This window comes from Kitasatospora sp. NBC_01246, from assembly GCF_036226505.1.
Classification (GTDB): domain Bacteria; phylum Actinomycetota; class Actinomycetes; order Streptomycetales; family Streptomycetaceae; genus Kitasatospora.
Window position 1 is genome coordinate 3256217 of sequence record NZ_CP108484.1, and the last position, 57671, is coordinate 3313887.

Annotated in this window: 43 protein-coding genes, 4 tRNA genes and 1 pseudogene (2 of these 48 running past the window's edge); 28 read left to right on the forward strand and 20 right to left on the reverse strand. The window is 74.0% G+C overall.

From position 1 onward, the window contains the following. The 5 genes from OG618_RS14135 to OG618_RS14155 all read left to right on the forward strand — a co-directional run. Positions 1 to 836, forward strand: partial view of a hypothetical protein gene (locus OG618_RS14135; protein ID WP_329487763.1) — the 3' portion only. 814 nt of this gene lie to the left of the window's left edge; only the last 836 of its 1650 coding nucleotides appear in the window; the start codon falls outside the window, past its left edge; it ends in the stop codon at positions 834 to 836. 8 nt (positions 837 to 844) lie between these two features. Continuing rightward, positions 845 to 2200, forward strand: a complete 1356-nt coding sequence (locus OG618_RS14140; RefSeq protein WP_329492105.1) for an AAA family ATPase — start codon at positions 845 to 847, stop codon at positions 2198 to 2200. Positions 2201 to 2413: 213 nt separating this feature from the next. After that, positions 2414 to 2821 (forward strand): hypothetical protein, encoded by a 408-nt coding sequence (locus OG618_RS14145; RefSeq protein ID WP_329487764.1) that lies wholly within the window; start codon positions 2414 to 2416, stop codon positions 2819 to 2821. 182 nt (positions 2822 to 3003) lie between these two features. After that, positions 3004 to 3555, forward strand: coding sequence for a bifunctional DNA primase/polymerase (locus tag OG618_RS14150; protein WP_329487765.1), 552 nt, complete (start codon positions 3004 to 3006; stop codon positions 3553 to 3555). Positions 3556 to 3655: 100 nt separating this feature from the next. After that, positions 3656 to 3729: transfer RNA gene (locus OG618_RS14155), tRNA-Lys, on the forward strand. A 110-nt stretch (positions 3730 to 3839) separates the two neighbouring features. Here OG618_RS14155 and pgi read toward each other — a convergent pair. Both pgi and OG618_RS14165 read right to left on the reverse strand, forming a co-directional pair. Next, positions 3840 to 5501, reverse strand: a complete 1662-nt coding sequence (gene pgi / locus OG618_RS14160) for a glucose-6-phosphate isomerase (RefSeq protein WP_329487766.1) — start codon at positions 5499 to 5501, stop codon at positions 3840 to 3842. A 256-nt stretch (positions 5502 to 5757) separates the two neighbouring features. Beyond that, positions 5758 to 7341, reverse strand: a complete 1584-nt coding sequence (locus OG618_RS14165) for a Na+/H+ antiporter (RefSeq protein WP_329487767.1) — start codon at positions 7339 to 7341, stop codon at positions 5758 to 5760. A gap of 268 nt (positions 7342 to 7609) precedes the next feature. Here OG618_RS14165 and OG618_RS14170 point away from each other — a divergent pair, with 268 nt between their 5' ends. Further along, the gene (locus OG618_RS14170) at positions 7610 to 8518 is read left to right on the forward strand and encodes an NADP-dependent oxidoreductase (protein ID WP_329487768.1); all 909 of its coding nucleotides are present in this window, start codon (positions 7610 to 7612) and stop codon (positions 8516 to 8518) included. Between the two features lie 126 nt (positions 8519 to 8644). Continuing rightward, positions 8645 to 8718: transfer RNA gene (locus OG618_RS14175), tRNA-Lys, on the forward strand. Between the two features lie 156 nt (positions 8719 to 8874). On the opposite strand, the gene OG618_RS14180 is transcribed toward OG618_RS14175, so the two are convergent. Beyond that, positions 8875 to 10563: a chitinase gene (locus OG618_RS14180; RefSeq protein WP_442906792.1), complete on the reverse strand. Its 1689-nt coding sequence runs from the start codon at positions 10561 to 10563 to the stop codon at positions 8875 to 8877. A 212-nt stretch (positions 10564 to 10775) separates the two neighbouring features. Between OG618_RS14180 and OG618_RS14185 the strand changes: the two genes are divergently transcribed. After that, on the forward strand, positions 10776 to 14123 hold the full coding sequence (locus OG618_RS14185; RefSeq protein ID WP_329487769.1) for a S41 family peptidase: 3348 nt from the start codon (positions 10776 to 10778) through the stop codon (positions 14121 to 14123). Positions 14124 to 14216: 93 nt separating this feature from the next. On the opposite strand, the gene OG618_RS14190 is transcribed toward OG618_RS14185, so the two are convergent. The 5 genes from OG618_RS14190 to snpA (OG618_RS14210) all read right to left on the reverse strand — a co-directional run bounded on the left by OG618_RS14190 (position 14217) and on the right by snpA (OG618_RS14210) (position 19250). Continuing rightward, positions 14217 to 14495, reverse strand: a complete 279-nt coding sequence (locus tag OG618_RS14190) for a hypothetical protein (RefSeq protein WP_329487770.1) — start codon at positions 14493 to 14495, stop codon at positions 14217 to 14219. 200 nt (positions 14496 to 14695) lie between these two features. Beyond that, complete coding sequence (locus OG618_RS14195) at positions 14696 to 16768, reverse strand: phosphocholine-specific phospholipase C (protein ID WP_329487771.1); 2073 nt, start codon at positions 16766 to 16768, stop codon at positions 14696 to 14698. A gap of 174 nt (positions 16769 to 16942) precedes the next feature. Continuing rightward, the gene (locus OG618_RS14200; protein WP_329487772.1) at positions 16943 to 17599 is read right to left on the reverse strand and encodes a pentapeptide repeat-containing protein; all 657 of its coding nucleotides are present in this window, start codon (positions 17597 to 17599) and stop codon (positions 16943 to 16945) included. A 186-nt stretch (positions 17600 to 17785) separates the two neighbouring features. After that, positions 17786 to 18412 (reverse strand): snapalysin, encoded by a 627-nt coding sequence (snpA, locus tag OG618_RS14205; protein WP_329487773.1) that lies wholly within the window; start codon positions 18410 to 18412, stop codon positions 17786 to 17788. A 190-nt stretch (positions 18413 to 18602) separates the two neighbouring features. Further along, a complete protein-coding gene (gene snpA / locus OG618_RS14210; RefSeq protein ID WP_329487774.1) occupies positions 18603 to 19250 on the reverse strand; it encodes a snapalysin in 648 nt (215 codons plus the stop codon). A gap of 177 nt (positions 19251 to 19427) precedes the next feature. Between snpA (OG618_RS14210) and OG618_RS14215 the strand changes: the two are divergent. Further along, a pseudogene (locus tag OG618_RS14215) lies at positions 19428 to 20303 on the forward strand (LysR family transcriptional regulator); the annotation flags it as partial. Between the two features lie 251 nt (positions 20304 to 20554). Here OG618_RS14215 and OG618_RS14220 read toward each other — a convergent pair. Further along, a complete protein-coding gene (locus OG618_RS14220) occupies positions 20555 to 21769 on the reverse strand; it encodes a low temperature requirement protein A (RefSeq protein ID WP_329487775.1) in 1215 nt (404 codons plus the stop codon). A 557-nt stretch (positions 21770 to 22326) separates the two neighbouring features. Next, positions 22327 to 24033, reverse strand: coding sequence for an ABC transporter family substrate-binding protein (locus OG618_RS14225; protein ID WP_329487776.1), 1707 nt, complete (start codon positions 24031 to 24033; stop codon positions 22327 to 22329). Positions 24034 to 24351: 318 nt separating this feature from the next. Here OG618_RS14225 and OG618_RS14230 point away from each other — a divergent pair, with 318 nt between their 5' ends. From OG618_RS14230 to OG618_RS14245, 4 genes are all read left to right on the forward strand, one after another. Beyond that, positions 24352 to 25332: an ABC transporter permease gene (locus OG618_RS14230; RefSeq protein WP_329487777.1), complete on the forward strand. Its 981-nt coding sequence runs from the start codon at positions 24352 to 24354 to the stop codon at positions 25330 to 25332. 16 nt (positions 25333 to 25348) lie between these two features. Continuing rightward, entirely contained in the window at positions 25349 to 26428 is a 1080-nt protein-coding gene (locus OG618_RS14235) for an ABC transporter permease (RefSeq protein ID WP_329487778.1), read from the forward strand. Next, a complete protein-coding gene (locus OG618_RS14240; protein ID WP_329487779.1) occupies positions 26425 to 28512 on the forward strand; it encodes an ABC transporter ATP-binding protein in 2088 nt (695 codons plus the stop codon). The genes OG618_RS14235 and OG618_RS14240 overlap by 4 nt, the downstream gene beginning before the upstream one ends. A gap of 95 nt (positions 28513 to 28607) precedes the next feature. Further along, positions 28608 to 28681, forward strand: a tRNA-Lys gene (locus OG618_RS14245). Between the two features lie 83 nt (positions 28682 to 28764). On the opposite strand, the gene OG618_RS14250 is transcribed toward OG618_RS14245, so the two are convergent. Beyond that, positions 28765 to 29640 carry an alpha/beta fold hydrolase gene (locus tag OG618_RS14250; protein WP_329487780.1) on the reverse strand — a complete coding sequence of 292 codons (876 nt, stop codon included), beginning with the start codon at positions 29638 to 29640 and terminating at the stop codon, positions 28765 to 28767. A 223-nt stretch (positions 29641 to 29863) separates the two neighbouring features. On the opposite strand from OG618_RS14250, the gene OG618_RS14255 reads away from it, so the two are divergent. The 3 genes from OG618_RS14255 to OG618_RS14265 all read left to right on the forward strand — a co-directional run bounded on the left by OG618_RS14255 (position 29864) and on the right by OG618_RS14265 (position 33917). Beyond that, positions 29864 to 29937, forward strand: a tRNA-Lys gene (locus OG618_RS14255). A 279-nt stretch (positions 29938 to 30216) separates the two neighbouring features. Continuing rightward, positions 30217 to 32640, forward strand: coding sequence for a transglycosylase domain-containing protein (locus tag OG618_RS14260; RefSeq protein WP_329487781.1), 2424 nt, complete (start codon positions 30217 to 30219; stop codon positions 32638 to 32640). A 188-nt stretch (positions 32641 to 32828) separates the two neighbouring features. Next, on the forward strand, positions 32829 to 33917 hold the full coding sequence (locus tag OG618_RS14265; RefSeq protein WP_329487782.1) for an EamA family transporter: 1089 nt from the start codon (positions 32829 to 32831) through the stop codon (positions 33915 to 33917). Here OG618_RS14265 and lepB read toward each other — a convergent pair. Both lepB and OG618_RS14275 read right to left on the reverse strand, forming a co-directional pair. Next, entirely contained in the window at positions 33880 to 34704 is an 825-nt protein-coding gene (lepB, locus tag OG618_RS14270; RefSeq protein ID WP_329487783.1) for a signal peptidase I, read from the reverse strand. The genes OG618_RS14265 and lepB overlap by 38 nt on opposite strands. 209 nt (positions 34705 to 34913) lie before the next feature. Continuing rightward, complete coding sequence (locus tag OG618_RS14275) at positions 34914 to 35249, reverse strand: chorismate mutase (RefSeq protein WP_329487784.1); 336 nt, start codon at positions 35247 to 35249, stop codon at positions 34914 to 34916. A 326-nt stretch (positions 35250 to 35575) separates the two neighbouring features. Here OG618_RS14275 and OG618_RS14280 point away from each other — a divergent pair, with 326 nt between their 5' ends. Continuing rightward, on the forward strand, positions 35576 to 36001 hold the full coding sequence (locus OG618_RS14280) for an OsmC family peroxiredoxin (RefSeq protein WP_329487785.1): 426 nt from the start codon (positions 35576 to 35578) through the stop codon (positions 35999 to 36001). 403 nt (positions 36002 to 36404) lie between these two features. After that, positions 36405 to 38462, forward strand: coding sequence for a putative bifunctional diguanylate cyclase/phosphodiesterase (locus OG618_RS14285; protein ID WP_329487786.1), 2058 nt, complete (start codon positions 36405 to 36407; stop codon positions 38460 to 38462). A 64-nt stretch (positions 38463 to 38526) separates the two neighbouring features. Here OG618_RS14285 and OG618_RS14290 read toward each other — a convergent pair whose 3' ends face one another. Beyond that, positions 38527 to 39630 (reverse strand): LLM class flavin-dependent oxidoreductase, encoded by a 1104-nt coding sequence (locus OG618_RS14290; protein WP_329487787.1) that lies wholly within the window; start codon positions 39628 to 39630, stop codon positions 38527 to 38529. A 496-nt stretch (positions 39631 to 40126) separates the two neighbouring features. Between OG618_RS14290 and OG618_RS14295 the strand changes: the two genes are divergently transcribed. The 6 genes from OG618_RS14295 to OG618_RS14320 all read left to right on the forward strand — a co-directional run bounded on the left by OG618_RS14295 (position 40127) and on the right by OG618_RS14320 (position 48563). After that, positions 40127 to 40723, forward strand: a complete 597-nt coding sequence (locus OG618_RS14295) for a DedA family protein (RefSeq protein WP_329487788.1) — start codon at positions 40127 to 40129, stop codon at positions 40721 to 40723. 420 nt (positions 40724 to 41143) lie between these two features. After that, on the forward strand, positions 41144 to 42427 hold the full coding sequence (locus OG618_RS14300; RefSeq protein ID WP_329487789.1) for a hypothetical protein: 1284 nt from the start codon (positions 41144 to 41146) through the stop codon (positions 42425 to 42427). Positions 42428 to 42627: 200 nt separating this feature from the next. Beyond that, on the forward strand, positions 42628 to 43389 hold the full coding sequence (locus tag OG618_RS14305) for a CoA transferase subunit A (RefSeq protein ID WP_329487790.1): 762 nt from the start codon (positions 42628 to 42630) through the stop codon (positions 43387 to 43389). Positions 43390 to 43393: 4 nt separating this feature from the next. After that, positions 43394 to 44143 (forward strand): 3-oxoacid CoA-transferase subunit B, encoded by a 750-nt coding sequence (locus tag OG618_RS14310; RefSeq protein WP_329487791.1) that lies wholly within the window; start codon positions 43394 to 43396, stop codon positions 44141 to 44143. 293 nt (positions 44144 to 44436) lie between these two features. Next, positions 44437 to 46548 (forward strand): glycosyltransferase family 2 protein, encoded by a 2112-nt coding sequence (locus OG618_RS14315; protein WP_442906793.1) that lies wholly within the window; start codon positions 44437 to 44439, stop codon positions 46546 to 46548. 83 nt (positions 46549 to 46631) lie between these two features. Then, positions 46632 to 48563, forward strand: coding sequence for a galactose oxidase-like domain-containing protein (locus OG618_RS14320; RefSeq protein WP_442906794.1), 1932 nt, complete (start codon positions 46632 to 46634; stop codon positions 48561 to 48563). Between the two features lie 57 nt (positions 48564 to 48620). Here the strand turns inward: OG618_RS14320 and OG618_RS14325 are convergent, their stop codons facing one another. The 4 genes from OG618_RS14325 to OG618_RS14340 form a co-directional block, all read right to left on the reverse strand. Next, on the reverse strand, positions 48621 to 49754 hold the full coding sequence (locus tag OG618_RS14325) for a glycoside hydrolase family 6 protein (protein WP_329487792.1): 1134 nt from the start codon (positions 49752 to 49754) through the stop codon (positions 48621 to 48623). A gap of 78 nt (positions 49755 to 49832) precedes the next feature. After that, a complete protein-coding gene (locus OG618_RS14330; RefSeq protein WP_329492109.1) occupies positions 49833 to 50510 on the reverse strand; it encodes a uracil-DNA glycosylase in 678 nt (225 codons plus the stop codon). Positions 50511 to 50710: 200 nt separating this feature from the next. Beyond that, complete coding sequence (locus OG618_RS14335; protein ID WP_329487793.1) at positions 50711 to 51886, reverse strand: low temperature requirement protein A; 1176 nt, start codon at positions 51884 to 51886, stop codon at positions 50711 to 50713. A gap of 95 nt (positions 51887 to 51981) precedes the next feature. Next, the gene (locus OG618_RS14340; RefSeq protein ID WP_329487794.1) at positions 51982 to 52761 is read right to left on the reverse strand and encodes an HAD-IIA family hydrolase; all 780 of its coding nucleotides are present in this window, start codon (positions 52759 to 52761) and stop codon (positions 51982 to 51984) included. A gap of 419 nt (positions 52762 to 53180) precedes the next feature. Between OG618_RS14340 and OG618_RS14345 the strand changes: the two genes are divergently transcribed. Continuing rightward, positions 53181 to 54245 (forward strand): lytic polysaccharide monooxygenase auxiliary activity family 9 protein, encoded by a 1065-nt coding sequence (locus OG618_RS14345; RefSeq protein WP_329487795.1) that lies wholly within the window; start codon positions 53181 to 53183, stop codon positions 54243 to 54245. 210 nt (positions 54246 to 54455) lie between these two features. Continuing rightward, positions 54456 to 55559, forward strand: coding sequence for a Gfo/Idh/MocA family protein (locus OG618_RS14350; protein WP_329487796.1), 1104 nt, complete (start codon positions 54456 to 54458; stop codon positions 55557 to 55559). Positions 55560 to 55636: 77 nt separating this feature from the next. Here OG618_RS14350 and OG618_RS14355 read toward each other — a convergent pair whose 3' ends face one another. Continuing rightward, complete coding sequence (locus tag OG618_RS14355) at positions 55637 to 56059, reverse strand: type II toxin-antitoxin system VapC family toxin (protein ID WP_329487797.1); 423 nt, start codon at positions 56057 to 56059, stop codon at positions 55637 to 55639. Next, entirely contained in the window at positions 56052 to 56336 is a 285-nt protein-coding gene (locus OG618_RS14360) for a type II toxin-antitoxin system Phd/YefM family antitoxin (RefSeq protein ID WP_329487798.1), read from the reverse strand. The genes OG618_RS14355 and OG618_RS14360 overlap by 8 nt, the downstream gene beginning before the upstream one ends. 254 nt (positions 56337 to 56590) lie before the next feature. Between OG618_RS14360 and OG618_RS14365 the strand changes: the two genes are divergently transcribed. Together OG618_RS14365 and OG618_RS14370 are read left to right on the forward strand one after the other, a co-directional pair. After that, positions 56591 to 56884, forward strand: a complete 294-nt coding sequence (locus OG618_RS14365) for a DUF6412 domain-containing protein (RefSeq protein WP_329487799.1) — start codon at positions 56591 to 56593, stop codon at positions 56882 to 56884. 90 nt (positions 56885 to 56974) lie between these two features. After that, positions 56975 to 57671 carry the 5' portion of a YidC/Oxa1 family membrane protein insertase gene (locus OG618_RS14370; protein ID WP_329487800.1) on the forward strand. The gene runs 23 nt beyond the window's last position, so only the first 697 of its 720 coding nucleotides appear in the window; the start codon lies at positions 56975 to 56977; its stop codon lies beyond the right edge, outside the window.

Below are 57671 nucleotides of genomic sequence, written 5' to 3' on the forward strand. Positions count from 1 at the left end.
TGGCGCACGCCGCCCAGGAGCCCGGCGGCACCGACGCGGAGCAGGCCCGGGCCGCGGTCCGGACGGCTGTCGAGCAGCTGCGCGCGGTGCTCTCCCGGGTGCTGCTGCCCACCTGGCACGACGTGTGGCACGGCCTGGACCTGCTCCGCGAGCTGCCGCCGGCCGGGCACCTGGCGGAGCGCTGGACGGGCGACCGCTGGTCCTACACCGGCCACCGGGACCGGCTGGCGGCCGGCGAGCCGCCGCAGCCCCGGCAGGACGACGCCGTGACGGCCGCCCGGAAGCTGGCGCAGCGCGAGCGTGAGCAGGCCCGGCTGGTCGTCCAGGAGGCCCTGGACGACCCGCTGGCGATGGCCGAGCACCGGCTGGCCGGCGAGGCCTTCGCGGGTGTGGTCACCGAGGTGGTGCCGGACTACGACACCTCGGGGCGCTCGCCCAAGCCGCGTCCGCTGGTGACCGTCCGGACCGCCGACCGCCCGCACGCGGACCTCGGCCGGGAGGCGCACCGGGTCAGGGCCTCCCCCCTCGCGGACTCCGGCGCCGCGCCGAGCCCGCAGAAGGCGGTGATCACCGCGGTCGACCCGGTGGCGGGCACCATCACCCTGCGGGTGCTGTCCGGCATGGGGCGCCGGAAGGAGCCGGAGCCGGGCAGCCTGCCCGAGCCCGGCGAGCGGATCACCTTCACCCTGTTCGAACTGACCGTCCGCCAGTCCGCGCCGCTGCCCGAGCCGGACGACACGCCGTGGACGCACGGCGGCCCGCCCGGCGCCGCCGCCACCCCCGGGCCGGCCGCCGCCGGCGCCGCAGCCGCCACCGCCGTCGAGGAGTGGGAGTGACCCGGACGATGAACAGCGAGCAGGCCCCCGGGGCGGCCGCCGACGCCGCGGTGGCCAGGATCCTGGAGGCCACCGTCCGCCCGGCCGTGGGCGCCCCGCGCGGCGTGGTGGTCGACTCCCCGCCCGGCGCCGGGAAGTCCACCCTGGTGGTGCGGGCCGCCCGCGAGCTGGTCGAGGCCGGTGAGCGCCTCATGATCGTCGCGCAGACCAACGGACAGGTGGACGACCTGGTCGACCGACTGGCCGAGAAGGCGCCCGGGCTGACGATCGGCCGGCTGCACGCCGCGGACTCCCGGCCCGGCCCCGAGGTGCTGCGGCACCCCAACGTCACGCCCTCCGACAAGGTGGCGGAGCTGGCCGAGCACGACGTGGTGGTCTCGACGGCCGCCAAGTGGCAGTGGGTGAGGACCGAGGCGCCGTGGCGGCACGCGATCGTCGACGAGGCGTACCAGATGCGCTCGGACGCCCTGCTCGCGGTGGCCCGGCTGTTCGAGCGGGCCCTCTTCGTGGGGGACCCGGGCCAGCTGGACCCGTTCACGGTGGTCGGCACCGAGCAGTGGGCGGGGCTGTCGTACGACCCGTCGAGCAGCGCCGTGGTCACGCTGCTCGCGCACAACCCGCAGATCGAGCCGCACCGGCTGCCGGTCTCCTGGCGGCTGCCGGCCAGCGCGGCGCCGCTGATCTCCGACGCGTTCTACCCGTACACGCCGTTCCGGTCCGGCACCGGGCCCGGCGACCGGCTGCTCACCGCCTCGGTGCGGCCGGACGGCTCCGCGCTGGACGCGGCGATCGACCGGGCGGCCGAGCACGGCTGGGCGCTGCTGGAGCTGCCCGCCCGGCACACCGTCCGGACCGATCCGCAGGCGGTGGCCGCCGTGGCGGCGACCGTCCGCCGGCTGCTGGAGCGCGGTCTGACGGCCCACTCCGAGCAGGGCACCGTCCCGCTCGCCCCCGGCCGGATCGCGGTCGGCACGGCCCACCGGGACCAGGCGGCGGCCGTCCGGGCGGCGCTGGTCAAGGCCGGTGTCCCGGTCGACCCGACGACCGGCCCGGCCGTCACGGTGGACACCGCCAACCGGCTGCAGGGCCGGGAGTACGACGTCACGGTGGTGCTGCACCCGCTCTCCGGGCGGCCGGACGCGACCGCCTTCCACCTGGAGACGGGCCGGCTCTGCGTGCTCGCCTCCCGGCACCGGCACGCGTGCATCGTGGTGGCCCGGGCCGGCATCGCCGAGCTGCTGGACGAGCACCCGGCCACCGAACCCGTCCAGCTGGGCGTCTCGGTCAAGTTCCCCGACGGCTGGGAGGCCAACCACCAGGTGCTGCAGCACCTCGCCGGGCACCGGGTACGGCTGGCGCGCTGAGCGGGCCGGCCGGGGGCGGCGGCCGGCTCCCGCAGGTCGGCGGCGCCTCCCGCCGGGTGCACGCCCCCGGCGCGCCGGGAGGGAATAGCGCCCGGACTCGCACCGTTCCGTTACCGGCAGTCGCCGCGAGACAATGGACGGCGGCCAGGACCGGGCGGCGTCCTCCCCGGCCGCCGCCGTCCGCCCCCACCGAGCCCCCGGAGGTGTCCGTCCATGCCCGACTCCCACGCCCAGGCGTCCGACCCGAGCCGTTCGACCGTGCCGGCCGGTCCGGGCGCAGGCGCCGGTGAAGCGCCCGCCCGCCGCCGGCGCCCGGTCCAGCTGCTGTTCGAGCCGAACCTCGCCGAGCCGGAGCCGGAGCGGTTCTTCGACCTGGAGTCGATAGAGGACCCGGCCGAGCTGCTGCGCCGTTCCACCGAGCTGGCGCTGGCCTTCCGCGCGGCCGCCGAGCGGGCCACCGACTTCCAGGCCGTCGCCGCCGCGCAGCTCGCGGACACCCGCCGGTTCGACGCGCTCTCCGAGGCCGAGATCGCCGAGCGGGCGGACTGGACGCCGGACTACGCGACCAAGATGATCGAGTACGGCCGCGGCCTGCTCCAGCCCCGCCGCCACGAGGGCTGACCCCTCCCGGGGGCCGGACCGCGATCAGGGGCCGGGCCGCGATCGGGGGCCGGACCGCGATCGGGGCGGCAACCTCGCCAGTGGCATATGCGGCGCGGCAGGGTACGCCGCTCCCCGCCGTGCTGTCCGGCGAACCACGCTTTCCCTCCCGGACACCCGGCTGACACCCCACTCTGCTGTCCGTGGACATCTGGACCTATCAGTCGGTGGAGTACGTCACGGTGGCCGGGGAGGCCTGGCTCGCCTCCGCCAGCGAGTACCCCCGCAGCATGCGCGCCCTCTGGGAGTCGCGCCCGTGGGCGCCCTCGGTGCTGCCCTGCGGGCGCGCCTTCGACGTGATCAGCATGCCGTCCCTGTTCGGCCGGCGGGTGCTGGAGGAGCTGTGGACCTCCGGCCCCGGCTGCGGCCCGGTCGCCGTGTACCGGGGGCGCACCCTGCTGTTCGTCCGGCCCGGGGCGGCGGCCCGGCTGCGGCGGCTGCTCGCCTGGGAGGAGTGGGCCCGTGACGTCCCGCCGCTGCTCTGCCACGGCCGCGGCGACGCGGTGACCGTCCCGCCGGTGCAGCGGATGCTGCACAGCCCGGACTCGCCAGGTCTGGGTGCCGGGCGGTGGATCGTCGCCCCGGAGGCCCGGGAGCCGTGGCTGCCGGGCGCCTCGGTGGTGCTCTGGGCCTGCGTCCGGGCGGCCCGAGAGTCGGCCGAGCGGGCCGGTTCGACGGCCCTGCCGGTGGGTTGAGCCCGGCGCTGCCGGTGGGCCGGGGCGCGGCCGCCCCCGGCTCCGGGTATTCGATTTTGGCCGGGCCGCGCGCCGCTGCTAAAGTCTTCTCTGTCAGCAGGCGCCGCTAGCTCAGTTGGTTAGAGCAGCTGACTCTTAATCAGCGGGTCCGGGGTTCGAGTCCCTGGCGGCGCACAGACAGCCGGAAGGCCCCTTGCGAGAGCGAGGGGCCTTCCGGCGTTTTCCGATCCTTGGGGCAGGTACGGGGTGCCGGACGGGTCGATCCCGTCCGGCACCCCGCGGGCTCAGCGGCCGCGCAGCGAGCGGTAGCGCGCGGCCAGCTCCGCGGTGGAGCTGTCCAGCGCGTCGGCGCCCTCACCGGTCAGCAGCACCGGCTCGATCCGCTTGGCGAGCACCTTGCCGAGCTCGACGCCCCACTGGTCGAAGGAGTCGATGTTCCAGATCGCGCCCTGGACGAACACCTTGTGCTCGTACAGCGCGACCAGCTGGCCGAGCACCGACGGGGTCAGCTCCCCGGCCAGGATGGTGGTGGTCGGGTGGTTGCCCTTGAAGGTCTTGTGCGGGACCAGCTCGGCCGGCACGCCCTCGGCCGCGACCTCCTCCGGCGTCTTGCCGAAGGCCAGCGCCTGGGTCTGGGCGAAGAAGTTGGCGAGCAGCAGGTCGTGCTGGGCGACCAGGCCGTCGGGCAGGTCGGCGACCGGCCGGGCGAAGCCGATGAAGTCGGCCGGGATGACCTTGGTGCCCTGGTGCAGCAGCTGGTAGTAGGCGTGCTGGCCGTTGGTGCCGGGCGTGCCCCAGACCACCGGGCCGGTCTGCCAGCTCACCGGGTTGCCCTCGCGGTCCACCGACTTGCCGTTGGACTCCATGTCCAGCTGCTGGAGGTAGGCGGTGAACTTCGACAGGTAGTGCGAGTACGGCAGCACCGCGTGCGCCTGGGCGTCGAAGAAGGCCCCGTACCAGACGCCGAGCAGGCCGAGCAGCAGCGGGACGTTCTCCTCGGCGGGAGCGGTGCGGAAGTGCTCGTCGACCAGGTGGAAGCCGTCCAGCATCTCGCGGAAGGCGTCCGGGCCGATGGCGATCATCAGCGAGAGGCCGATCGCCGAGTCGTAGGAGTAGCGGCCGCCCACCCAGTCCCAGAACTCGAACATGTTGGCGGTGTCGATGCCGAAGTCCGCGACGCCCTCGGCGTTGGTGGAGAGGGCGACGAAGTGCTTCGCCACCGCCTCGGTGCCGGCGTCCAGGCCCGCGAGCAGCCAGCTGCGGGCGGAGACCGCGTTGGTGATGGTCTCGATGGTGGTGAAGGTCTTGGAGGCGACGATGAAGAGCGTCTCCGCCGGGTCGAGGTCGCGGACGGCCTCGTGCAGGTCGGCGCCGTCCACGTTAGAGACGAAGCGGACGTCGAGGTCGCGGTCGGCGAAGGAGCGCAGCGCCTCGTAGGCCATCGCGGGGCCGAGGTCGGAGCCGCCGATGCCGATGTTGACGACCGTGCGGATCCGCTTGCCGGTGTGGCCGCGCCAGTCGCCGGCGCGGACCTGCTCGGCGAAGGCCGCCATCTTGTCGAGGACGGCGTGCACGGCGGGCACCACGTTCTCGCCGTCCACCTCGACGACGGCGCCGCGCGGGGCGCGCAGCGCGGTGTGCAGGACGGCGCGGTGCTCGGTGTTGTTGATCTTCTCGCCGCGGAACATCGCGTCCCGCAGCCGGGCGACGCCGGTGGCCTCGGCGAGCTCGCGCAGCAGGGTCAGCGTCTCGTCCGTGACCAGCTGCTTCGCGTAGTCCACGTGCAGGTCGCCGACCCGGAGGGTGTAGCGGCGGCCGCGCTCCGGGTCGGCGGCGAACAGCTCGCGCAGGTGCGTCTCGCCCAGCTCCGTGCGGTGCTTGCCGAGGGCGGCCCACTGCGGGGTGCGGTCCAGGGGGGTACGGGAGTCGGCACGGGTCTCCGACATCGGTGGCTCCTCGTTTCATCTGGGTGCAGATACCGGCAGGGCCAGGCGGGAGGGTTTTCGCGAGGTCGTGCGGGTACTGATGGTGCGCCGACTCCGTTGACGGCCTGCCCGGGGCCAGCCTATGCAACGTCGGGACCACCTGCGCACATTCCGTTCGGGGACGCTCCGTGGCCCGGCGGCCACCGGCCCGGCGGGCCGCCGCCGGGGTGCCCCCGGGCCGGCTGCGCGGACGCCGCCGACACCCCCGGACGGCGCGTCACTTCCGTTCGGAGCGGAGGTCGAGCCCGCGCAGCACCCGGTCGACCAGCTCCGGGTCGGCGCCGAGCTCGCTGCGGGCGGCCAGCATCTCGCGCCGGGAGGCGGCGATCATCTCCTGCTCGACGCTGTACGCGGCGCGCCACTGGCTCAGCCGCAGCTTGGCCTCGCTGGCCTCCTCCTCGGCGTACTTCTCCGGGCAGAGCCGGGCCAGCCGGTCGTGCTGACGGTCCCGCAGGCGATCGGCGACCTCGGCGGGCAGCTTGTCCTGCTCCTCCAGTTCGCCGAGCCGTTCGAGCCCGGCCCGGGCGGCCCGCCACCAGAGCTCGCGCACCGCCTGCTCGTGCTTGTCCTGGTCGATGTCCAGGTGCAGCCGCTTGGCCAGCCACGGCAGGGTGAGCCCCTGGACCAGCAGGGTGAAGAGGACGACGCTGAAGGCGATGAAGACCAGCCGGCCGCGTTCGGGGAAGCCCTCACCGGAGTCGACGGTCAGCGGGACGGCCAGGGCGAGCGCGACGGTGGCCACCCCGCGCATCCCGGACCACCAGAGCACCACGCTCTCCTGCCAGCTGATCGGGGTGTCCTCCTCCACGTCGGCCCGCAGCTTCCGGGAGAGCCAGCCGGCCGGCAGCAGCCAGAGCAGCCGGGTCACGACCACCACGGCGATGACGGCGGCCGCGTCGCCGAGCATGCTCGTCCAGCCGGTGCCGGCCTCCTTCAGGACGGTGGCCAGCTCCAGGCCGATCAGGCCGAAGGCGACCCCGGTGATCAGGATCTCGACGATCTCCCAGAAGGCGTTGCCCACCAGCCGGTAGGAGACGGCGTCGGCCTCCGCGGCGCGTTCCGCCAGGTAGAGCGCGCAGACCACGACGGCGAGCACACCGGAGCCGTGGATCTCCTCGGCCAGGGTGTAGGCGGCGAAGGGCACCAGCAGGTTGAGCGCGACCTGCTGGGTGGGGTCCTCCAGGAAGGAGGCGAGCTTGGCGTTGAGCCAGCCGAGGCCGACGCCGATGATGACGGCGAGGACGGCCGAGAGCACGAAGCGCAGCACCGCGTGGCCGGGCGAGAAGTCGCCGCTGACCACCGCGTCGATGGCCAGCGAGTAGATGACGATCGCGGTGACGTCGTTGAACAGGCCCTCGCTCTCCAGGATCGACACCAGCCGGCGCGGCAGGCCGATGCTGCCGGCCACCGCGACGGCGGCGACCGGGTCCGGCGGGGAGACCAGCGCGCCGACCGCGACGGCGGCCGCGACCGGCAGCGCGGGAAGCAGCGCGTGCACGGTGCCGGCGACCGCGGTGGTGGTGACCACCACCAGCGCGACCGCGAGCAGCAGGATGGAGCGGATGTTGGCCCGGAAGTAGCGGACCGAGGAGCGCCGGGCGACGGCGAAGATCAGCGGCGGCAGGACCAGCGGGAGAATCAGGTCCGGGTCGAGGGTGACGTCCGGGATCTGCGGGACCAGCGCCATGACGATGCCCAGCAGGGTCATCAGCACGGGCTGCGGCACGCCCGTCCGCCGGGCGAGCGGCATGGTCACGACGGAGGCGAGCAGCACCACGAAGAGCAGGGGCAGCTGGCCCACGGGGAGGTTCCTCTCGACGGCGGATCGGTGGCGGAGAGCGGGTGGCGGAGAGCGGGTGGCGGAGGGTGGCTGGCGGAGCGGGTGGCGACGGGCGGGTGGCGGACGACGGGGCGGCCGGGCGCGACTCGGGCCGCCGTCGAGGATAAATCCGACAATGCGCTCAGTTGACGCAACACGCCGGAGGGCCCTTGACCTCAAGTCCGCTTCACCTTCGATGATCGGGGCGCAGGCAGGACCGAGAGCGCAGACCACGAGGCAGGAGCTCCAGATGAAGGCTGTGACCGTCCCCCGGTTCGGCGGCCCAGAGGTACTGCGGGTGACCGAGGTACCCACCCCCGCCGCCGGACCGGGCGAGGTGCGGGTCCGCGTCTACGCGGCCGGGGTGCAGCCCGCCGACCTCGCCGTCCGGGAGGGCTGGGCGCCACCGGGCGTGCGGGTCGAGCTGCCGGCCGTCCCGGGCAACGAGTTCGCCGGGGTGGTCGACCAGCTCGGCCCCGACAGCCGGGGCTGGGCGGTCGGCGACCAGGTGCTGGGCTTCCGGCCGCTGAACAGCCACGCCGAGTTCGTCACCGTCGACGGCTCCCAGCTGGTCCCCAAGCCGGCCGGGATGCCGTGGGAGCAGGCGGGCTCGCTGTCCGCCTCCGGGCAGACCGCCCATGTCGCGCTGACCCTGCTGGGGGTCGGCCGGGGCGACACCGTCCTGGTCCACGGTGCCTCGGGCGGAGTCGGCACGGTCGCCGTCCAGCTCGCCCGCGCCTGGGGCGCCACCGTGATCGGCACCGCGAGCGACCGCAACCACGCCTATCTGCGCGAGCTGGGCGCGATCCCGGTCGGGTACGGGGACGGGCTGGTCGAGCGGGTGCGGGCGGTGGCGCCGCAGGGGGTGGACGCGGCCTTCGACGCGGCCGGGCGCGGCGCCCTGGAGGCCTCCGTGGAGCTGGTCTCCGACCGGGACCGGATCGGCACCATCGTGGACTTCCCGACCGCCGCGCGGCTCGGCCTGCGCATGCTGCGGGGGCCGCGGACGGCGGCCCGGCTGGCCGAGCTGGTCGAACTCTGGGAGTCGGGCGGTCTGCGGCTGGAGATCGCCGACACCTTCCCGCTGGAGCGCGCGGCCGAGGCGCACCGGATGGTCGGCACCGGCCACGTCCGGGGCAAGGTGGTGCTCACCCCGTGATCCCGGCGCGCCCCCGATCCCCGGACGCCGCGCCCCGGGCCACCGGCGGCGGGCCGGGCGCGGGGCCGTTCGGCCCCCGATTGTGAGTTTCGGCTGCTGACCAGGTAATGTTCTCCGCGTCAGCAGGCGCCGCTAGCTCAGTTGGTTAGAGCAGCTGACTCTTAATCAGCGGGTCCGGGGTTCGAGTCCCTGGCGGCGCACAGACAGCCGGAAGGCCCCTCGTGAGAGCGAGGGGCCTTCCGGCGTTTCCGGGCCCCTGAAGCCGGACCTCGTGGCGCCGGGCGCCGGACGGGGGCGATCCCGTCCGGCGCCCGGCGCGGGCGGTCGGTCAGCGGCAGTCGGTCAGCGGTGGTCGGTCAGCGGCGGAAGTAGCTGTCGAAGTTCTTGGAGAACTCACGGCCGCCGAACTGGTCCCAGTTGATCGACCAGGTCATCAGGCCGCGCAGGTTCGGCTGGGGGCCGGCCTTGGGGACGTAGCTGCCGCAGTTGGTGGCCTTGGTGAGGCAGTCCAGCGCCTTGTTGACCTCGGCGGGGGCGACGTAGCCGTTGCCCGCGTTGGTGGTGGCCGGCATGCCGATGGCGACCTTGCTCGCGGGCAGCGCCGGGAACACGTTGTTGGTGTTGCCCGCCACCGGGAAGCCCTTGAGCAGCATGTCGGTCATCGCGACGTGGAAGTCGGCGCCGCCCATCGAGTGGTACTGGTTGTCCAGGCCCATGATCGAGCCGGAGTTGTAGTCCTGGACGTGCAGCAGGGTGAGGTCGTCGCGCAGGGCGTGGATCACCGGCAGGTAGGCGCCGGCGCGCGGGTCCTGGCCGCCCCACGGGCCGGACCCGTAGTACTGGTAGCCGAGTTGGACGAAGAAGGTCTCCGGGGCCATGGTGAGGACGAAGTTCGGGCCGTACTTGGCCTTCAGCGTCTTCACGGCGGAGATCAGGTTGACGACGACCGGGCTGGTCGGGTTCTTGAAGTCGGTGTCGCCGGTGTTCAGGGAGAGCGAGTGGCCCTCGAAGTCGATGTCGAGGCCGTCCAGCCCCCACTTGTCGATGATCGCCGAGACCGAGCTGACGAAGGCGTCGCGGGCGGCCGTGGTGGTGAGCTGGACCTGGCCGTTCTGGCCGCCGATCGAGATCAGCACCTTCTTGCCCTTGGCCCGCTTGGCGGCGATCGCGGCCTTGAAGTCCGCGTCGGACTCCACCCCCGGGCACTCGGTGACCGGGCAGCGGTTGAACCGGATGTCGCCGGAGGTGACGGAGGTCGGCTCGCCGAAGGAGAGGTTGATGAAGTCCCAGGAGTCCGGGACGTCGGCGACCTTGGTGTAGCCGGCGCCGTTGGCGAAGCTGGCGTGCAGGTAGCCGACCAGGGCGTGGCTGCCGGCCGGCCCGGTGGGCGTACCGGTGGGCGTGCCGGTGGGCGTCACGGTCGGGGTGACCGTCGGGGTCACGGTGGGCGTGACGGTCGGGGTCACCGTGGGGGTGACCGTGGGCGTCACGGTGGGCGTCGGGCTGGGCGCGCCCGGCCCGTCCAGCGAGACGTCGTCCGCGTAGTAGGTGCCCTGGCCGTACCAGCCGTGGGTGTACACGGTGGCGCTGGTCTGGGTCGCGGACGTGGTGAAGCTGACGCTGAGCTTCTGGTAGGCGCCGCCGGTGCCCGGCGTCCAGGTGCTGGTGCCGCCGTCCACGCCGAGGTAGACGTACGAGCCCTTGAGGTACGCGCTGAGCGTGTAGGTGGTGTTGGGGGCGACCGTGACGGTCTGGGCGCAGCGGGCCGTGTCACCGGCCGAGGCGGCCGCGGCGAGGGCGTAACTGCCGCTGTGGGCCTGGCCGGTGACGACGCTGCCGGTGCCGGCGGAGCAGTTCCAGGGGCCGCTGGCCCCGCTCTCGAAACCGCCGTTGACCAGGAACTCCCCGGCCGAGGCGGCGGGCGCGAGGCCGAGCGTCAGGCCGACCATGGTCGCGGCGGCGACGGCCGAGGCGGTGCCGGCGGCGAGCAGTGTGCGGGGGCGCCGGCGGGGCGGGACGGGTGCGGCTACAGGTGTTCTGCGCATGCGGGGACTCCTGCGGGGGCGCGGATCGTGGGGGACGTCCGAGGGCACGGCGAAGGTACGTGCCAGTGGGGGTTCGGCCCGACCGCGCACCCTAGTTGGACTAGACCACTGAAGTGGATTCGGCCGTGCGGTGTCAATGGTCCAGACCGGTCGGACCCTGCCGCGCGGCGCGTCCGGTTGCCGCGCGTAACACCCCGTCGAACCATGGAGAGATGACGGCACCCGGCTACCTCCGCTACCCGCACCTGCGCGGGGGCCTGCTGGCGTTCACCGCCGAGGACGACGTCTGGATCGCCCCGCTCTCCCCCGGCGGCACCGTCGGCCGTGCCTGGCGGGTCAGCTGCGACCGGACCAGGGTCAGCCACCCCCGGATCTCCCCCGACGGCCGCACCCTGGCCTGGACCGCCTGGCAGAGCCCGACCCCCGAGATCTGGACCGCGCCGGTCGAGGGCGGCGAGGCCGTCCGGCTCAGCTACTGGGGCAGCCAGGACACCCGGCTGCGCGGCTGGCTGCCGGACGGCGAACTCCTCGCCGTCACCTCCTACCACGAGCCCTTCGGCCACTACACCTGGGCGCACGCGCTGCCGCCGGACGGCTCCCCCGGCCGCCGGATGCCCTGGGGGCCGGTCGGCGACGCCCAGCTGAGCCGGGCGCACACCGTGCTGCTCACCGGCTCGGCGCCGCACGAGCCGGCCGCCTGGAAGCGCTACCGGGGCGGCGCCACCGGCCGGCTCTGGGTGGACGGCGAGCAGGTCCTGGCCGGTCACCGGGGGCACCTCGCCTCGCCCATGCCGGTCGGCGACCGGATCGCCTTCCTCTCCGACCACGAGGGCATCGGCAACCTCTACTCCTGCCGCCCCGACGGCACCGACCTGCGCCGGCACACCGACCACGCCTCCTACTACGCCCGCGAGGCCGCCACCGACGGCACCCGGATCGTCTACCAGCACGCCGGCGACCTCTGGGTGCTGGAGGGCCTGGACGCGCCCGCGCCGCACCGGCTGCGGGTGCCGCTGGGCGGCGCCCGGGCCGGCCGGCGGCCGTACCAGGTGAGCGCCGCCTCCCACGTCAAGGACCTGGCCTGCGACCACACCGGCCGCGCCGGGCTGATCACCGTGCGGGGCAGCCAGTACTGGCTCACCCACCGGGACGGCCCGGCCCGGGCGCTCGCCGACACCCCGGGCGTGCGCACCCGGCTGCCGGTCCTGCTCGGGCACACCGGTGAGGCGGGCTGGATCACCGACGCACAGGGCGAGGACGCGGTCGAGATCGTCCCGCTGCCCGGCCACGACGCCCCCGGGCACGGGGGCGACGATCCGGGGACGGCGGCGGACGGCACGGGCCCGGCGGCGGACGGCACGCACACGGCGGCGGACGGCACGGGCCCGGCGGCGGACGGCACGGGCCCGGCGGCGGACGGCACGGGGACGCACCGGCACCGGGTGCTCGCCGCCGGCCGGCTCGGGCGCGTCCTGGAGCTCACCGCCTCCCCCGACGGCACCCACCTGGCCGCCGCCGCCTCCGACGGACGGCTGCTGCTGGTCGCCACCGCGGACGGCGCCGTCCGCGAACTGGCCGCCTCCGAGCACGGGCCGGTCGGCGGTGCCCGCTTCTCCCCCGACTCGCACTGGATCGCCTGGTCCCAGCCGGTCGCGGGGCGCTCCCTGCGCCGGATCCGGCTGACCCGCACCGACGTGCCCGCGCCGATCACCGAGATCACCGACGGCCGCTTCGAGGACGAGCAGCCGGTGTTCACCCGGGACGGCCGCTACCTGGCCTTCCTGTCCTGGCGCGGCTTCGACCCGGTGCACGACGTGCACACCGGCGACCTCTCCTTCCCGCTCGGCTGCCGGCCCTACCTCGTCCCGCTCACCGCCGACACCCCGTCCCCGTTCGCCGCCCCCGCCGAGGACGGCGCCCCGCGCGGCGACGGCGGCGGGGACGGCACCGTGCACGTGGACCCGCGGGGCATCGGCGAGCGGCTGCTGCCGTTCCCGGTGATCGCCTCCAAGTACTCGGCGACCGACGCCGTGCGGGGCGGGCTGGTCTGGCTGCGCTGGCCGATCTCCGGCACCCTCGGGCAGACCTTCACCAACCCGGACGACACCTCCGGCCGCCCCTCGCTGGAGTACTTCGACCTGGCCCGGGGCACCCGCAGCACGCTGGCCGACAAGCTGGACGGCTACGCCGTCTCGGGCGACGGCGGCTCGGTCGCGGTCTACTCGGCCGGCACCCTGCGGATCGTCCCGGTCACCGCGCCGTCCGCCGGCACCACGGTGGACCTGCGGCGGATCACCCACACCGTGCGTCCGGCCGCCGAGTGGCGCCAGGCGTACCACGAGGCGGCGCGGATCGTCCGGGACCAGTTCTGGGACGCCGGGATGTCCGGGCTGGACTGGCCCGCGCTGGTCGCCCAGTACGAGCCGCTGCTGGAGCGGATCGCCGGGCCGGACGACTTCGCCGACCTGCTCCGCGAGCTGCTCGGCGAGCTGGGCACCTCGCACGCGTACGTCACGCCGTCCCGGCGCGGCGAGGGGCCCTCACCGGTCCAGCAGCCGCTCGGCCTGCTCGGCGCCAACGCCCGCCACTCCGCCGACGGCCGCTGGCTGGTCGACCGCATCCTGCCCGGCGAGTCCTCCGACCCGCGTGCCCGGGCCCCGCTGGCCTCCCAGGGCGTCCGGGACGGCGACGAGCTGCTGGCGGTGGCCGGTCGCCCGGTGGACCGGGTGCGCGGTCCGGCCCCGCTGCTGGCCGGCACCGGCGGCACCAGCGTCGAGCTGACCCTGCGCGGCCGGGAGGGCCGGGACGGCCGGGGCACCGGGATCCGCCGGATCACCGTCACCCCGCTGACCGACGAGCGGCCCATCCGCTACCAGGACTGGGTGGCCAAGCGCCGCTCCCTGGTCCGGGAGTTCAGCGACGGCCGGTGCGGCTACCTGCACATCCCGGACCTCGGCGGCTCGGGCTGGGCGCAGTTCAACCGGGACCTCCGCCGGGAGCTGGACAAGCCCGCGCTGGTCCTGGACGTCCGCGGCAACGCCGGCGGCAACGTCTCCGAGCTGGTCCTGGAGAAGCTCACCCGGCCGGTGCTGGCCTGGGACTTCAGCCGGGGGCGCCAGCCGGTGCGCTGGCCGCGCAACGCACCGCGCGGACCGATCGTGGCCCTGGCCGACGAGGCCACCAGCTCGGACGGCGACGTCATCATCGCCGCGATCAAGCTGCTGCGGCTCGGCCCGGTGGTCGGCAACCGCACCTGGGGCGGGGTGGTCGGCATGACCGGGCGGCACACGCTCGGCGACGGGACGCAGATCTCGGTGCCGAAGAACGCCTCCTGGTTCACCGGCGGGCTCGGCTGGTCGGTGGAGAACCACGGCGTGGAGCCGGACGTGCACGTGCTGCGCACCCCGCAGGACTGGGCCCGGGGGCAGCACCCCGAGCTGGTCACGGCCGTCCGGCTGGCGCTGGACCTGCTGGAGGACGCGCCGGCCGCCGTCCCGCCACCGGACGACACCCCGCGGCCGAACCTGCGGCGGCCGCCGCTGCCGCCGCGCGGGCACTGACCGGCGCCCGGGAACGCCGTAGGGACGCGCCCGGCGGGCGCGTCCCTACGGCGTGCCGATCAGCGGTCGGCAGTCGGCGATCAGCGGTCGGCGTCAGTCCCAGGGATCACCCTCGGCCGTCATGTCCTCGCGGGCCCGCTCCTCGGCCTCCCGTTCGGTGACCCGGGGGGTCTGCCGGGCCTCGCCGACCCGGCGGGCCCGTTCGGTCTCGGCGCCGAACGCGTCGGCGGCCTCGTCGTGGGCGAGCGCGGCCCGCTGGGCGGGGTCCGTCATCGCGGTGGTGTCCTGTTCGTGGCTCCCGCCGAGTGAGGAGGACCTGGCCTCCCCGGCGGCGTCGTGCGCCTTGTGGCGGAACCTGTCGAAGATGCCCATGACTCCTCCTCCGGACGACTTCCGGGCTGCCCCCACTCTCACACCGGTGTCCGGCGGGCGCATCCGCTGGCGGGCCGCCCGGGCCCCGGCCCCCGGGAGCCCGCGCGCGGACGGCCCCCGGGGGATCACCGACCGTCGTCCTCCCGGGGGCCGGGGCCCGGCGGCGGCTGGATCCGGTGGCTGGATCCAGCGCCCGGGGATCAGCCGCTGACGCTGGCCGTACCGGTCTCCAGATGGCCGGTGAACCGCTGCGACCAGGAGCTGTCCGCGGTCACCGTGACGGTGAAGTCGTACCAGCCGTTGGTGTAGGCGACCACGTTGAAGAAGTCGCTCACGCTGCCGCCGGCCGGCACCTGGTAGGTCCAGGGGCCGTCCGTGCGGTAGTTGTTCGAGGTGATGGTGAAGGTCAGCGCCGTGGTGCCGGTGTTGGCGAGCTTGAGGTAGAGCGCCGGCTTCCCGGTACCCGGCTCGACCGCGTACGAGGCGGTGACCGCCGCGTTCTTGCCCGCCTTGGTGGCATCGCCCCTGAAGCGGCGCAGGAAGCGGTTGGGGCCGACCACCGAGAGGTCGTACGGGCCGCCGCCGAAGCCGGTGCCGCAGTTGAAGAAGTCGCTCTGGTTGCCGCCCGGGTCGACGGTGTACTGCCAGGGCCCGCCGCTGCGGTAGGCGTTGGCGTAGGCCGCGAAGTGCGCCGACTTCTGGGCGACCGCGCCCTCGTTGGCCATCTTCAGCCAGACCTTGATCGCCCCGGCGGAGCCGAACTCCAGGCGGTCCAGGTTGGCGTTCGGCTGGTACGGCAGGGCGCGGGCCGGACGGGTGCCGGGCTCCTGGACGGGCAGCTTGTTGTCGACCGGCGCCGGGTTGGGCAGCGGTCCGCAGCTCGACATGCCGATCACCGCGTCGGTGTTGGGCAGGGCGGGCAGGCCGTAGACCGGGTTGGCGAAGTCGAAGGCGCTGGTGAGGTCGCCGCAGACCCGGCGGCGCCAGTCGGTGATGTTGGGGCAGGTGGCCGGCTTGCCGATGGCGGCCGTCCACTTCTCCAGGAAGCGCAGCACCGAGGTGTGGTCGAAGACCTCGGAGTTGACCCAGCCGCCGCGGGTCCAGGGCGAGATGGCGATCATCGGGACGCGGAAGCCGAGGCCGATGTTGGTCCCGCCGTAGAACTCGCCCGGGGTGCCGGCCGGCGCGGCGGGCGGCGGGACGTGGTCGAAGAAGCCGTCGTTCTCGTCGTAGTTGAGGAAGAGGACGGTGGAGTTGAAGACGTCCGGGGCGGCGGCCAGGGCGTCGATCACGTTGTGGACGAAGTGCGCGCCGTCCTGGGGGGTCGAGTAGGGGTGCTCGGAGGAGCCCTGGTCGGGGACGATCCAGGAGACCTGCGGGAGCGTGCCGTTCAGCGCGTCGGCCCTGAGCGCGGCGACGATGTCGTCCGGGGTCCGGCCGGTCGCCTTGGGGACGGAGCCCATGCCCTTGACCGCGAGCGGGCTGCCGGCCGGGGCGGAGCTGAACGCCGTGAAGTAGGCCAGGGCGTTGTCGCCGTAGTTGTCGGCCGCGTTCTGGTAGACCTTCCAGCTCACGCCGGCGCCCTCCAGCGCCTCGGCGTAGGTCTGCCAGCGCAGGCCCTTCTCGTCGCCGCCGTCGTTCGCCGGGCCGCCCGCCGCGCCGTCCGGGTCGATCTGACCGGACCAGTGGTAGGTGCGGTTGGGGCCGGTGGCGCTGAGGACGGAACAGAAGTAGGCGTCGCAGATGGTCCAGTTCTCGGCGAGCGCGTAGTGGAACGGGATGTCCTGGCGGGTGAGGAACCCGAGCGTGCGGACGTTGCCCTTGGCGGCGACCCAGGAGTCCATCTTGCCGCCGTTCCACGCCCGGTGCTGGTCGGACCAGCCGTGAGCCAGGTCGCCGTTGCACTGGGCCAGGCGCTCGGGGTCGGCGCCGCCGGCCGGCTTGGTGGCGCTGAACTGCCACGGGTACTGCCGCCCGAGCCCGTTGGGCTGGTTGAAGACGCTGTACCCGTTGGCGATCTGGATCGCGCTGCGGTCGGCGAAGCCGCGCACGCCGCGCAGCATCCCGAAGTAGTGGTCGAAGCTGCGGTTCTCCTGCATCAGGATGACGATGTGCTTCGCGTCCGCGATGGTGCCGGTCTGCGACAGCGCCGCCGACGGCGCCGGTGCGGGCGCGCCCGGCGCCGCCCCCGCACCGGTGGTCCCGGCCACGGCCAGGCCTGCCGCGGCGGCTCCGGACAACGCGACGAACTTTCTACGACTCAGCTCGGCCATCAGCCCAGCCCGTCCCTTCACTGGCGATGTTGTGCACACAAGTTGGGGCTCGATCGCGCAGCATCCTCCCTCCGCCCGGACCGCCCCACCAGAGGGCCGGGGCAGGGTTGGCGGACTGTTCGCCCGGTCGTCACCGGGCGACGCCGGTCTGAACGGCGGGCTCACCGCCCCGGGTCAGTCCTTCACCGTGATCCCCAGGGCCTGGGCGAACAGCGGTGCCAGTTCGAGGAGCTGCGGAGAGCTGATGACGGCGCCCTGCAGGCCCTGGTGGCCGTCGGGCAGGCCCAGCCGGACGGCGCCGCGAAGGTCCGCCTTGGTCAGCTTGGCGCCGCGGAACCGGACCTCCTCCAGGGTGGAGCCCGGGAAGGAGACCTCGGTCAGCTTGGCGTCGCCGAAGTCCACGTCGCGCAGCAGGCAGTCCTCGAAGACGACGTCGCGCAGGACGGCGGCGCGCAGGTTGACCGCCTCCAGCTTGCAGCCGCGGAAGACCGTCCGGCGCAGCGCCGAACCGTGCGCGGCCACCCCCGCCAGCACCCCGCCGGTGACGGCGCTGTCCTGCCACTCGGTGTCGCTGAGGTCGCAGGCCACCCAGCGGCCGGCCTGGGCCCAGACCTCGTTGAAGCGGGCCCGGCGCAGCCTGACCCCGCTCAGCGCGACGCCGGTGAAGGCGCACTCCAGGAAGGTGGCGCCGCCGGCGGACTGGTCGGTGTACTCGCCACCGTCGAAGTGGACGGTGTCGTAGCGCTCGTCGCTGCGCAGCGGGCCGGAGTGCGGGCGCAGCAGGTGGGCGTACGGCAGGTCGGCCAGGCGGTCGGGGACGGAGAGCGGCATGGCGGCGGTACCTCGCGGTCGGTGGACTGGTCCTCGTCGGCATGCTCGCACGTGGCACCGACAGGGCCCGGCCGCTCGGGGGGAGCGGCCGGGCCCTGTCGGCGGTTCACGCGGTCACGCGGTCACGCGGTCACGCGGTCACGCGGTCACGCGGTCACGCGGTCCGACCGGGGATCGGCCGAGGGGTCAGCCGCGGAGCCAGAGCGAGTTGACCCGGCTGCGCTCGGTGCTGTTCGGGTAGGGGTTGGTGCAGGAGGTGCCCGGGCCGCCGCCGGACATCAGCTCGCTGCACGGGCCCGAGTAGTGGTCCGGCAGGCCGAGCACGTGGCCGGTCTCGTGCGCCGTGACCCGGGTGGAGTTGTACTGACGGTTCTGGGCGTAGTCCAGGAAGATGTAGCCCTGGCCGTGCCCGTTGGTGCTGGCGTAGGACCCGCGCGAGTCGTTGCCCTCGTAGTAGCGGAAGTCGGCGTTGGTCCCGGAGCGCAGCTGCACGTTGGTGACCGAGCCGTTCCAGATCTGGGCGCTCTGCGATATCTGGTTGCGGAAGGTCGGCGCGCTGCTGGCGTCGTAGGTCACCACGACGGCCTTCAGGTACGGCGTGGCCGCCTGCTTGGCCAGCGCGGACTTCATCACGGCCTCGTAGAACGCCTGGTTGTTCGCGTCCTCGGCGGCCGAGCCGGCGTAGGCGGTGGTGGCCGTGTAGCCCTGGACCGCCGGGGCGGGCGCGGCGACGGCGGTGGTGGGCAGGGCGGCCAGGCCGGCGGCGAGCACCAGGCCGACGGCCGCGGAGAGCGTGCGGGACATGCGGTTCATGTGGGGGCTCCTGTTCGCGGGTGCCGGGGCCGCTGGGGGTGGGCCACGGCGAACGGGTGAACGGGTGAACTGATGAACGGTGGAGCGGGCGGAGCGGTGGGGCGGGCGGAGCGCTCCACCGTGGGGCGGTGGAGCGGTCCGACGAGGTGGGGCGGGAGGGACCGGCGGGGCGCGGGGGCCCGCGGACCGGTCAGCGCGTGGTGGCGCTCAGACCGTTGCGCCACAGGGAGTTGACCCGGCTGCGCTCGGTGCTGTTCGGGTACGGGTTGGTGCAGGAGGGGCCCGGGCCGCCGCCGGACATCAGCTCGCTGCACGGGCCCGAGTAGTGGTCCGGCAGGCCGAGCACGTGGCCGGTCTCGTGCGCCGTGACCCGGGTGGAGTCGTACTCCTGGTTCTGGGTGTAGTCGAGGAAGATGTAGCCGGACCCGTGGCCGTCGGTGCTGGCGTACGAGCCGTTGCTCGGGTCGTCGCCCTCGTAGTACGAGAAGTCGGCGTTCGCGCCGGACTGGAGGCGGACGTTGGCGACCGAGCCGTTCCAGATCTGGGCGCTCCGGGATATCTCGGAGGCGAAGGACGGCGCGTTGCTCGCGTCGTAGGTCACCACGACGGCCTTCAGGTACGGCGTGGCCGCCTGCTTCGACCGCGCGGACTTCATCACGGCCTCGTAGAACGCCTGGTTGTCGGCCTTCCCGGTGCCCGGGTGCGCGGAGGCGGCGGCGGTGTAGTGCTGGGCCGCGCCGGTCGCGGGGGCGGCGGTCGCGGTGCCGGGCAGGGCGGCGAGGCCGGCGGCGAGCGCCAGGCCCAGGGCAGCGGAGAACGTCCGCGGAATGCGGTGCATGTGGGGGCTCCGATGGTGGGGTGCGCCGCGGCCGGTGGGGGCCGGTCGCGGGCATCGGATGAATGCTTGCTGTCCCCAGAGCTTGGGTCAGCGCGGCCGCGCGGCGGATGATGTCAACCGGCGATAGCACCGGGCAATCACCCGCGGAGCCGGGGGCGTTCGGACGGACGACCTGTCATGTCCCTGGCGTCACACCGAATTGACCGTTATGCTCCCGACGTGGAGCTCGACGTGAGACACCTCCGGGTGCTGTGCGCGATTGCCGACAGCGGCAGCCTCCGCAAGGCTGCGCTCCAGCTCGGCATGACCCAGCCCTCCCTCACCACGCAGCTGCACCGCATCGAACGGGCCGTCGGCGGCACGCTGTTCACCCGCGAGCAGACCGGCAGCCGGCCCACCGCGCTCGGCCACTCGGTGCTGTCCCGGGCCCGGCCGGTGATCGCCGAGATGGCCGCACTGGTCGCCGCCGCCCGCCAGGAGGCCCGTGAGACCGCCAACGGCGAGCGCGCCCGGCGGCTGCGGATCGGCAGCGTGGGCAGCAGGGCGGTGGCGGCCTGGCTGCGCCGGGTGCACGACCGGCTGCCGGAGACCGACACCACCATCCACATCGACATCTCCGCCAACGCCCTGCTGCGGATGGTCTCCGCCGACCAGTTGGACGTCGCCTTCGTGCACGAGAGCGAGGGCTTCCCGCTGAAGGTCCCGGCGGACACCGAGCACCGGGTCCTGATGGCCCGGGAGCCGCAGTTCGTCGCGCTCGCCGCGGGCCACCCGGCCGCCGCCCGGCCGGTGGTCCACCTGGCCGACCTCGCCGAGGACACCTGGATGGTCGACCCGACGGCCGACCACGAGTACGCCGCGATGCGCCGGGTCTTCAGCGAGGCCGGGCTCAACCCCCGCGTGGTGCAGGTGCGCGACAACGCGACCGCCGCCGAGCTGGTCGCCTCCGGCGAGGCCGTCCGCCCCTGCCAGCCGACCTCGGCCCCCGGGCCCGGCACCGTCGTCCGGCCGGTGCACGGCGACCCGCTGGCCGTCCGGCTGCTGCTCACCTGGCGGCCGCGGGCGCTCAGCCCGCCGGCCCTGGACGCGCTCTACGGGGAGCTGCGGGCCGCCTACCTGGACCTGGCCCGGGTCAGTCCGACCTACCTCGGCTGGCTGTCCCGGCACGGCCAGGCGCTCCAGCAGCTGGTCGGCCACTCCCCAGGGCCCTCCATCGGCCACTCCCCCGGGCAGCCCCACGAGCACCACCCCGGCGGACACCCCGCCGGGCACCCGGCCGCGGCCGCCCCCGGCCGACCGGAGCCTCAGGCCGCGTCGGCGGCGGCCCGGGCGTCGCTGCGCGCGTGCAGCACGACGCCCACTGCCACCGTGGCCGCGGTCACCAGGCCCGCCACCAGGACGCCGGAGCCGCCCGCCGCCGTGCACGCCAGCACCGCCGCCGAGGCGGCGGGCAGCATGGCCTGCTCCGCCCCGCTCTTGGTGTGCCGCGAGTGCAGCAGCCAGACGGTGAACAGGTAGATCGCGGTGGGCACGGTCACCGTCGCGGTGGCGACCGTCTCCGAGACGTGCGCCTTGTGCACCGCCGACTCCACCGCGACCTCCAGGCCGGAGCCGATCGCCGCCGCCGAGCCGAACACCAGGTAGTGGCCGTAGCCCCAGGAGAAGGCCTGCCGGTTGGTGCGCAGGTGGTCGTGGACCGGCCGGGCGAAGTAGATCCACCAGGCCGAGAAGCAGATCAGCAGACCGCCGCCGGCCACCGGCAGCAGCCGGGCCAGCCCCTCGTGCTCGTCCACCGCCGACTGCACCGCCACGGTCGCCGCCGCCACCGTCTCGCCGAGCACGATCAGGGTGAACAGGCCGTACCGCTCCGCGATGTGGTGCGGGTGCCAGCTGGTCCGGAGCCGCAGTTCGGCGATCACCGGCACGGACAGCTCGGCCACGATGCCGATCGGGATCACGTACGCCCGGGCGTCGTGCGGCAGCAGCAGCATCACCACCCAGGCGAGCTGACAGAGCGTGATGCCGGCCGCGTAGCGCAGTGCCACCCCGCGGGCCTGCCCCTCCTCGCCGGCCGCCGCGCGCAGCCACTGGGTGACCATCGCCAGCCGCATCACCACGTAGCCGACGACCGACAGCACCAGGTCCTGCTCGGCGAACATCCGGGGCACCCCGGCGGCGAGGATCAGCACCCCGGCGATCTGGACCAGCGTGGTGACCCGGTAGGGGACGTCGTCGCAGTCGTAGGCGGAGGCGAACCAGGTGAAGTTCATCCAGGCCCACCAGATCGCGAAGAAGGCGAAGACGTACCCGCGCAGGCCGTCCCCGTAGTGGCCGGCGGCCAGGTCGTGGGCGAGCTCCCGACCGGCCTGGCCGACCGCGACCACGAAGCAGAGGTCGAAGAAGAGCTCCAGCGGGGTGGCGACCCGGTGCGGCTCGTTCCGGCTGCGCGGGACCATCCGGCGCACCGGACGCGGGTCGACGTGGTGCGGGCGGGGTGCTGCGGCGGGATCGCTGGTCATGGACGGGTCTCCGGGCTCCGGGGCGGACGGGCTGTACCCGCCGCATCCTGGCAGCGGCCCGGGCCCGGCGCACGCACCGGCGCGGCCGCCCCGCGCCCGGCCTGAGCGCCCCCACGCCCGCGCGGGAGACCGCTCGGGCCCCCGGGCGCGCCACGTCGACCCGCGTCCGGTACGCCCGCACGCCGCTCCCGCACCGCGCCGCTCCGGGCGCCCAGGTCCGTTCTGCCTTGCCGTCAGCGAGAGTTGACGACGCGGTGCGCGAACCGGGTGACAGCGCGACGGGTTTCCGGCGCGCCCCCGCCGGACGGCCCGGCCACCCGGATCTCCCCGCTAGATTTTCCTCGGTTGGAGGCGCGCGGGTCCGGACGGACCCCACGACACGGGTGCCTGCGGGCATCGCGGAAGGTCAAGACCGGTGGCAGGACAGCGGGGGCGGCAGAGCCGTTCCACCCGTGTCCGCACCACCGGCCTCGTGATCACCGCGCTGCTCGCCAGCGCCCGCCGTGCCGTCGACGCCAGCCGTGCCGCCGGCGCCACCACCGCCGCGGTGGCGGCCGCTACTTCTCCCAGCCCACCGTGGTGTAGTCGACGCTGGCCAGGCCGAACGCGCCGTAGTTCGCCAGGCCCTTGCGGCTCGCGACGACCGTCGGCCGCTGGTACAGCTCGACGGTGTGGCCGAGCTCCCAGATCTTGGCGTCCGCCTGGTTGTACAGCTTCGCGGCCTCCACCGGGTCGATGGTGCCGGCCGCCTTCTTGAGCAGCCCGTCGATCTCGGGCGTGCCGAGCTTGGAGTAGTTGCCGAAGACGTTGTCGCCCTGCGGCAGGCGGAAGTTGCCGAGGCTGCTGGAGAGCGGGAACGAGTCGGTGTTGCGCCAGCTGGCGATGGAGAACTTGCCCGGGTTGACGTACTTGGTGAAGAAGTCGTTGCTCGGGACCTTGTCGAGCTCGACCTTCACACCGGCCGCCAGCCACATCGACTGGGCCGCGGTGGCCAGGTCGAGCTGGGCCTGCGGAGCGGCGTCGGTGAGCACCCAGTGCAGGGTCAGCGGCTGGCCGTCCTTGGTGCGCGGCTGCCCGCTGCCGGCCTCCTTCCAGCCCGCCTCGTCCAGCGCCTTCTTGGCCGCGGCCAGGTCGAACTTGGCCCACTCGCCCGAGTTGTCCTGGTAGCCGGCCTGGTTGGGCATGAAGATGTGGTTGCCCAGCGGCTTGAACTCCACCGGCACGCCGTTGTTGGCGATCTTGATCAGCGAGGGGCGGTCCAGTGCCTTGCCGAGCGCCTGGCGCACCTTCTGGTCCGCCAGCGGGCCGCCGCCGCCGAACGAGATGTGCACCTCGTCCCACGGGCTGGCGGTCCGGATCACCGCGTCCTTGGCGTCCTTGAGCTGCCCGTACGCGGTGGCGGTGCCCGCCGTGGCGAAGTCGATCTCGTTGTTCAGGAACGCCTGGGTGGTCGCCGACTGGGACATCACCCGGAAGGTGATCTTCTCGACCTTGGGCTTGTTCCCCCACCAGGCCGGGTCCGGGACCAGCGTGATGGTCTGCGCGGTCTTGTCCGCCGTACCGATCTTCAACGCGCCGGCGGTGATCGGGATCTTCTCGACCCAGCCCTTGTTGAAGTCGTCGGCCGTGCTGATCCCGGCTGCCGGGATCAGCGGGCGGAACAGGTTCTGCCAGTCCGCGTACGGCTCCGAGAAGCTCACCTTGACCTCGGAGGCGTCGGCGCCCTGCTCGATCCCGGAGATCAGCTCGTAGCCGGAGGAGTCGGCGATGTTGTAGCCGTCCTTCTTGCCCCCGCTGGCCTCCCAGTCCGCCTTGAAGTCCAGGTAGCCGAGCGGCTTGCCGTCCGACCACTTGGCCTTCGGGTTCAGCTTGTAGGTGACGACCTGCGGCGAGGTCGAGGTGACCTTGGCGTCCACCAGGTAGTCGGGGGCCGGCTTGAAGGTGCCGGTCTCGTCCGTGGTGAAGAGGTTCGGCTCCAGGGCCCGCATGATCTCGACCGCGTCCCCGTAGCGGCCGTCCACCTGGAACGGGTTCCACTGGGTGATCCACTGGTAGAGCGGGAACCGGACCTCCCCGCCGTCGCGCAGCTGGTCCGGCGACTTGGCGTTGACGTCGATCGCGCCCTGTCTCGGGGGCTCGCTCTTGGCCACCTTGTCGGCCGACCCGCCGCCGCCCGAACTGCACGCGGTGGCGGCCAGCGCGACAGCCAGGGCGAGCACGGCGGCCCGGCCGGCACGGCGTACGGGCGTGGTGGAAGCGTCCATGAGGGTTCCCCCCGGGTGAAATCCATCAGGTTGGTGAGGGTTGAGCGTCGCGAGGTGTGGCGAAGCTTGAGCGTGGGCAGCCAAGTCGGTGCCGGCGGAGCGAACGTAACAGCCGATCAGCACGAGTACCAGGGGGCGGAGTTCACACCTGATCCAAACGAAACGGACGGCAACACTGCCGCAACACCCCGGCCTTGAGCCGGTGCAACACTCCTGACCTGGACATTCCCCGACGGCTCCACCAGGGCCACCGACCGAAGGCCACCCACCGATGCCCACCCCACGCGTCGGCCCCGCCCCCACCCCGGGCGGCCGCTGATGCTCCGCTACCTGGCGAAGCGGCTCAGCTACTACGCGGTGCTGCTGATAGCCGCCGTGTTCCTGGCGTACGCGCTGTCCGCCGCCGCCCTCCAGCCGCGCGCCTACTTCGAGGCCAAGGTGCCGCGACCGGCCGCCGCCTCGGTCGAGCGCCAGCTCACCGACCTCAACCTGAACGACCGCACCCCCGTCGTCGAGCGCTTCGGCCGCTGGGCCGGCGACCTGCTCCACGGGGACCTCGGGCGCACCATCCACGACACCCCGGTGGCGGACGACTTCGGCCGGCGGATCTGGGTCTCACTGCGCCTGCTGCTCATCGGCAGCCTGCTCGGGATGGCCCTGGGCGTGGCCGCCGGGGCCTGGAGCGCGGTGCGCCAGTACCGGATATCCGACCGGCTGCTCACCGTCTTCTCCTTCGTGATGCTCTCCACCCCGGTCTTCCTGGTCGCGCTCTTCCTCAAGAACGGCGCCATCGCCGCCAAGGACGTCGCCGGCCACGAGGTGATCCCCTTCACCGGCTACGAGACCCCCGGGCTGGCCGGCGGGATCGGCGCCCACCTCGGCGACTGGGCGCTGCACCTGCTGCTGCCCACCCTCTCGCTGGCGCTCGGCGGCCTCGCCACCTACAGCCGCTACCAGCGCGGCACCATGCTCGACGTGCTCGGCTCCGACTACCTGCGCACCGCCGAGGCCAAGGGCCTCACCCGCGGCCGCGCCCTGGTCAAGCACGGGCTGCGGACGGCGGTGATCCCGATGTCGACGATGTTCGCCTACAGCTTCCTGGGCATCTTCACCGGCGCCGCCTTCACCGAGACCATCTTCGGCTGGCACGGGATGGGCGAGTGGTTCATCCAGTCCATCAACGAACAGGACGTCAACTCGGTCGTCGCCGTGAACCTGTTCGCCGCGGTGGTGGTGCTCGCCTCCGGCTTCCTCGCCGACACCCTGCACGCCGCCCTCGACCCGCGCGTGCGGTCCTGACCGGAGGAGAGCCGCCATGACCGCCGTCACCACGGAACCCGCCGAGCCCGCCGAGCCCGCCCGGTCCACCGGTTCCGCCGTACCCGCTCCGCCCGCCGCACCCGCCGCACCGGCCGCACCCGTGCTGCCGCTCGTCGCGGGCGCCCCAGGCGCGCTCGACCTACCCGCCGTCGCGGCCGCACCGGGCGTCGCCGCCCCGCCCGTCGGCACCCCCGCGGCGGCCGGCCGCGGCCGGCTCGTCCTGGCCCGGCTGCTCGCCGCCCGCTGGGCGGTGGCCGGCACCGTCGTCGTCCTGCTGCTGTTCGCGCTCGCCTTCGGCGGCCAGTACCTCACCCCCTGGGACTACGCCACCCCCGACTACACCGCCCTGCGCCAACCCCCCTCCGGCAGCCACTGGTTCGGCACCAACGGGGTCGGCCAGGACGTCTTCGCGCAGACCGTCCGCGGACTGCAGAAGTCCCTGGTGATCGGCCTGCTGGTGGCGCTCTTCTCGACCGTGCTGGCCTCCCTGGTCGGCGCCTGCGCCGGGTACTTCGGCGGCTGGACCGACCGGGTGCTGATGTTCCTGGTCGACCTGATGCTGGTCTTCCCCAGCTTCCTGATCATCACGATCATCTCGCCCCGGCTGAAGGGCACCGGCTGGCTCGCCTTCGTGCTGCTGCTCGCCCTCTTCAACTGGATGATCACCGCCCGGGTGGTCCGCTCGATGACCATCTCGCTGCGCGAGCGCGAATTCGTCCGCGCCGCACAGTTCATGGGGGTGCGGCCGCTGCGCGTCATCACCCGGCACGTCCTGCCGAACGTCGCCTCCTTCCTCATCATCGACGCCACCATCGCGGTCGGCGGCGCCGTGATGAGCGAGACCGCGCTCTCCTACTTCGGCTTCGGCGTGAAGGCCCCCGACGTCTCGCTCGGCACCCTGCTCGCCGCCGGGACCAGCGACGCCCCGGTGTTCCCCTGGCTGTTCTACTTCGCCGCCGGGCTGCTGGTGCTCTTCGTCCTGGCCGTCAACCTGATCGGGGACGGGCTGCGCGACGCCCTCGACCCGACCACCGAGGTCGCCCGTACCCCTCGTAGGAAGCGCGGAAGAACGTGACCACCACCGTCGAGACCCCGCTGCTGGCCGTCCGCGACCTGCGGGTCGACTTCACCGGACCGCGCGGCGCCACCGTCCCCGCCGTCCGCGGCGTCGACCTCAGCCTGCGCCGCGGCGAGACCCTGGGCATCGTCGGCGAGTCCGGCTCCGGCAAGTCCGTGACCGCCCTGGCCGTGCTCGGACTGCTGCCGGGCACCGCCCGGGTCCGGGGCTCGGTGGCCCTGGACGGCAGGGAGCTGGTCGGCCTGCCCGGCCGTGAGCTCGCCGCCATCCGCGGCAGCCGGGTCGCCATGGTCTTCCAGGACCCGCTCTCCGCCTTCACTCCCGTCTACCGGATCGGCGACCAGATCGTCGAGGCGCTCCGGATCCACCAGCGCCTCGACAAGCAGGCCGCCCGCGAACGGGCCGCCGAACTGCTCGACCTGGTCGGCATCCCGGCCCCGGACCGCGCGCTGGACAGCTTCCCGCACGAGTTCTCCGGCGGGATGCGCCAGCGCGCGATGATCGCCATGGCCATCGCCAACGACCCCGACATCCTGCTCGCCGACGAGCCCACCACCGCCCTGGACGTCACCATCCAGGCCCAGGTGCTCGACGTCCTGCGCACCGCCCAGCGCGAGACCGGCGCCGCGCTCGTCCTGGTCAGCCACGACCTCGGAGTGATCGCCGGGATGGCCGACCGGGTCGCCGTGATGTACGCGGGCCGGGTGGTCGAGACGGCCGGCGTGGACGAACTCTTCGCCGCGCCCCGCCACCCCTACACGCTGGGCCTGATCGGCGCGGTGCCGAGGCTGGACGGCCGGGGCGGACCGCTGGTGCCGATCCCCGGCGCCCCCGCGCCGATGGCCGAACTGCCGCCCGGCTGCCCGTTCGCCGCGCGCTGCCCGCTGGTCGAGGAGCGGTGCCGGACGACGGAGCCGGACCTGGGCGGACCGGCGGCGTCCGGCGGGAGTGCCGAGGAGGCGCACCTGGCCGCCTGCGTGCGGGCCGGGGAACTGGCCGAACGCCGGCCCGCGCCCGCCGAGGTCTACCCCGTACCGCCGGTGCCACCGGCCGCGGCCGCCGTGTCCGGGCCGCGCGGGGAGCGCCCGGCGGTGCTCTCCGTCAGCGGCCTCACCAAGACGTTCCCGCTGCTCAAGGGCACCGTCTTCAAGCGCCGGATCGGCGAGGTCTACGCCGTGGACGGGGTCGAGCTGGACATCCGGCAGGGCGAGACGCTCGGCCTGGTCGGCGAGTCCGGCTCCGGGAAGTCCACCACCCTGTTCGAGCTGCTGCGGCTCGCGAAGCCGGAGTCGGGCCGGATCGAGCTGCTCGGGCAGGACACCGCCGCGCTCTCCCGCTCGGCCGCCCACCGGATGCGGTCCCACCTGCAGATCGTCTTCCAGGACCCGATGGCCAGCCTCGACCCCCGGATGCCGATCGGTGACATCGTCGCCGAACCGCTGCGGGCCCAGGGCACCGACCGTGCTGAGATCGGCCGCCGGGTGCCCGGACTGCTGCGGCAGGTCGGCCTGGATCCGGCGCACGCCGTCCGCTACCCGCACCAGTTCTCCGGCGGACAGCGCCAGCGGATCTCGATCGCCCGGGCCCTGGCCGTCCGGCCGAAGCTGCTGGTGCTGGACGAACCGGTCTCCGCGCTGGACGTCTCCATCCAGGCCGGGGTGCTCAACCTGCTCCAGTCGCTCAAGGCCGAGCTGGGCCTGTCCTACCTCTTCGTCTCGCACGACCTGTCGGTGATCCGGCACCTCGCGGACCGGGTGAGCGTGATGTACCTCGGGCGGACCGTCGAACAGGGCGAGGTCTCCGCCGTCTTCGAGCGGCCCCGGCACCCGTACACCCGGGCGCTGCTCTCCGCCGTGCCACTGCCGGACCCGGCCGCCGAGCGGGCCCGCAGCCGCATCCTGCTGGCCGGCGACCCGCCCTCGCCGACCGCGCGGCGCACCGGCTGCCCGTTCCGCACCCGCTGCCCCGTCTACGCCGGGCTCGAAGCCGGGGCGCGCACCCGCTGCGACACCGAGGCCCCGCCGCTGACCGGCCCCGCGCCGGACCTGGACCACCAGGCGGCCTGCCACTACCCGGAGTAGTGGCACCCGGCGGCGCCGACCGTCACCGAGCGTGACCGGATCGTCTCGATTCGGCAGATCGGCCGGACTCCGTGTAATGTCGTGCGGGTCAGCAGGCGCCGCTAGCTCAGTTGGTTAGAGCAGCTGACTCTTAATCAGCGGGTCCGGGGTTCGAGTCCCTGGCGGCGCACATGGCAAGGTCTCAGGCCGTCCACTCCGGTGGGCGGCCTGAGGCGTTTCCGGGGCCTGCGCCGGGAGGCTCCGGCGCGGGGCTCAGCGGGTGTCCAGGATCGCCGAGGCCACCGCGTCCGGGCGGTCGAACATCAGCAGGTGCCCGGCCGGGGCCGTGCTGCGGAAGTCGCCCCCGAGCAGCGCGGCGAGACCGCGCTGCTCGGCCAGCCGGTCCAGGGTGCGGCTGCCGCGGCACCCGTCGTCGGCGGCGAGCACGGTGACCGGCAGTCCGGGCGGCAGCGGTGCGGCGCCCCGCAGTTCGTCCAGTTCGGCGGCCATGTCGAGGTAGCACGCGTTCTCCCGGAGCAGGGCGCGCAGGGCGCGCCCGGTCCGGTAGCAGTGCCGGACCAGCGGCACCGGGGCGAGGTCCTCGTGGCGGACGGTGGTCGCCCGGGCGACCAGCCCGCGCACGGTGGGCCCGAGCAGGTACGGCGCCGCGACGGCCGTGGCCGCGCCCGCGACCGCGCGGGCCGCCAGGTCGCGCAGCCCCGGGGCCGGCAGCGGCCGCGGGTCCGACTCGACGCTGCCGTCCAGCAGGACCAGCCCGGCCGTCCGGCCCGGGTGGAGCCGCGCGAAGGCCTCGACGTGGAACCCCGCCAGCGAGTGGCCCGCCACCGTGCACGGCTCGCGCAGTCCGAGCGCGTCCAGCACGCCCCGGATGCGGGCCGCCTCCCCCGCCGCCGTCGGGGCCGGCCGGGTGGCGGGCTCGGAGGCGCTCAGCCCGTACCCGGGCCGGTCGAAGCGGACCACCGTCCGGTAGGGGGTGAGGAAGGGCACCACGAGGTCCCAGTCGAACCAGCTGCTGCCCAGCCCCCCGGTGAGCAGGCAGACCGGTCCGCCGCCCTCGGTGCGCACGTGCAGGGGCGTCCCGTCGATCCGCAGGAACATCGCGGAGTCGTGCGCCCCCGATCCGGTCATCGCGGTTCCACCCCCTCGCCCGCCGGCCGGAGCGGCAGGGCGGCGACGGCGAGCCGTGTCCCCCGGCGGCCGGGGCGGGAGCTGGGCACGTTCCCACCCTAACCGGGCACGAACTCCGCCCCAACCGGGCGGAAACGGGCGCTGGGCCGAGGGTGGACGGGCCCTTCGCCCCCGGTGGTTCGGGGCACCCGGCCGGACCGTGTATTGTTCTCCAGGTCAGCAGGCGCCGCTAGCTCAGTTGGTTAGAGCAGCTGACTCTTAATCAGCGGGTCCGGGGTTCGAGTCCCTGGCGGCGCACAGACACTTGGGGAGCCTCTCGCAGTCGCGAGAGGCTCCCTGATTTTTTTGCCCTTCGGCGTCCGTTTTGCGTGTGATGTCGGTCTCGCTTGCCGCTTCGGCGGAGCCAATCGGCCCGCTCGGCACGTCCTGGGCTGTACACCGGAAACGGGGCAAAGGTCCCCAACCGTCGACATTCCCGTTTTGTGCTGGCCGCACGGTTCGCCCGCAGGAAAGGCTGCCGCTTTGTCCCCAAACACCCGGAGCGGCCGACGCACGCCGTCCCTCGGGCTCCGCCCGGTGGAGCGCCTGAAGCGCTCCCCGGAGGGTCCGGCCGGCGGCCGCAGGCCGCGCCGCCCGAAGCGCACCGGCTGGCGCCGGCTGATCCCGACCTGGCGGATGAGCCTGCTCGGCCTCGCGGCCGCGCTGCTGCTCGGCGTCGGCCTGTTCGCGCTGGGCATCGCCCTGGTGAAGGTGCCGGACGCGCACGCCGCCGCGACCGCCCAGAGCAACACCTGGCTCTACCAGGACGGCTCGGTGGTCGCCCGGACCGGCCAGACCAACCGGCAGAACGTCGGCCTGGACAAGGTCTCCCCCGCCGCCCAGCACGCCGCGCTGGCCGCCGAGGACCGCAACTTCTACCACGAGGGCGCCGTCAACGTGTCCGGTCTGGTCCGCGCCGCCGTCAACACGGCCAAGGGCGAGGGCACCCAGGGCGGCTCGACGATCACCCAGCAGTACGTGAAGAACACCTACCTGAACCAGAAGCAGTCCGTCACCCGGAAGGTGAAGGAACTCTTCATAGCGATCAAGGTGGACGCCACCGAGACCAAGGACGCCGTCCTGTCCGGCTACCTCAACACCTCGTACTACGGGCGCGGCGCCTACGGGATCCAGGCCGCCGCCCAGCAGTACTTCGGTGTCGACGCCGCCGCGCTCGACCCGGCGCAGGGCGCCTACCTGGCCGCCCTGCTGAACGCCCCGAGCGCCTACGACGTGGCCACCGCCACCCCGGCCGGCAAGCAGAACGCGGTCAACCGCTGGAACTACGTCCTGGACGGCATGGTGAAGGAGGGCTGGCTCTCCGCCGAGGAGCGGGCCGCCACCGCCTTCCCCGACGTCAAGGGCCCGCAGGCCCAGCTCGGCCTCTCCGGTCAGGCCGGCTACCTGGTCAACGCGGCGACCGAGTACCTCACCGCCAACAACGTCATCACCGAGTCCGAGCTGGCCAAGGGCGGCTACACCATCAAGCTGAGCGTCGACCCGGCGCGCCAGCAGGCCCTCCAGGACTCGGTCCAGGCGCAGCTGCACGACACCCTCGACCCGGACAAGCGGAAGAAGGACGCGAACGCCCAGGCCGGCGCCGTCTCCGTCGACCCGAGGACCGGTGCCGTGGTCGCCCTCTACGGCGGCGTCGACTACACCAAGCACTACGTGGACAACGCCACCCGCCGGGACTACCAGGCCGGGTCCACCTTCAAGGCGATCGCCCTGGCGGCGGCCCTGGAGAACGGCGCCAAGACCCAGTCCGGCCAGACCGTCACCCCGCGCACCGTCTACGACGGCACCAGCGGGCGCAAGGTCCGCGGCGGCAAGGGCACCCCGTACGCGCCGCCGAACGAGGGCGACAAGAGCTACGGCCAGGTCACCCTGCAGCAGGCCACCGACTGGTCGGTGAACTCGGTGTTCGCCCAGCTCGCCCAGGACACCGGCCTGCAGAAGGTCCGCGACACCGCCGTCGCGCTCGGCCTGCCCAGCAACACCCCCGGGCTCGACCCGGTGCCGTCCATCCCGCTCGGCGCCGCCACCCCGAGCGTGCTCGACATGGCCGGCGTGTACGCCACGCTGGACAACGGCGGCAAGCAGATCACCCCCTGGCTGGTGCAGTCGGTGGACCGCGAGGGCGAGGCGCTCGCGCTGCCGTCCCACAAGACCACCCAGGCGGTCGGCGAGGAGACCGCCCGCCAGGTGACCTCGATGCTGGAGGGCGTCGTCGGCGACCCGGGCGGCACCGGCTGGCGGGCGAAGTCGCTGGGCCGCCCGGTCGCCGGCAAGACCGGGACGACGGACGACCAGAAGTCGGTCTGGTTCGTCGGGTACACCCCCGAGCTGGTGACCTCGGTGGCGCTGTTCGGCCAGGATCCGGGCAGCGGCGCCCAGGTCAGCCTCAGCGGTACCGGCGGGATCGACGGCGCGGCGGGCGGCCAGTACCCCGCCCAGATCTGGACGAGCTACATGAAGGCCGCGCTCAAGGGGCAGCCGGTCACCGACTTCGCCGAGCCCTCGGGCAAGGACTGGTCGGGCGGCAGCGGCACGGCCGGCCCCGCCGACAGCTCGCCGTCGCCGTCCGGGTCGGCCTCGCCGTCGGCCACGCCCGGGAGCGGCGCGACCGGCGGGACGACCGGCGGCGCGGGCAACGGCTCCGGCCCGACCGGCACGCCGGGCGGCCCGGGCGGCTCCGCCGGTACGGACCAGGACGGCTCGCGGTCCGGTGGCGCGACCACCGCACCGACCCAGCAGCCGACCCAGCAGCCGACCTCCCAGCCGACCGGCCGGCCCACCCGGTCGCCGCAGCCGACCACCGGGCCCACCACGGCCCCGACCACCGGGCCGACCACCGCGCCCCAGCCTTCGGGCGGCACGGGGACGGGGACGGGCACGGGGTCCGGTTCGGGCACGGGCGCGGGGTCGCCGGCGGGGGCCGGCGCGGGCACCGGGCAGTAGCCGGCCGCGGGCGGCGCCCTCCGACGGGCCCGGAGCGGAGCCACCCGGCTCCGCTCCGGGCCCGTTCCGCGTTCCCGCGGGCAGGGCGGCCACCGTGGCGGACCCCGCCACTGCGCACAGTTCAGTGCAGGACCAAATGACGAAATGGCGCCTTACCGAATCGGCGGTATGACTGTCACAATGCCTCGGTGCACAGCTCAAAGCCCCTGACCGGCCACGCTCCGGGCAGAACTCTCGGCCTCTCCCTCGCCCTGGTCTCCGCGTTCGCCTTCGGCGGCTCCGGCACCGCCGCCAAGCCGCTGATCGAGGCGGGACTCTCACCGCTGCACGTGGTCTGGCTCCGGGTGACCGGCGCCGCCGTGGTCCTGCTCCCGCTGGCCTACCGCCACCGGGCCGCCGTGCTCCGCCGGCCCGGCCTGCTGATCGGCTTCGGGCTGCTCGCCGTCGCCGGCGTCCAGGCCTGCTACTTCGCGGCGATCTCCCGGATCCCGGTCGGCGTCGCCCTGTTGATCGAGTACCTCGGACCGCCGCTGCTCATCGGCTACGTGAAGTTCGTCCAGCGCAAGCCGATCAGCCGGGGCGCCGCCGTCGGCGCCGGGGTGGCCGTGGCCGGTCTGGCCTGCGTGGTGGAGGTCTGGAACGGCCTGGGCTTCGACGCGCTGGGCGTGCTCTTCGCCCTCGGGGCGGCCTGCTGCCAGGTCGGCTACTTCGTGCTGGCCGACGCCGGCAGCCGGGGCGACCGCCCGGTCGACCCGATCGCCGTCAGTGCCTTCGGGCTGCTGATCGGCGCGGTCGTGCTCACCGTCCTCACCCGCCCCTGGGAGGCCGACTGGGGGCTCCTCGGCGGGCAGGTCGTGATGAACGGGCACTCGCTGCCCGCACTGCTCCCGGCCGCCTGGATGGTCCTGGTCGCGACCGTGCTCGCCTACCTGACCGGGGTGGTCTCCGTCCGGCACCTGTCGCCGCCGGTCGCCGGGGTGGTGGCCAACCTGGAGGCGGTCGTCGCCACCGTGCTGGCCTGGATCCTGCTCGGCGAGCACCTGGGCCTGCCCCAGACGGCCGGCGGCCTGCTGGTGCTGGCGGGCGCGTTCGCGGCCCAGGCGAGCAAGCCGTCCCCCGCCGCGGCACCGGTGGAGGTCGCGGCACCGACGGACGACCTGACGGGGGCGACCGCGCTCGGCGAGCGCCCGGCGCGGACCGCCGGGGCCCCGGACGACGGGGAGCGCGGAACCGCCGTGGTCAGCGGCCGACCGAGCCGAACCAGTCGAGGTGGCTGAGCGGCCACACGACGGCCGCCACCGGCCCGACCACGTTGTCCACCGGTACGGCGCCGCCGCCCGGGCCCCGCTGGTGGTAGCGCGAGTCGGCGGAGTCGCTCCGGTGGTCGCCCTCCACCCAGACGTACCCCTGGGGCACGGTCACCGGACCGAAGTCCAGCCCCGCGCAGGAGTCGTCGCCGGGGTGGAGGTAGGGCTCGTCCACCTTCGCCCCGTCGACCGTCAGCGTGGTGCCGGAGCACTGCACGGTCTGGCCGCCGGTCGCGATGACCCGCTTGACCAGGTAGTTGTCGTCCTTCGGCGGCACCAGGCCGACGAAGCCCAGCACCGAGCCCACGGCCCGGGTGACCGGGTTCCCGTCGGTCGGCTGGGGCGGCAGCCAGTCGCCCGGGTCCTTGAACACCACCGGCTGGCCGGGCTCCGGCTCCCAGCCGGTGAGCGGAGCGAGCTTGTTCACGCCGACCCGGTCGCCGATCCGCAGGGTGTTCTCCATGGACCCGGACGGGATCATGAACACCTGGAACAGGCAGGTCTTGATCAGCAGCGCGACCAGCAGCCCGACCGCGGCCATCACCGGGATCTCGATCCACCAGGGCCGCGGACGGCGCCCGGCCCGGCGGGCCTTCGGGCTCCTGGGCCCCTTGCCGCCCCTCGACGCCTTGCGCGACCGCGCCCGGCGGGCTTCCGCCCGGCCACCGGGAGCACCGTCGGCGCCGCGTCCGGGGCCGGCGGCCGGGGCCTGAGCGCTCCCGGCATCGCCGTGCGTTTCGGGCAGGTTCACCGCCATCGTCGCTGCTCCACCTCTCCGGCTGGGGGAACCTGCACGCTACGCCACCCGGGAAGCCACGCGAAATCGCGCTTTTACCCGTGCCAGACATCGCGGACCCGTCCCGCCGGGGGCCGGCCGGCCTCCGGGACGCGGCCCGGCTCGGGCGCCGGAACGCGGGGAGGAGCGGAGGGACACGAAGGAACGCGAGGAAGCGCGGGCCGATGCGGTCAGGCGCGGGCGATGGCCTCGTGGTGGCGGATGACCTCGGCGATGATGAAGGTGAGGAACTTCTCCGCGAACACCGGGTCCAGGTGGGCGCCGGCCGCCAGCTCCCGCAGGCGGCGGATCTGGTCGCGCTCCCGCGCCGGATCGGCCGGGGGCAGCTTGTGCTCGGCCTTGAGCCGGCCGACCCGCTGGGTCGCCTTGAACCGCTCCGCCAACATGTGGACCACCGCGGCGTCGATGTTGTCGATGCTCTCGCGCAGGCTGGTCAGCTCGGCCCGGACGGCGTCGTCGATCCCGTCGGACGGTCCGGTCTCGGGGGTCGTGGGGTGATCCGTCATCGGGGCGGCTCCGCGGCTCTCTGGGGGTGGGCACCCGACCGTCCGTCGGCCGGGGCTCGGGCCCGGGCAAATCTAACAGGGCGCTCGCCGCGCATCCGCACCATTTGGCTCAGCCGTCCACGATCCGGACGCCGGCCGGACCGGTGACCGGATCGCGGATCGGCCGCCCGGCCAGGGCCGTTGCCGGCCGGCGGGCGGACCGGCCGCCGTCGGGCGCGGCGCCCTGGAGCGTTACCCGTGATCGCCCCCCGGCCTGCCCGTAGGCTGGTGCGCGGCATGACCGGAAGTGACGGGACGGCAGTCCCCCAGTAATGGAGGTACCGATCGTGGCAACCACTCGCACCGCGCACACCGAATGGGACGGCAGCCTGCTCGACGGCAAGGGTCTGGTGACCTTCGACTCGTCCGGCATCGGCGAGTTCCCGGTTTCCTGGCCGGCGCGCGCCGAGACGCCGAACGGCAAGACCAGCCCGGAGGAGCTCATCGCGGGCGCGCACTCCGCGTGCTTCTCGATGGCCCTTTCGCACGGCCTCACCGGCGCGGGCAACCCGCCCACCAGGCTGGAGACCAAGGCGGACGTCACCTTCCAGCCCGGCACCGGCATCACCGGCATCCACCTGACCGTCGTCGGCACGGTGCCCGGCCTCGACGAGGCGGGCTTCGTGAAGGCCGCCGAGGACGCCAAGGCGAACTGCCCGGTGAGCCAGGCCCTGACCGGGACGACCATCACCCTGACGGCCACGCTGGCCTGACGCACCGCCGCCCGCCGCTCCCCGGCGGCGCGCTCCCAGCGCTCGACAAGCGCCCGGGGCGCACTTGTGGAGCACACGCCCCTGGCGCACATCATGTGATGTGTACCGGGGGCGTCTGCATGTACCACCTCAGATGCCGTGAAAGCAGGCAAATCACCCTGGCGGCGGTCACCGCGTGTTGCCGCCGCGTCCTATGATCGGCCGCAGCGCCCTGTTCTTCACGCGGATCCCCCACGCGAACGCTCCACAGCGAGCGTTGCGCACCGGACCGTGAGGACCTCGACAGGGCGCGGGAGCCGGCCGCCGCAGTTCCAGGTGACCGGCCTGACCAGCATCAAGCGTCAGCAGCGGACGGGAGCATGCCGTGCCGGGCCAGAACGAGGGGGCCGACGCACACCCAAGCGTGCGGCACGAACAACCGCACCAGCACCGCCACCTCATCTTTCCGAACCTCCGCCCGGCCCAGGGCACCGACCGGGCACCCGGTGCCGCGTCGGACGACGCGCCCGACGCGGGATCAGGACGGCGGCCGGGCACCGACGATGCGCCGGGCGCCGCCCGCTGTCCCACCTGCTCGGCCCCGCTCGCCGACGGAACGCACCGGCCCGCCGACCCGGCCGATCCCGCCCCCGCTCCCCCGCCCGGGAGCACCGACCGCCTGCTGGCCGCGCTGAGCGCCAGCGAGTCCCGGTTCCGGGCCGCCTTCTGCGACGCCGGGATCGGCATGGCCCTGCTCGACCCCGACGACCGGATCATCGAGGTCAACCCGGCCTTCGCCACCCTGGTCGGCTGCGGGGTCGTCGACCTGGTCCACACCCACATCCACGACATCATCGACCCGGAGGGCATGCCCGACCGGCTCTTCCCCGAGCTGGTCCGCGGTGACCGCGAACGCGTCCGGGTGGAGAAGCAGCTCAAGCACCGCGAGGGCCGCACGGTGTGGAGCAAGGTGACCATCTCCCTGATCCGGGACGGCGCCGGCAACCCGCAGTACACGCTCGCCATGGTCGAGGACATCACCGAACAGCGCCGGCTCGGCGACCGCCTGGAGTACCAGGCGCTGCACGACCCGCTGACCCGGCTCCCCAACCGGACCTTCTTCTTCGACCGGCTCGACGCGGCCTGCCTCACGGCCGGGACCACCGCGACCGCGCCGGAGACCGCGGAGACGGCGGCGGACCGGCCGGACGGCCGTCGGGTCGGGGTCTGCTACCTGGACCTCGACGGCTTCGCCGCGATCAACGAGACCCTCGGCCACCACATCGGCGACCAGTTGCTGATCGCGGTCGCCGCCCGGCTCCGGCACGGCGTCTCCGACCACAGCTCCCACCTGGTCGCCCGGATGGGCGGTGACGAGTTCGCCGTCCTGGTGGCCGACAGCCGGGGCAGCGAGCAGCTCACCGAACTGGCCGCCCGGCTCCTCGAAGCGCTCGAACGCCCCTTCGACGTGGCCGGGCACCGGCTGGCGGTCACCGCCAGCGTCGGCGTCGTCGAGCGGTCGGTGCACGAGACCACGCCCGCCGACCTGGTCAAGGACGCCGACTCCACGCTGTACTGGTCGAAGGCCGACGGCCGGGCCCGCTGGACCCTCTACGACCCGGACCGGGGTGCCCACCAGCTGACCCGTCAGCTGCTCGCCACCGCGCTCCGTCCGGCCCTGGAGCGCGGCGAGTTCACCGTCGAGTACCAGCCGCTCGTCGGCCTCGCCGACGGCGCCGTGCACGGTGCCGAGGCCCTGGTCCGCTGGCGCCACCCGCGCTACGGGACACTCTCGCCCGACCGCTTCATCCCGCTCGCCGAGGAGTCCGGCGCGATCGTGCCGCTGGGCACCTGGGTGCTGGAGGAGTCCTGCCGCCAAGCCCGGCGCTGGCTCACGGAGTTCCCGGACAACGAGACCTTCGTGAGCGTCAACCTGGCCGCCCGTCAGATCTGGGACTCCGACGTGGTCGCCGACGTGGCCCGGGCCCTGGAGAGCTCCGGCCTGCCGGCCCGGCTCCTGCAACTGGAGATCACCGAGAGCGCGTTGCTCGGCCCCGGCGGGCGGCCGCTGCAGTCCCTGCAGGCCCTCGCCGACATGGGCGTCCGGATCGCCATCGACGACTTCGGCACCGGCTACTCCAACCTCGCCTACCTCTCCCGGCTGCCGGTGCACGTCCTGAAACTGGACGGCACCTTCATCGAGGGCTTCCGCGACCCGGACCCGGCCGGCCGCACCGGCCTCCCCGGGGCCGGCTCGCGCCGGAGCGACGCCGACGAGCAGATCGTCGGCGCCATGGTGCAGTTGGCCCACACGCTCGGGCTGACCGTGACCGCCGAGGGGATCGAGAGCGCGGCGCAGGCCGAACGGCTGCGGCTCACCGGCTGCGACACCGCGCAGGGCTGGTACTTCGCCAAGCCCGGTGAGGCGGAGCACGTCGCCGCGATACTCCGCGAGCGCCGCCCTCGGCCGGCCACGCCGTGACGACGGCCCGGCCGCGCCCCTGTCGGGGCACCGGCCGGGCCGGGAACCGGACCCGCCGGTGGGCTCAGGCGCCGGCGGCCGCCTCGCCGGTGAGCCCGTAGGCCCGGGCGATCAGCCCGTACGAGCGGTGCCTGGCCTCGTGGCCGTGGATGTGCGAGGTGACCATCAGCTCGTCCACCCCCGTCCGCTTGCGCAGCGACTCCAGCCCGTCGGCGACCTCGCCGGGCGAGCCGAGGACGACGTTGCCCAGCCAGTCGTCCACGAAGTCGGCCTCCACCGGGCTGTACGGGTAGCTCTCCGCCTCCTCGGGGGTGGGGATCGGGCCCGGGTTCCCCCGGCGCAGGCGCAGCATGCCGAGCGCCGAGGAGCGCGCGAGCCTGCGGGCGGCCTCCCGGTCGTCGGCCGCGACCGCGTTCACCCCGATCAGCGCGTACGGCTCGGCGAGCACGGCCGAGGGGCGGAACGACGACCGGTAGAGGTCGAGGGCCGGGATGGTGTTGGTGCTGCTGAAGTGGTGGGCGAAGGCGAACGGCAGACCGAGCCGGCCGGCCAGCTGGGCGCTGAAGCCGGAGGAGCCGAGCAGCCAGATCGGCGGCCGGCCGGCACTCCGGGGAACGGCCGCGAGCCGGGCGTAGGGGTGGCCGTCCGGGAAGTCGCCGTCCAGGAAGTGGGTCAGCTCGGAGAGCTGCTGGGGGAAGTCGTCGGCCCCCTCGGCGAGGCCGCGCCGCAGCGCCCGGGCGGTCGCGGGGTCGGTGCCGGGGGCGCGGCCGAGCCCGAGGTCGATCCGGCCGGGGTGCAGCGCCTCCAGGAGGCCGAACTGCTCCGCGATCCCCAGCGGCGCGTGGTTGGGCAGCATCACGCCCCCGGACCCGAGCCGCAGCGTCGTGGTGTGGGCCCCGAGGTGGGCGAGCAGGACGGCGGGCGTCGAGCTGGCGACGCCCGGCATGCCGTGGTGCTCGGCGACCCAGAACCGGTGGTAGCCCCACTCCTCGGCGCTGCGGGCCAGGGCCGTGGTCGAGGCCAGCGCCTCGGCCGGGGTGTAGCCGGCGCCCACGGTGGCCAGGTCCAGGATGGAGAGCGGCGCGGGCGCCGAGCCCCGGGCGGTGCCCCGGATCGCCGCGTGGCTCCGCGGTCCGGGCCCGCGCTCCTGCTGGTCGTCGGTGGTCATGCCGTCCGCCCTCCTGGCCGTCCTGCCGGTGTCCGTGTGGCGTCTGGGACGGCCGCGCACCTCGTCCGCGGCCCCGCCACTGCCAAGGGGGGTCAACCACGCCGCCGGGCCGGGTGTTCCCGCTCCCCGGCTCCACCGTGCGACCACCCGCCTACCGACCGTTCGGCTGACTCAGAGCCAGCGCGCGAACACGTGTGGCGACTTCACGCCAGCGCGGGAAGTCGCCAGCCGCAGGGCTCGCGACGGGCGGGCGGCGTCCGGCAGGCTAGGACGCAGAGCGGATCACCCAACGGGATCCACTCCCACCTGCAAGGTCGTCGGGCTGGACCAGCACCGATCGATCCCCGCGAGCCCCTGGAACGGCACCCCGCTCCAGGGGCTCGCGTCGTGTGAGGCCGAGCACAGCCGGGGTGCTTCATGGCATGAAAAGTCGAGGCGCTAGCGTTGTCCCCTGCAGCCATCTGCTCCCCCGGGCAGCCTGGAGGGAGTACCTGACTTGGACATCGCGACGGTGATCGGATCCTCATGGATCTGCGCCCTGGCTCTCTGCGCCGTACTCGGCGACGCCTTTCTCCCCTTCATCCCCAGCGGGACGCTGGTCATCCTGGCCGTGCTCAAGACGGCCCAGATAGACGGCGCTCCGGTGGTACTGGGATTCGGGGTGGCGATCGCCTCCTTCCTGGGAGACCTCCTGCTGCTCCGGCTGGCCCGCCGGGGCGCCCCCTCGCTGCAGCGACGGCTCGAACACCGGCCGCAGCTGGCGGCCAGCGTGGCCCGGGTCCAGCAGGCGCTGGACGGGCGCACCACCGGGGCCGCGGCCGCCATGGTGGTGGTCGCGCGGTTCGTGCCGGCCGGCCGGACCGTGCTGGACCTGGCCATCGGGCACTCCCCCGCCGAGCCGTACCGCTTCCTGCGCTGGTCGGCCCTGGCCGCCCTGGTCTGGGCCGCCTACATCGTCACGCTGGGCTGGCTCAACAGCCACTGGTTCGACACCGCCTGGCTGAGCCTCGCGGTCTCCTGCGCCGCCGCGACCGTGATCAGCACCGCGATCGCCCGGATCGTGCGGCGCAACCGCCGGCTCGTCGTCACCTGACGCCGCGCCGGCGTGGGCGCGGAACCGCGTCGAGGGCTCCTACGGCACCGCGGCGTCGTCGACGCTGCGGTGCCGCGCCCGTGCGGCCTCCGCCCCAGCAGCTCTCACTCCGGCCTCCGCCCCTGCGGCGTACCGGAGTTCGCGGTTCCGGTCGCGCGGAGGACCGCTCGCCCGCCCCGCCGGGAGCCGATCGCCCAAGACCGTGCAAAACGTCACAGGACCGCAACAGAAGGCCGGCCGTTGCAGCCGGTCGATGCCGGGTAGGCGTGTTGACTGTTGTTGGACCTCGGGGCTTCTTCTTCCTTGATGCCTTCCGCGTCCACATGACATGCTAACGGCGTATTACATATCAATTGCCCGATATGACCGGTGCGGCCCACTGGCGCCCTTCGACCCGGCCGGCGGCACCCAGGGGAGACCATGACCAGCATCTCGCGCAGGACCGTGCTCAGCGCCACCGCCGCGACCGTCGCGCTCGGGGCGGCGGCGGCGTGTTCCAGCAGCGGATCGGGTTCAGGATCGAGTTCCTCCGCCCCCGGCGGCGCCGGCACCGGCACCGGCACCGGCGGGCCGGCGGTGACCGGTACGCCGACCAAGGGGGGCGCCAAGGGCACGCCGATCGGGGACGGCTCCACGTCCGACACCGGCCCCCAGCCGAACCAGCCCAAGCCGGAGAAGCTCAAGCCCGGTGAGCGGCCGCCGCAGTTCGTGGTCTTCTCCTGGGACGGCGCCGGCGGCACCGACGACAACCAGTTCCCCCGCTTCCTCAAGCTGGCCGAGGAACACAAGGCCGCCATGACCTTCTTCCTCTCCGGGATCTACACCCTCCCCAAGGGCAAGGCCGATCTGTACCACCCGCCGAAGCACTCGGTCGGCGCGTCCGACATCCCGTACCTCTCGGACGGCGCGGTGAAGAGCACGATCAAGCTGATCAGCCAGGCCTGGCTGGCCGGCCACGAGATCGGCACCCACTTCAACGGGCACTTCTGCTCGACCCGTTCGGACGGCAACGGCGTCAACAAGTGGACGCCCGAGGACTGGCAGAGCGAGATCGACCAGGCGGTCTCCTTCGTGACCCAGTGGCGCACCAACACCGGCTTCACCGACGTCGACCCGCTCCCCTTCGACTACAAGAAGGAGCTCATCGGCGGGCGGACCCCGTGCCTGGAGGGGCAGAAGGCCCTGCTGCCGACCGCGGCCGCCCTCGGGTGGAAGTACGACGCCAGCTCCTCCGGCGGCCTCCAGATATGGCCGCAGAAGGTGCAGGACGGCAAGGTCTGGGACTTCCCGCTGCAGAGCATCCCGTTCCCCGGGCACTCGTTCCAGGTGCTCTCGATGGACTACAACATCCTCGCCAACCAGTCGGCCGGCAGCACCAAGGGCGACCCGGCGAAGTACGACGACTGGCGCTCCCAGGCCCGGGACTCCTACCTGGCCGGGTTCGACCGGGCCTACAACGGCAACCGTGCGCCCTTCTTCATCGGCAACCACTTCGAGCAGTGGAACGGCGGGATCTACATGGACGCCGTCGAGGAGACGCTCAAGACCATCGCCGGCAAGCCGGAGGTCCGGCTGGTCTCCTTCCGGCAGCTGGTCGAATGGCTGGAGGTCCAGGACCAGTCCACCATCCGCAAGCTGCGTTCGCTGAACGTCGGGCAGGCCCCGGCCGGCGGGTGGGGGACCTTCCTCGGCGCCGCCGGGTGACCGACTCCTGAGGCGCGGCGGGCGGGCACCCGGGGCGCGGGCGCGGTACGCGGACGCCCGGGGCGCGGGCGTGCCGGGTGTGGGCGCCGGCCATGTGTGCGCGCACCGGCGTGGGGCCGGGCGACATGGTCGCCGTGCCCCGCGCTCGGGGACGGTGGTGGGGCGTTCCTCCGCCCCCTCCCCCCTCACGAGGTGACCCTGTGGACAAGGTCCTGGACTCCGCCGCCGAAGCGGTCGGGGACATCCCCGACGGAGCGGTGCTGGCCGTCGGCGGCTTCGGCCTCTGCGGCATTCCCAGCACCCTGATCGGCGCCCTGGCCGCCACCCGCGCCACCGGCCTGCACGTCGTCTCCAACAACTGCGGGGTGGACGACTGGGGGCTCGGCCTGCTGCTGCGGGCCGGCCGGATCGCCCGGATGACCTCCTCCTACGTCGGGGAGAACAAGGAGTTCGCCCGGCAGTACCTCTCCGGCGAGCTGGAGGTGGAGCTGACCCCGCAGGGCACCCTCGCCGAACGGCTGCGCGCCGGGGGCGCGGGCATCCCCGCGTTCTTCACCCCGGCCGGGGTCGGCACCCAGGTCGAGGAGGGCGGGCTGCCCTGGCGCTACGGCGCGGACGGTTCGGTGGCGCTGGCCTCGCCACCGAAGGAGGTCAGGGAGTTCGGCGGGCGCCGCTACCTGCTGGAGGAGGCCGTCACCGCCGACTTCGCGCTGGTCCGCGCCGAGGTCGCGGACCGGCACGGCAACTGCGTGTTCCACGCCGCCGCCCGCAACTTCAACCCGCTCTGCGCCACGGCCGGCCGGACCACGCTGGTCGAGGCCGACCGGATCGTCGCACCGGGCGTGCTGGAGCCGGACGCCGTCCACCTGCCCGGGGTGTACGTCGACCGCCTGGTCCTCGCCGATCCCGCCGACCGCCGCGTCGAGCGCCGCACCGTCCGCACCGCGCTCCAGGAGGCCTGAGCCGATGACCGCCGAGACCTTCGCCGCCGCCCCGCGGTCCGTCGCCGCCCCGGGCCGGGCGCCCGAATCCCGGAACGCCCCGGACGCCCGGAGCGCTTCCGACGCGGACGCCCGGAGCGCTGCCAAGGCCCGGAACGCGCTCGCCGCGCGGGCCGCGCGGGAGCTCCGGGACGGCCAGTACGTGAACCTGGGGATCGGCCTGCCGACCCTGGTCCCCGGTCACCTCCCGCCGGGCGTGCGGGTGGTGCTGCATTCGGAGAACGGCGTCCTCGGCGTCGGCCCGTACCCCCTGGAGGGCACCGAGGACCCCGATCTGATCAACGCGGGCAAGGAGACCGTGACCGTCACCCCCGGCGCCTCGTACTTCGATTCGGCGTTCTCCTTCGGCATGGTCCGGTCCGGTCGGATCGACGTCTCGGTGCTCGGCGCGATGCAGGTCTCGGCCGCCGGCGATCTCGCCAACTGGATGATCCCGGGCAAGACGGTCAAGGGCATGGGCGGGGCGATGGATCTCGTGCACGGCGCCCGCCGGCTGATCGTGGTCATGGAGCACACCGCCCGGGACGGTTCGCCGAAGATCGTCGAGGAGCTCTCGCTCCCGGCCACCGGGCGGGGTGTCGTCGACCGGATCGTCACCGACCTGGCCGTCGTCGACGTCACGCCCGGCGGGCTGCGCCTGGTCGAGACGGCGCCGGGCGTCTCGTTCGACGAGGTCCGCGCCGCGACCGGCACGGCCCTGCTGCCGCCGTCCTGACCGAGGGACCCGCGCGGAGGCCGGATCACCCGTACGGCGGTCCGGCCTTCGCTCGTCCGTCCGACCGGCCCGCGTACGCGGGGCAGGAATCATCCCCTCGTCACACCAACTCGGGCCGCATGGCCGGGAATCGTCATATCCTCACCCCCGCGCGATGATCGTTTCCAGGACTGGTTGCGATCACGTCAACCCTCCGGGAGAGTTGGGGCAGCCAGAAGGTCCCGCGCACCCGGAAGGGAGTCCGGAGAGCGCGCCGGGACCCCGCCTTCGAAGTGGCCGGACGACCGCGCGCGATGATCGGTCGTACACGTTTCACCGATGCCGCCCGGGAGCCGCCCGGCGACACCGCAGTCGCCCGGGCGGCGCCCCGCTTCGAAGGCCAGGCTCCGGGGGGAGCGGCCTTCCAGGACGCCCAGGCACAGCCACTGGGCATCGGACCGCACACCTCCGGTCGGAGCACGCACGATCGAGCCGGCCCGAGCGGCCGGCCTTGGGGGGAGCCACAGTTGGTCAAGCAGTTCTCGCGGCGCCCGCGCGAAGAGAGCGCGCCCGGTGCTCCCCTGGCCGTCCCCGAAGCCCCGTACGACTACGCCCACTTCAGCCGACTCGCCGGCCCGGCCACCACCCCGGGCGGCGGCGACACCCCCGGCCCCTACCGCGTCCGCTACCAGAGCCTGCTGCGCCGGGAGCCGCACCGGATCCGGGCCGCGCTGCTCCTGCTGGCCGCCCCGGCGGTCGAGTCGGTGCTGCTGGTCTGGCTGCTGCTCCCCGGCCACTGGCCGGTCCGGCCGGGCGAGACGCACGCCTGGCTGCTGATCGCCGACAAGGCGATGGTCACGATCATCGCGGTCGTCGAGCTGTTCCGCCTGGTCAACGTCGTCTCCAACACCCACGCCACGCTGGTCGCCCGCGACCCCGTGCCGGTCACGCCCGAACCGGGCACCCGGGTCGCGTTCCTCACCACCTGCGTACCGGGCAAGGAGCCGCCGGAGCTGGTGCGCACCACACTGGTCGCCGCGCTCGCCGTCCGGCACCACGGACCGTACGACGTCTGGCTGCTCGACGAGGGGAACGATCCCGCGATGCGCGCGCTCTGCGCCCACCTGGGCGTGCGGCACTTCAGCCGGCGCGGCATCGGGCCGTGGAACCGGCCCGAGGGGCGGTTCCGCGCCGGGAGCAAGCACGGCAACTACAACAGCTGGCTCCAGGCCCACGGCGCCGCCTACGACTTCTGGCTCTCGGTGGACACCGACCACGTCCCGCTCCCCGAGTTCGGCGAGCGGATGCTGGGGTACTTCCGGGACGAGGACGTGGCGTTCGTGGTCGGCCCGCAGGTGTACGGGAACTACCGCAGCTCGGGTTCGGCGGTCACCCGGTTCTCCGAGAGCCAGCAGTTCCTGTTCCACGCGCTGATCCAGCGGGCGGGCAACCGTTACGGCGCGCCGATGTTCGTCGGCACCAACAACGCGGTGCGGATCGGCGCGCTGCGGTCGATCGGCGGGCTGTCCGACTCGATCACCGAGGACATGGCGACCGGGCTGGAGTTCCACCGCCGCCGCAACCCGGCCACCGGGGCGCGCTGGCGGTCGGTCTACACCCCGGACGTCCTGGCGGTCGGCGAGGGCCCCTCCTCCTGGACGGACTTCTTCTCCCAGCAGCTCCGCTGGAGCCGGGGCACCTACGAAACGCTCCTGACCCAGTACTGGCGGGCCGCCTGGCGGCTGTCGCCCGGCCGGCTGCTCAACTACACGCTGATGGTCTGCTTCTACCCGATGGCGGCGCTGACCTGGCTGCTCGGCGGGGTGTCGAGCGTGCTCTACCTGGGCTTCGGGGCCTCGGGGGTCCACGTCTCCTCGGAGATCTGGATGATGCTCTACAGCGACGCGGCCGCCCTCCAGGTGCTGCTCTACACCTGGAACCGCAAGCACAACGTCAGCCCGCACGAGCCGGCCGGGTCGTCCGGGGTGGCGGGCATGGTGATGTCGGCGCTGTGCGGGCCGATCTACGCGGCCTCGCTCCTCCAGGCCCTGCTCCGCCGGCGCAGCCGGTTCGTGGTGACACCGAAGGGCCACTCGGCCAGCCCCGACCGGGTGGCGACGTTCCGCGTCCACCTGTTCTGGGCGCTGGTGTTCGGCGGGGCGGTCACGGCCTCGTTCTTCACCGGCCACGACCACCTCGCCATGCGCACCTGGGCCTGCCTGGCGCTGCTGCTGAGCCTGCTGCCGATGCTCGTGCTGGCCGCCGACGCGGTCCGCCGCGGGCGGACCCGGCCGACCTCCACGCTCACGGTCACCGGCGCCGCCGCCCCGAGGGTCCCGCGGCAGCCCCGGGCCGGGGAGCGTGCCGGGGCCGCCCCCGGCACGCAGAGCACCGAGGCCACGGCACCCGCCGCCACCGGCCGCTGACCCCCGGCCGCTCAGCCCCGGCCCGTCGAACCAGCCCGTCGAACCAGCCCGTCGTCGCGCCGCAGTAGGAGGGACCACCCACCGTGAGGATCCGCAACGCCGGCCGGACCAGGCGCTTCGCCCTCGGCAGCACGGTCGCCCTGACCGTGGCCGGGATGAACGCGCCGGCCGTCCTCGGCTTCGCCCACGAGCAGTACCACCAGTACGTGATCAACCGCCCGGCCTACAAGGCCGAGTACGGCCACTGGCAGACCGTCGTCCTCCCGGCCGAGTTCCGGATCAACGCCGTCCACGCCAGCCTGCTGCGCACCGGCAAGGTGCTGATCATCGCCGGCTCCGGGAACAGCCGGCGCAGCTTCGACGCGGGCTCCTTCAAGAGCCTGCTCTGGGACCCCGCCGCCAACACCTACCGGCGGATCCCGACCCCGGCGGACATGTTCTGCGGCGGCCACACCGCGCTGCCCGACGGCCGGCTGCTGGTGGCCGGCGGCACCCTGCGCTACGAGGCGCTGGACGGCGCCGTGAAGAAGGCGGCCGGCACCATGCGGGTGCGCAACGAGAACCCGGACGCGGCCCGCACCTTCCCCAAGGGCACGGTGTTCACCGGTCCCGGCGGCCACACCTACCTGTCCACCGCCGAGGTGACCGTCCCGGCCGCGACGAAGACCGGCGCCGGCGACCGGACGGTGGTGAAGGCCGGCGAGCAGCACGTGTTCGTGGAGGCGGTGGCGGCGGGCACCGGGTCCGTCGAGGACTCCCCCGCCCAGTACGCGATCAAGGGCCTGGACGGCGCCGACGCCCGCAACCTCTACGGCATGGCCGACCGGCTGACGCTGGAGAAGCAGGACTTCCAGGGCATCCGCTCCGCCTTCGAGTTCAACCCGGACACCGAGCTGTACGAGCAGGTCACCGACATGGCGTACGCCCGCTGGTACCCGACGCTCACCGGGCTGGGCGACGGGCGGGTGGTCACCGTCTCCGGGCTGGACGACACCGGGCAGATCCTCGGCGGCAACGACAACGAGATCTACGACCCGGCCCGCAAGACCTGGTCGAAGGCGCCCGACCGCTACTTCCCGACCTACCCGTCGATCTTCCTGACCGCCTCCGGCAAGCTCTTCTACTCCGGCTCCAACGCGGGCTACGGCCCGGCGGACCAGGGCCGCGACCCGGGGCTCTGGGACCTGCGGGACAACAGCTTCCAGCCCGTCCCGGGGCTGCGCGACCCCGCGCTCACCGAGACCTCGTCCTCCGTCCTGCTGCCGCCCGCCCAGGCGCAGAAGGTGATGGTGCTCGGCGGCGGGGGCGTCGGCGAGTCACCGCTCTCCACCGCGCGCACCGACATCGCCGACCTCTCCGCCCCGAAGCCCGCCTTCACCCCCGGGCCGGACCTGCCCGCCGGCGGCACCCGCTACCTCAACAGCGTGATCCTGCCGAACGACACCGTGTTCACCACCGGCGGCTCCCGCGACTACCGCGGCAAGCACCGCAGCGACCTGCTCAAGTCGCAGGTCTACCACCCGGACACCAACACCTTCAGCGCCGCGGCCGAGCCGACCGTCGGACGCGACTACCACTCGGAGGCGCTGCTGCTGCCCGACGGCCGGGTGGTGGTCCTCGGCTCCGACCCGCTCTTCGCGGACAGGGCCGACACCGAACCGGGCACCTTCGAGCAGCGGATCGAGATCTACACCCCGCCGTACCTGTTCCACGGCGCGCGGCCGCGGGTGACCGACGCCCCGGCCGGCGCGAAGCTCGGCACCACGCTCACGGTGGGCACCCCGGACCCGGCGGGCATCGCCACCGCCAAGCTGGTCCGGCCGAGTTCGGTCACCCACGCCACCGACGTGGAGCAGCGCTCGGTGGCCCTGGACGTCGGCACGCGCTCGGCCGGCGGGGTCGCCCTCACCCTGCCCGGCAACCCCGATCTGCTGCCGCCCGGCTGGTACATGCTGTTCGTGACGGACCGGGCCGGCACCCCCTCGGTCGCGCGCTGGATCCAGGTGACCGCCTGATCCCAGGGCGCCCCGAACGGCCGTCGCGCCCGAACACCCGGCGTTCGGCACGCCCGGCTACGCGCCCCCGCGCGCCAGCCCCAGGGCGTACGGCAGCCAGAACTCGCCCGCCCGGGGCTCGCCGCGGCCGCACTCGCCGTCCGACTCACCCGGGTTCTTGATCCACAGGTACGCGTCCACCCCGGGCCGGCCGGTGGCGGCGGTGGGCGGCTCGCCCAGCGCGCGGCCGGGCGGGTTGCACCAGGCCTCGCTGCTCAGCGGGCCGTTGCCGTTGCGGCTGGTGTCGATGACGAAGTGCTTCCCGCCCAGCGCGGCGGAGAGTTCGGCGCCGTACGCCGCGTCGCGGTCGGTGCTGTAGAAGTTGGAGACGTTCACGGCGAAGCCGTCCGCCACGGCGACGCCGGACTTGCCCAGCGCCCCGGCCATCGCCGACGGGTCCTGGGCCCAGCCGGGGTTCCCCGCGTCCAGGTAGACCCGGACCTGCGGACGCTTCTTCAACTCCTGGACGGCGAAGGCCAGCAGGCCGTACCGCTCGGCGGCGGTCTCGCCCTTGACCCCGCAGCCGTCCAGGGTGTGCGCGACGGCGTCCGGCTCCAGCACCACCCAGGCCTTGCGGTCGCCGATCGCCTCGGCGACGCCGGTGATCCAGGAGCGGTAGGCGGCGGCGTCGGCCGCGCCGCCGGCCGAGTACTGGCCGCAATCCCGGTGCGGGATGTTGTACGCGACGAAGACCGGGGTGCGGTCCACCTCGGCGGCCAGACGGCTCAACTGCTCGACGCTGCCCCGGGCGGCCTGGTCGACGAGCCACTGCGAGGAGGGCTGGGAGGCGATCCCGGCGAGGGTGTCGGCCTCGGCCGTCCGGCCCTGACCGCGCAGCGCGGCCAACTGCCGGGCCGCGGACGTCCGGTCGGACACGTAGAACGTCTGACCCGGCAGCTGGACGGGCCCGGCGCCGGCGGCGCCGCCGCTCGCCGTGGTGGAACCGGTGGGCGCGGGCGCCGCGGCGGACCCTGTGCCCGCACTCCCCGGCGGGTCGGCCGAACTCCCGCCGCCGCAGCCCGCCACCCCTGCCGTCAGCCCCAGCAGCGCCGCCCCCACGGCCAGCCGGAACCCCGCCCCTCGCCATACCCGGCGCACGTACCGCCCCTCCCAGACCCGGTCCGGCGACCAGGTCGGCACCCAGCTTCGCACACCGGGTACCGGCCTCCGGCCGACGCCGGTGAACGGCCGGTGACGGCGGGCCGGCGCGACGCCCGGCCCGCCGTGCGGTCAGTCCTGCTTCAGGTTCGGCACCTGCCAGTCGATCGGGTCGACGCCGAAGCCGGCCAGCGCCTCGTTGATCTGCGAGAAGGGGCGGCTGCCGAAGAACAGCTTGGCGGAGAGCGGCGACGGGTGGGCGCCCTGGACCACGACGTGCTTGGTGGTGTCGATCAGCGGCAGCTTCTTCTTGGCGTAGTTGCCCCAGAGCACGAAGACCACCGGCTCGTCGCGCGCGCTCACCGCCTTGATCACCGCGTCGGTGAACTTCTCCCAGCCCTTGGCCTTGTGCGAGTTGGCCTCGTGCGCGCGCACCGTGAGCACCGCGTTGAGCAGCAGGACGCCCTGCTCGGCCCAGTGCATCAGGTAGCCGTTGTCCGGGGCGGGGATGCCCAGGTCGGCGTTCAGCTCCTTGAAGATGTTGCGCAGCGACGGGGGCGTCCGGGTGCCCGGGAGCACCGAGAAGCTCATGCCGTGCGCCTGGCCGTCGTCGTGGTACGGGTCCTGGCCGAGGACGAGCACCCGGACCTTCTCGTAGGGCGTGGCCTCCAGCGCCGAGAACTCCTGCCCGCTCGGCGGGAAGACCTGGTGCTCCGCGCGCTCCGCCGCCACGAAGGCCGCCAGCGCGGCGAAGTACGGCTGCTCCGCCTCGGCGCCCAGCACCTCGCGCCAGGACTCCGGCAGCTCCAGCCCGCCGACCGCCCCTGCTTCGGCCCCGCCTGCTTCGACCCCGGCTGCCTCGACCACGCCTGCCTCGACCGTGTCCGTCACGACATCAACCTCCCACCGGACGGCCGCTCACCGCCGCACCGCCCCGACCTCCGGCGTACCGCGCCGCTTGCGCCGCCCGCCCTCTTCCACACCGAACGCTACACAGCTCCACCGACAACTCACTCCGCCGCGGCGCCCGCACCCACCGGCTCGACACCGGGCGGCCCGTCACCGACCGCGGGGACGGCGGCGGCGGCCCGCGCCACCCGGACGTGCTCGACCACGTTCAGCGCCACCACCAGCACCGCCAGCACCACCAGGACGACGAGCGCCGGCAGCCGCACCATCGCCGGCACCAGGGCGAACACCACCGCCGCCGCCACGATCCGGGTGGTCGACACCGCGCGGAACATCATCCACCGGGTGTAGCCGAAGGTCAGCAGGTACAGCCCGCAGCCCCCGTACAGCAGCGCCACCGAGCCCGCCCCGAGGGCCCGCCGCGGGTCGGCCACCGTCTCGCCGAAGCCGACCGCGACCGCGATCACCCCGGCCACCAGCGCGAGGTGGCCGTACTGGAACACCCGGCGGATGACGTCCCGGCGGGAGTCCGCGACGGTCACGGCATGCCGCATGGCGTCCGCCGCGTAGACGAAGTACTGCCACCAGAGCCCGGCGGAGATGGTGAACGCCGCCGCCACCGCGGCCAGTTCGGCCGCGTCGAGGCGGACGGCGGCGGCCGTGGCGCCGATCCCGACGATCGACTCGCCGAGCGCCACCAGCAGGAACAGCGCGAACCGCTCCGGCATGTGCTGCGGGTGGTACGCCACCTTGGCCAGCCGGTTGCGGAACAGCACCGGGCCGGACAGGTCGCAGAGCGCGCCCAGCGTCCAGAGCACCAGCCGCGGCCCCTCCGGGAGCAGCCCGCCCACGAACAGCAGCGGCCCGCTGACCAGCACGCCCACCCCGTACGGTCCGCGCCAGACGCCCGGGACGCGGATCAGCAGCACCAGCAGCAGCACCCGGGCCGCCCAGTAGCCGGCGCCGAGCAGCACGCCCCGGCCCTCGTAGGCGCCGGGCACGGCCAGCGCCATGAAGAGGCCGGCCAGGCCGACGGCGAGGATCCCGAGGCGGTCCCTCGGGGTGTCCACGTCGCGGATGTTGGCCTGCACAGTGGTGCCCACCCAGCACCAGTACACCGGGACGAACACCACCAGCGCCCGCGCGACGCCGCCCCAGTCGTGGTGGTGGTGCAGCAGGCCGGAGACCTGCGTGACCGCGAAGACGAAGACCAGGTCGAAGTAGAGCTCCGCCCAGGTCACCCGCTTCTCGTCGATGGACTCCCCCGCCGTACTCATCCCGCCCCCTCCTCCGCATACGCAACAGGCGCACGCAAACGGACGGGCCCCGCCCGGCCATCGGCCGGGCGGGGCCCGCGTCATCAGAGCAGAGGCTAGACCAGGTCGACCAGGTCCGCGATCGACTGGACGACCCGGGTCGGCCGGTACGGGAACCGCTCCACGTCGGCGGCGGCGGTGAGGCCGGTGAGCACCAGGATGGTCTCCATGCCGGCCTCCATGCCCGCCACGATGTCGGTGTCCATCCGGTCGCCGATCATCACGGCGGTCTCCGAGTGGGCTCCGGCGCTGTTCAGCGCCTCGCGCATCATCAGCGGGTTGGGCTTGCCGACGAAGTAGGGCTCGACGCCCGTCGCCTTGGTGATCAGCGCCGCGACCGAGCCGGTGGCCGGCAGCACGCCCTCGGTGGACGGGCCGGTCTCGTCGGGGTTGGTGCAGATGAAGCGGGCACCCTGGTTGATCAGGCGGATCGCCTTGGTGAGCGCCTCGAAGCTGTAGGTGCGGGTCTCGCCGAGGACGACGTAGTCCGGGTTGTTGTCGGTCAGCACGTAGCCCGCCTGGTACAGCGCGGTGGTCAGGCCGGCCTCGCCGATCACGTAGGCGGTGCCGCCGGGGCGCTGGCCCTTGAGGAACTTCGCGGTGGCCAGGGCGGAGGTCCAGATGCACTCCTCCGGCACCTCCAGGCCCATGCCGGCCAGGCGCGCGCTGAGGTCGCGCGGGGTGTAGATCGAGTTGTTGGTGAGCACCAGGAAGGGCTTGCCGGACTCCCGCAGCCGGCGCAGGAACTCCTCCGCGCCGGGGATCGGCGTGCCCTCGTGGATGAGGACCCCGTCCATGTCGGTCAGCCAGGACTCGATGGGCTTGCGCTCTGCCACGTGCGTGTCTCCCGAAGTTGCAACGTCTTGCGATGGTCGTACCAAATCTGCGGCGCACCGCCGTCACCGTTGCGCCTCCCACCGGCCGGACCCACCTCGGGACACCGGACCGCCGGGGGTACTGCTGGCTGCCCCAACGGGGCACAGCCTAATCCGCACACCAGCCCGACGGCAGTACGTCCCGCCCACCGGAACGCCCAGGTCCGGACGACCGCGCCGGAGCCCGCCCCGGGACCCGCACCGGGCCCCGGGCCGGGACCGGCTCCGGACGGGCTCCGGTACCGTCCTGCGGATCTCCCGCCTCAACGGCTCCTTAAGCCGCCCCTAACCTCTCTGAGCGCCCCTCAGCAGGCCCCCGCCGCCCGGCTAGCGTGAACCGCACCACCCTCACCCCGCTCCCGCGAAGGAGTCCCCTCACCATGCCCGTGCGCCACCGCCTCCCCGCCGCCGTCCTCACCCTCGCCGCCGCCGGCCTCACCGTCGGGGTCGGTGGCGGATCCGCCGCCGCGCACGGCTCGATGCAGAATCCGCTCAGCCGGATCGAGGGCTGCTACCTGGAGGGCGCCGAGCACCCGAAGTCGGCGGCCTGCCGGGCCGCCGTGGCCGCCGGGGGCACGGCCGCCCTCTACGACTGGATGAGCCTGCGGATCGGGGACGCCACCGGGCGCCACCGCGAGCTGATCCCGGACGGCCGGCTGTGCAGCGCGGGCTCGGACCTGTACAAGGGCCTCGACCTGCCGCGCGCCGACTGGCCGGCCACCAACCTCACGGCCGGGTCGGACTTCACCTTCCGCTACCGCGCCACCGCGCCGCACCGGGGCACCTTCCAGCTCTTCGTCACCAACGCCGGCTACTCCCCGACCAAGCCGCTGACCTGGGCGGACCTGGAGCCCCAGCCGTTCCTCACGGTCACCGACCCGCAGCTGACGGACGGTTCCTACGTGCTGCCCGGCAAGGTCCCGGCGGGGAAGACCGGGCGCCAGCTGATCTACGCGATCTGGCAGCGCTCGGACAGCCCGGAGGCGTTCTACTCCTGTTCGGACGTGGTCTTCGACGGCAGCGGCACCGCACCGACGACGACACCCGCGACGCCGCCCGCCCCCGCTCCGGGCGGCACCGCCCCGGCTCCGTCGTCCGGGCACCCCGCCGGGCACGACCACACCACCGCTCCGGCCACGCCGACCGCCGCCCCGACGGCCGCGGCCACCACCCCCGCCGCCTCCGCCACCACGCCGCCGCCCACGGCCGGCCCCGCCGCGGTGGCCGGCCCCGGTTCCACCACGCAGGCTCCCGCGCAGGCTCCTGCGCAGGCCGCCGCGCCCGCCCCGGTGCCGGCCACCGATCACGAGCGGCTCGCCCAGACCGGCTCCGACCGCTCCCTCGGCGTCCTGGCCTCGATCGGCTCGGCCTTCCTCCTGGCCGGCGCCGTCGTCGCCGTCATCCACCGTCAGCGCCGCCGCACCCCGGGCGCCCACGCCCGCTGACCCGCCCGCCGGCCCCGGCCACCCCGGACCGCCCGCTGACCCCGACCACCCCGGACCGACCCGCCCCCGGACCGCCGGGACGCCCGCCGCCCCACCGGCGGGCGTCCCGGTCGAACCACCCCGGCCGCCTCACCGTCCGTCACACCGAGGGCACCGAAACCGGGGCCAATCGGATACCTCGTGCTGGCGCACCGTGATTGAGTAAGGCGCATGAGCCCCTCCTCACGCCCTTCCCGCGACCACGACGGCCCCTTCCGTGTCGGCCTGATCGGCTACGGTCTGGCCGGATCCGCCTTCCACGCCCCGGTGATCGCCAGCACCCCCGGCCTCCGGCTGGACGCGGTGGTCACCGCCAACCCCGACCGCCGCGCCCAGCTGCGCACGGACCACCCCGGCGCCCGTGCCGTGGACACCCCGGAGCAGCTGCTGGCCGACCGGGACGCGCTCGACCTGATCGTGATCGCCTCGCCCAACCGCACCCACGTCCCGCTCGCCCGGGCCGCGCTGCGCGCCGGGCTGGCCACCGTGGTCGACAAGCCGCTGGCCGCCACCGCCGCCGACGCGCGGGAGCTCTGCACGCTGGCGCGGTCGCAGGGCGTCCTGCTCTCCGTCTTCCAGAACCGGCGCTGGGACGGCGACTTCCTCACCGCCGCCCGGCTGGTCCGCGAGGGCGCGCTGGGCCGGGTGCACCGCTTCGAGTCCAGGTTCGAGCGGTTCCGCCCCAAGCCCAAGGCGGGCTGGCGCGAGCTGGCCGACCCGGCCGAGGGCGGCGGCACGCTGTACGACCTGGGCAGCCACCTGGTCGACCAGGCGCTCACCCTGTTCGGCCCGGTCGAGACGGTCTACGCCGAGATCGACACCCGACGGGACGGCGCGGTGGTCGACGACGACGCCTTCCTCGCCCTCACCCACGCCTGCGGCACCCGCTCCCACCTGTGGACCAGCGCCATCACCCCGCTCGTCGGGCCCCGGCTGCGGGTGCTCGGCGACACCGCCGGATACGTGAAGTTCGGCATGGACCCGCAGGAGGAGGACCTCCGCGCCGGTCAGCGCCCGGACGGCACCGGCCGCGCCGGGGCGCCGTGGGGCGCCGACCAGCCCTCCCGGTACGGCACCGTCGGCACCGACGAGGACGCGACCACCGTCCCGACCGACCTGGGCGACTACCCCGCCTTCTACGCGGGCGTCGCCGCCGCCCTGGCCGACCCGGGCACTCCGCCGCCGGTCGACCCGCTCGACGCCGTGGCCACCCTGACCGTCCTGGAGGCCGCCCGCACCTCGGCCGCCACCGGCACGACCGTCCGGCTCGGCTGACCCCTTCCGGGGGCGCGGCGCGGCCGGTCGGACCCGGTCGGCCCCGGCTGGAGTCGGCCGGACCGAGTCGGATCCGGTCAGATCCCGATGACCTCGACGGCCGCGCCGAGGCCCCGGAAGTCCGCCACGTTGCGCGTGTACAGCGGCAGCCCGTGCGCGGAGGCGACGGCCGCGATCATCAGGTCGATCCGGCGCGGACGCGGCTGGCGCCCGGCGGCGATGGTCAGCGTGACCAGCGTCCCGTACCGGGCGGCGGCGGCCGCGTCGAAGGGCAGCGGGTCGAAGTCGGCCATCGCCGCGCCCAGCACCTCCAGCCGCGACGCCCGGCTGACCGCGTCCCGGGCCATCGAGACGCCCTGCTGGAGCTCGGCGAAGGTGATCGCGGTCAGCTCCGGCACGGCCGGCAGCTCGGCCGGGTTGAGCAGCGCCAGGTCGATGTAGACGCAGGTGTCCAGCACCCCGGCCGGTCGGCGCCGGGGCGCCCTGCGCCGCTCAGCCACGCCGCCGCTCGAAGGGGTCGTCGCCGTCGTCCCCCACCAGCTCCTCGGGGCCGAAGTACTCCTCGGCCTCCTTGCGCATCTGCTGGTAGTCCACCCGCGGCAGCTTCACGTGCCGCGCCACCAGTTCCTCGGCCGTGAGCCGCCGCCGCTCCGCGACCGGCCGCAGCTCCGCGACCTCGACCCCGTTCCTGGTGATGTGGAAGGTCTCGCCCGCCTCCACCGCGTCCATCACCGCGGCGGAGTTGTTCCGGAACTCCCGCTGGGTAATCGTCTTCATCCTTCCAAGGTAGCCCCGGGTAGCACCGCTGGCTACGGTGCGCGGGAGCGCCGGGGCCGCCCGCCGTGAGCGCGCGCTCCCCCGGGAGCGCCGGGCGTCGTACCATCGTCGACAACGCCCGGACTCGGTGCCGCCGAGCACGGCGCGTCCGTCGGCACACCGGTCGGTTCATCAGCCGGTACGCCCGGCACTCGGTGCCCGGCACTCGGCACTCGGCACTCGGCACTCGGCACTCGGCAGGAGAGGAGCTCACCGTGGGATTCGTCGCGATGCTGCTCGGCCTGCTCCGGGTGCTGACCGGGGAGGCGCTCACCGACGGTGGGACGCTGACCTCGGTGGCCGCCGCCGCGGCCGTGGTGCTGCTGGCCGGCGCCGTCGCGGGCACGCTGGCCGCGGCCCGGTTGCTGGGCGCGCGGGCGCCGGCCGCCGTCCGGGACGGGACGCTGCGGCGCCGGGCGCTCCGGACGGCCTTCCTCCCGCAGCGCGATCCCGACGCCCGGGGCAGGCGACGCCCCAGGGCCCCGGGCGCGGCCCCGGCGGCCGCGTAACCACCCCTTTCTCCACCGCCGTCCACGCGGCCGCCCTCCGCCGATCACTCATGTCCTGAGACGCTGAGACCCCGGAGGGCTCGCTCCACCATGTCCGTTTTCGCAGTGCTCGACCCGGCCGTCGGCCTGGCCCACGACGTCGTCGCCTCCCTCGCCCAGCTGGTGCCCACCGCGCTGGCGATCGTCCTGTTCACCGTCTGCGTCCGGCTCGCCCTGCACCCGCTGGCGCGGGCGGCCGCGCGCGGCGAGAAGTCGCGGGCCCGGCTCGCGCCGAAGGTCGCCGAGCTGAACCGCAAGCACAAGGGCAAGCCGGAGAAGCTCCAGGCCGCGCTCGCCGAGCTGTACCGGGAGGAGAAGGCCTCGCCGTTCGCCGGGTGCCTGCCGATGCTGATCCAGATCCCGTTCTTCTCGGTGATGTACCGGCTGTTCACCACCCCGAACGACCTGCTCGGCCACACCCTCTTCGGCGTCCCGCTCGGCCTGCACGCGGGCAGCGCGCAGAGCGCCGCGCAGTGGGTGGTGTTCGGCGCGCTGTACGCCGGGCTGGCCGCCGTGGGGTACGTCAACTTCCGCCGGGCCCGCCGTGCGCAGGCGGCCGCTCCGAAGCAGCCGGCACAGCCGGGACAGCCCGGGCAGGCCGGACTGATGGCGGTCATGCCGTACCTGTCGTTCGGCACCGTGCTGTTCGCGGCGCTGGTGCCGCTGGCCGCCGCGCTCTACCTGCTGACCACGTCCGCCTGGTCGGCCGCCGAACGCGGCTGGCTGCACCGGGGCGGGACCGCGCCGG

Coding starts and splice junctions, on each gene's coding strand:
- OG618_RS14315 (WP_442906793.1), top strand. CDS start 44,437: ATGATCGGTCGTACACGTTTCACCGATGCCGCCCGGGAGCCGCCCGGC.
- OG618_RS14220 (WP_329487775.1), bottom strand. CDS start 21,769: ATGACCAGCGATCCCGCCGCAGCACCCCGCCCGCACCACGTCGACCCG.
- lepB (WP_329487783.1), bottom strand. CDS start 34,704: ATGGCGGTGAACCTGCCCGAAACGCACGGCGATGCCGGGAGCGCTCAG.
- snpA (WP_329487774.1), bottom strand. CDS start 19,250: ATGCACCGCATTCCGCGGACGTTCTCCGCTGCCCTGGGCCTGGCGCTC.
- OG618_RS14250 (WP_329487780.1), bottom strand. CDS start 29,640: ATGACCGGATCGGGGGCGCACGACTCCGCGATGTTCCTGCGGATCGAC.
- OG618_RS14235 (WP_329487778.1), top strand. CDS start 25,349: ATGACCGCCGTCACCACGGAACCCGCCGAGCCCGCCGAGCCCGCCCGG.
- OG618_RS14190 (WP_329487770.1), bottom strand. CDS start 14,495: ATGGGCATCTTCGACAGGTTCCGCCACAAGGCGCACGACGCCGCCGGG.
- OG618_RS14350 (WP_329487796.1), top strand. CDS start 54,456: ATGAGCCCCTCCTCACGCCCTTCCCGCGACCACGACGGCCCCTTCCGT.
- OG618_RS14180 (WP_442906792.1), bottom strand. CDS start 10,563: ATGCGCAGAACACCTGTAGCCGCACCCGTCCCGCCCCGCCGGCGCCCC.
- OG618_RS14195 (WP_329487771.1), bottom strand. CDS start 16,768: ATGGCCGAGCTGAGTCGTAGAAAGTTCGTCGCGTTGTCCGGAGCCGCC.
- OG618_RS14335 (WP_329487793.1), bottom strand. CDS start 51,886: ATGAGTACGGCGGGGGAGTCCATCGACGAGAAGCGGGTGACCTGGGCG.
- OG618_RS14275 (WP_329487784.1), bottom strand. CDS start 35,249: ATGACGGATCACCCCACGACCCCCGAGACCGGACCGTCCGACGGGATC.
- OG618_RS14170 (WP_329487768.1), top strand. CDS start 7,610: ATGAAGGCTGTGACCGTCCCCCGGTTCGGCGGCCCAGAGGTACTGCGG.
- OG618_RS14140 (WP_329492105.1), top strand. CDS start 845: ATGAACAGCGAGCAGGCCCCCGGGGCGGCCGCCGACGCCGCGGTGGCC.
- OG618_RS14290 (WP_329487787.1), bottom strand. CDS start 39,630: ATGACCACCGACGACCAGCAGGAGCGCGGGCCCGGACCGCGGAGCCAC.
- OG618_RS14300 (WP_329487789.1), top strand. CDS start 41,144: ATGACCAGCATCTCGCGCAGGACCGTGCTCAGCGCCACCGCCGCGACC.
- OG618_RS14310 (WP_329487791.1), top strand. CDS start 43,394: ATGACCGCCGAGACCTTCGCCGCCGCCCCGCGGTCCGTCGCCGCCCCG.
- OG618_RS14145 (WP_329487764.1), top strand. CDS start 2,414: ATGCCCGACTCCCACGCCCAGGCGTCCGACCCGAGCCGTTCGACCGTG.
- OG618_RS14200 (WP_329487772.1), bottom strand. CDS start 17,599: ATGCCGCTCTCCGTCCCCGACCGCCTGGCCGACCTGCCGTACGCCCAC.
- pgi (WP_329487766.1), bottom strand. CDS start 5,501: ATGTCGGAGACCCGTGCCGACTCCCGTACCCCCCTGGACCGCACCCCG.
- OG618_RS14360 (WP_329487798.1), bottom strand. CDS start 56,336: ATGAAGACGATTACCCAGCGGGAGTTCCGGAACAACTCCGCCGCGGTG.
- OG618_RS14225 (WP_329487776.1), bottom strand. CDS start 24,033: ATGGACGCTTCCACCACGCCCGTACGCCGTGCCGGCCGGGCCGCCGTG.
- snpA (WP_329487773.1), bottom strand. CDS start 18,412: ATGAACCGCATGTCCCGCACGCTCTCCGCGGCCGTCGGCCTGGTGCTC.
- OG618_RS14230 (WP_329487777.1), top strand. CDS start 24,352: ATGCTCCGCTACCTGGCGAAGCGGCTCAGCTACTACGCGGTGCTGCTG.
- OG618_RS14185 (WP_329487769.1), top strand. CDS start 10,776: ATGACGGCACCCGGCTACCTCCGCTACCCGCACCTGCGCGGGGGCCTG.
- OG618_RS14345 (WP_329487795.1), top strand. CDS start 53,181: ATGCCCGTGCGCCACCGCCTCCCCGCCGCCGTCCTCACCCTCGCCGCC.